At 71.9% G+C, this 57,671-nt stretch carries 49 protein-coding genes and 3 tRNA genes (1 of these 52 running past the window's edge); 40 read left to right on the forward strand and 12 right to left on the reverse strand.

The features are described 5' to 3' along the window. Window positions 1-139: 139 nt before the first annotated feature. The 9 genes from gltX (at window position 140) to EDF63_RS06570 (ending at window position 14,798) form a co-directional block, all read left to right on the forward strand. Window positions 140-1,627: a glutamate--tRNA ligase gene (gene gltX / locus EDF63_RS06530; protein WP_123312243.1), complete on the forward strand. Its 1,488-nt coding sequence runs from the start codon at window positions 140-142 to the stop codon at window positions 1,625-1,627. 10 nt (window positions 1,628-1,637) lie between these two features. Beyond that, window positions 1,638-2,666, forward strand: coding sequence for an NAD(P)/FAD-dependent oxidoreductase (locus EDF63_RS06535; protein ID WP_123312244.1), 1,029 nt, complete (start codon window positions 1,638-1,640; stop codon window positions 2,664-2,666). Window positions 2,667-2,711: 45 nt separating this feature from the next. After that, window positions 2,712-2,783 (forward strand) — tRNA-Gln (locus tag EDF63_RS06540). A gap of 315 nt (window positions 2,784-3,098) precedes the next feature. Continuing rightward, window positions 3,099-5,987 (forward strand): alpha/beta fold hydrolase, encoded by a 2,889-nt coding sequence (locus EDF63_RS18625; protein ID WP_185021325.1) that lies wholly within the window; start codon window positions 3,099-3,101, stop codon window positions 5,985-5,987. 398 nt (window positions 5,988-6,385) lie between these two features. Further along, the gene (locus EDF63_RS06550) at window positions 6,386-7,345 is read left to right on the forward strand and encodes a glycosyltransferase family 2 protein (protein ID WP_123312246.1); all 960 of its coding nucleotides are present in this window, start codon (window positions 6,386-6,388) and stop codon (window positions 7,343-7,345) included. Further along, entirely contained in the window at window positions 7,342-8,304 is a 963-nt protein-coding gene (locus tag EDF63_RS06555) for a glycosyltransferase family 2 protein (RefSeq protein ID WP_123312247.1), read from the forward strand. The genes EDF63_RS06550 and EDF63_RS06555 overlap by 4 nt, the downstream gene beginning before the upstream one ends. Continuing rightward, window positions 8,301-11,855, forward strand: coding sequence for a glycosyltransferase (locus EDF63_RS06560; RefSeq protein WP_123312248.1), 3,555 nt, complete (start codon window positions 8,301-8,303; stop codon window positions 11,853-11,855). Before EDF63_RS06555 ends, EDF63_RS06560 begins: the two co-directional genes overlap by 4 nt. After that, window positions 11,842-13,794, forward strand: coding sequence for a PIG-L family deacetylase (locus EDF63_RS06565; RefSeq protein WP_123312249.1), 1,953 nt, complete (start codon window positions 11,842-11,844; stop codon window positions 13,792-13,794). Before EDF63_RS06560 ends, EDF63_RS06565 begins: the two co-directional genes overlap by 14 nt. Continuing rightward, window positions 13,791-14,798 carry a glycoside hydrolase family 16 protein gene (locus EDF63_RS06570; protein WP_123312250.1) on the forward strand — a complete coding sequence of 336 codons (1,008 nt, stop codon included), beginning with the start codon at window positions 13,791-13,793 and terminating at the stop codon, window positions 14,796-14,798. Before EDF63_RS06565 ends, EDF63_RS06570 begins: the two co-directional genes overlap by 4 nt. A gap of 84 nt (window positions 14,799-14,882) precedes the next feature. Here the strand turns inward: EDF63_RS06570 and EDF63_RS06575 are convergent, their stop codons facing one another. The 4 genes from EDF63_RS06575 to EDF63_RS06590 all read right to left on the reverse strand — a co-directional run bounded on the left by EDF63_RS06575 (window position 14,883) and on the right by EDF63_RS06590 (window position 18,846). After that, the gene (locus EDF63_RS06575) at window positions 14,883-16,064 is read right to left on the reverse strand and encodes a glycosyltransferase family 4 protein (protein ID WP_123312251.1); all 1,182 of its coding nucleotides are present in this window, start codon (window positions 16,062-16,064) and stop codon (window positions 14,883-14,885) included. Then, on the reverse strand, window positions 16,061-17,605 hold the full coding sequence (locus EDF63_RS06580; RefSeq protein WP_123312252.1) for a lipopolysaccharide biosynthesis protein: 1,545 nt from the start codon (window positions 17,603-17,605) through the stop codon (window positions 16,061-16,063). Before EDF63_RS06580 ends, EDF63_RS06575 begins: the two co-directional genes overlap by 4 nt. Next, a complete protein-coding gene (locus EDF63_RS06585; protein WP_123312253.1) occupies window positions 17,602-18,516 on the reverse strand; it encodes a beta-1,6-N-acetylglucosaminyltransferase in 915 nt (304 codons plus the stop codon). The genes EDF63_RS06580 and EDF63_RS06585 overlap by 4 nt, the downstream gene beginning before the upstream one ends. Window positions 18,517-18,621: 105 nt before the next feature. Next, window positions 18,622-18,846 (reverse strand): hypothetical protein, encoded by a 225-nt coding sequence (locus EDF63_RS06590; RefSeq protein ID WP_123312254.1) that lies wholly within the window; start codon window positions 18,844-18,846, stop codon window positions 18,622-18,624. A gap of 182 nt (window positions 18,847-19,028) precedes the next feature. Here EDF63_RS06590 and EDF63_RS06595 point away from each other — a divergent pair, with 182 nt between their 5' ends. Continuing rightward, the gene (locus EDF63_RS06595; RefSeq protein ID WP_123312255.1) at window positions 19,029-20,321 is read left to right on the forward strand and encodes a glycosyltransferase family 2 protein; all 1,293 of its coding nucleotides are present in this window, start codon (window positions 19,029-19,031) and stop codon (window positions 20,319-20,321) included. A gap of 363 nt (window positions 20,322-20,684) precedes the next feature. Here EDF63_RS06595 and EDF63_RS06600 read toward each other — a convergent pair whose 3' ends face one another. Continuing rightward, window positions 20,685-22,004 carry a glycosyltransferase family 2 protein gene (locus EDF63_RS06600; RefSeq protein WP_123312256.1) on the reverse strand — a complete coding sequence of 440 codons (1,320 nt, stop codon included), beginning with the start codon at window positions 22,002-22,004 and terminating at the stop codon, window positions 20,685-20,687. 295 nt (window positions 22,005-22,299) lie between these two features. Here EDF63_RS06600 and EDF63_RS06605 point away from each other — a divergent pair, with 295 nt between their 5' ends. The 12 genes from EDF63_RS06605 (at window position 22,300) to EDF63_RS06660 (ending at window position 30,379) form a co-directional block, all read left to right on the forward strand. Next, window positions 22,300-23,583, forward strand: a complete 1,284-nt coding sequence (locus EDF63_RS06605) for an ABC transporter substrate-binding protein (RefSeq protein ID WP_123312257.1) — start codon at window positions 22,300-22,302, stop codon at window positions 23,581-23,583. Window positions 23,584-23,691: 108 nt separating this feature from the next. Beyond that, on the forward strand, window positions 23,692-24,717 hold the full coding sequence (locus tag EDF63_RS06610) for a carbohydrate ABC transporter permease (RefSeq protein WP_123312258.1): 1,026 nt from the start codon (window positions 23,692-23,694) through the stop codon (window positions 24,715-24,717). Continuing rightward, window positions 24,714-25,625 (forward strand): carbohydrate ABC transporter permease, encoded by a 912-nt coding sequence (locus EDF63_RS06615; RefSeq protein WP_123312259.1) that lies wholly within the window; start codon window positions 24,714-24,716, stop codon window positions 25,623-25,625. Before EDF63_RS06610 ends, EDF63_RS06615 begins: the two co-directional genes overlap by 4 nt. Further along, window positions 25,622-26,089 carry a hypothetical protein gene (locus EDF63_RS18630; protein ID WP_185021326.1) on the forward strand — a complete coding sequence of 156 codons (468 nt, stop codon included), beginning with the start codon at window positions 25,622-25,624 and terminating at the stop codon, window positions 26,087-26,089. Before EDF63_RS06615 ends, EDF63_RS18630 begins: the two co-directional genes overlap by 4 nt. Before the next feature lie 21 nt (window positions 26,090-26,110). After that, window positions 26,111-27,145, forward strand: coding sequence for a LacI family DNA-binding transcriptional regulator (locus tag EDF63_RS06625; protein ID WP_123312260.1), 1,035 nt, complete (start codon window positions 26,111-26,113; stop codon window positions 27,143-27,145). Window positions 27,146-27,271: 126 nt separating this feature from the next. Then, on the forward strand, window positions 27,272-27,907 hold the full coding sequence (locus EDF63_RS06630; protein ID WP_123312261.1) for an MBL fold metallo-hydrolase: 636 nt from the start codon (window positions 27,272-27,274) through the stop codon (window positions 27,905-27,907). A gap of 245 nt (window positions 27,908-28,152) precedes the next feature. Further along, window positions 28,153-28,228, forward strand: a tRNA-Glu gene (locus EDF63_RS06635). 33 nt (window positions 28,229-28,261) lie between these two features. Beyond that, a tRNA-Glu gene (locus tag EDF63_RS06640) sits at window positions 28,262-28,337 on the forward strand. A 66-nt stretch (window positions 28,338-28,403) separates the two neighbouring features. Next, a complete protein-coding gene (locus EDF63_RS06645; protein WP_123312262.1) occupies window positions 28,404-28,811 on the forward strand; it encodes a RidA family protein in 408 nt (135 codons plus the stop codon). A gap of 136 nt (window positions 28,812-28,947) precedes the next feature. Continuing rightward, on the forward strand, window positions 28,948-29,391 hold the full coding sequence (locus EDF63_RS06650) for a CrcB family protein (RefSeq protein WP_123312263.1): 444 nt from the start codon (window positions 28,948-28,950) through the stop codon (window positions 29,389-29,391). Next, entirely contained in the window at window positions 29,388-29,777 is a 390-nt protein-coding gene (gene crcB, locus EDF63_RS06655; protein WP_123312264.1) for a fluoride efflux transporter CrcB, read from the forward strand. Before EDF63_RS06650 ends, crcB begins: the two co-directional genes overlap by 4 nt. Continuing rightward, the gene (locus EDF63_RS06660) at window positions 29,774-30,379 is read left to right on the forward strand and encodes a histidine phosphatase family protein (RefSeq protein WP_123312265.1); all 606 of its coding nucleotides are present in this window, start codon (window positions 29,774-29,776) and stop codon (window positions 30,377-30,379) included. The genes crcB and EDF63_RS06660 overlap by 4 nt, the downstream gene beginning before the upstream one ends. A gap of 300 nt (window positions 30,380-30,679) precedes the next feature. Here EDF63_RS06660 and EDF63_RS06665 read toward each other — a convergent pair whose 3' ends face one another. Continuing rightward, the gene (locus tag EDF63_RS06665) at window positions 30,680-31,747 is read right to left on the reverse strand and encodes an FUSC family protein (RefSeq protein WP_123312266.1); all 1,068 of its coding nucleotides are present in this window, start codon (window positions 31,745-31,747) and stop codon (window positions 30,680-30,682) included. 193 nt (window positions 31,748-31,940) lie between these two features. On the opposite strand from EDF63_RS06665, the gene leuC reads away from it, so the two are divergent. The 6 genes from leuC to EDF63_RS06695 all read left to right on the forward strand — a co-directional run bounded on the left by leuC (window position 31,941) and on the right by EDF63_RS06695 (window position 38,480). Further along, on the forward strand, window positions 31,941-33,410 hold the full coding sequence (gene leuC / locus EDF63_RS06670) for a 3-isopropylmalate dehydratase large subunit (protein WP_123312267.1): 1,470 nt from the start codon (window positions 31,941-31,943) through the stop codon (window positions 33,408-33,410). Beyond that, window positions 33,410-34,006, forward strand: a complete 597-nt coding sequence (gene leuD, locus EDF63_RS06675) for a 3-isopropylmalate dehydratase small subunit (RefSeq protein ID WP_123312268.1) — start codon at window positions 33,410-33,412, stop codon at window positions 34,004-34,006. The genes leuC and leuD overlap by 1 nt, the downstream gene beginning before the upstream one ends. Next, complete coding sequence (gene murA / locus EDF63_RS06680) at window positions 34,006-35,373, forward strand: UDP-N-acetylglucosamine 1-carboxyvinyltransferase (protein WP_123312269.1); 1,368 nt, start codon at window positions 34,006-34,008, stop codon at window positions 35,371-35,373. Before leuD ends, murA begins: the two co-directional genes overlap by 1 nt. 5 nt (window positions 35,374-35,378) lie before the next feature. Next, complete coding sequence (locus EDF63_RS06685) at window positions 35,379-36,245, forward strand: 1-acyl-sn-glycerol-3-phosphate acyltransferase (protein ID WP_260233001.1); 867 nt, start codon at window positions 35,379-35,381, stop codon at window positions 36,243-36,245. Between the two features lie 79 nt (window positions 36,246-36,324). After that, window positions 36,325-37,338: an NAD(P)H-dependent glycerol-3-phosphate dehydrogenase gene (locus tag EDF63_RS06690; protein ID WP_111086095.1), complete on the forward strand. Its 1,014-nt coding sequence runs from the start codon at window positions 36,325-36,327 to the stop codon at window positions 37,336-37,338. A 32-nt stretch (window positions 37,339-37,370) separates the two neighbouring features. Beyond that, window positions 37,371-38,480, forward strand: coding sequence for a D-alanine--D-alanine ligase family protein (locus EDF63_RS06695; RefSeq protein WP_311316878.1), 1,110 nt, complete (start codon window positions 37,371-37,373; stop codon window positions 38,478-38,480). A gap of 84 nt (window positions 38,481-38,564) precedes the next feature. Here the strand turns inward: EDF63_RS06695 and EDF63_RS06700 are convergent, their stop codons facing one another. Next, a complete protein-coding gene (locus EDF63_RS06700; protein WP_123312270.1) occupies window positions 38,565-39,050 on the reverse strand; it encodes a DUF3515 family protein in 486 nt (161 codons plus the stop codon). A 24-nt stretch (window positions 39,051-39,074) separates the two neighbouring features. Between EDF63_RS06700 and thiL the strand changes: the two genes are divergently transcribed. Beyond that, window positions 39,075-40,064 (forward strand): thiamine-phosphate kinase, encoded by a 990-nt coding sequence (gene thiL, locus EDF63_RS06705; protein ID WP_123312271.1) that lies wholly within the window; start codon window positions 39,075-39,077, stop codon window positions 40,062-40,064. Window positions 40,065-40,148: 84 nt separating this feature from the next. Here thiL and EDF63_RS06710 read toward each other — a convergent pair whose 3' ends face one another. Beyond that, on the reverse strand, window positions 40,149-40,712 hold the full coding sequence (locus EDF63_RS06710) for an RsmD family RNA methyltransferase (RefSeq protein WP_123313067.1): 564 nt from the start codon (window positions 40,710-40,712) through the stop codon (window positions 40,149-40,151). A 95-nt stretch (window positions 40,713-40,807) separates the two neighbouring features. Here EDF63_RS06710 and EDF63_RS06715 point away from each other — a divergent pair, with 95 nt between their 5' ends. The 7 genes from EDF63_RS06715 (at window position 40,808) to EDF63_RS06745 (ending at window position 50,095) form a co-directional block, all read left to right on the forward strand. Further along, window positions 40,808-43,027: an ATP-dependent DNA helicase RecG gene (locus EDF63_RS06715; protein ID WP_123313068.1), complete on the forward strand. Its 2,220-nt coding sequence runs from the start codon at window positions 40,808-40,810 to the stop codon at window positions 43,025-43,027. 43 nt (window positions 43,028-43,070) lie between these two features. Beyond that, window positions 43,071-43,556, forward strand: coding sequence for a pantetheine-phosphate adenylyltransferase (gene coaD / locus EDF63_RS06720; RefSeq protein WP_123312272.1), 486 nt, complete (start codon window positions 43,071-43,073; stop codon window positions 43,554-43,556). 126 nt (window positions 43,557-43,682) lie between these two features. Continuing rightward, entirely contained in the window at window positions 43,683-44,264 is a 582-nt protein-coding gene (locus EDF63_RS06725; RefSeq protein ID WP_123312273.1) for a DUF177 domain-containing protein, read from the forward strand. A gap of 55 nt (window positions 44,265-44,319) precedes the next feature. Further along, window positions 44,320-44,523, forward strand: coding sequence for a 50S ribosomal protein L32 (gene rpmF, locus EDF63_RS06730; protein ID WP_017888273.1), 204 nt, complete (start codon window positions 44,320-44,322; stop codon window positions 44,521-44,523). Between the two features lie 13 nt (window positions 44,524-44,536). Continuing rightward, window positions 44,537-45,262 (forward strand): ribonuclease III, encoded by a 726-nt coding sequence (gene rnc, locus EDF63_RS06735; protein ID WP_260233002.1) that lies wholly within the window; start codon window positions 44,537-44,539, stop codon window positions 45,260-45,262. A gap of 4 nt (window positions 45,263-45,266) precedes the next feature. Further along, complete coding sequence (gene mutM / locus EDF63_RS06740) at window positions 45,267-46,238, forward strand: bifunctional DNA-formamidopyrimidine glycosylase/DNA-(apurinic or apyrimidinic site) lyase (RefSeq protein WP_123312274.1); 972 nt, start codon at window positions 45,267-45,269, stop codon at window positions 46,236-46,238. Between the two features lie 68 nt (window positions 46,239-46,306). Next, window positions 46,307-50,095, forward strand: a complete 3,789-nt coding sequence (locus EDF63_RS06745; protein ID WP_123312275.1) for an AAA family ATPase — start codon at window positions 46,307-46,309, stop codon at window positions 50,093-50,095. A gap of 208 nt (window positions 50,096-50,303) precedes the next feature. On the opposite strand, the gene EDF63_RS06750 is transcribed toward EDF63_RS06745, so the two are convergent. Beyond that, window positions 50,304-51,332 carry a TerC family protein gene (locus tag EDF63_RS06750; RefSeq protein ID WP_123312276.1) on the reverse strand — a complete coding sequence of 343 codons (1,029 nt, stop codon included), beginning with the start codon at window positions 51,330-51,332 and terminating at the stop codon, window positions 50,304-50,306. A gap of 217 nt (window positions 51,333-51,549) precedes the next feature. Here EDF63_RS06750 and ftsY point away from each other — a divergent pair, with 217 nt between their 5' ends. Both ftsY and EDF63_RS18415 read left to right on the forward strand, forming a co-directional pair. Further along, entirely contained in the window at window positions 51,550-52,419 is an 870-nt protein-coding gene (gene ftsY, locus EDF63_RS06755; protein ID WP_123312277.1) for a signal recognition particle-docking protein FtsY, read from the forward strand. Between the two features lie 59 nt (window positions 52,420-52,478). Further along, window positions 52,479-52,637 carry a DUF4175 domain-containing protein gene (locus tag EDF63_RS18415; RefSeq protein ID WP_139199230.1) on the forward strand — a complete coding sequence of 53 codons (159 nt, stop codon included), beginning with the start codon at window positions 52,479-52,481 and terminating at the stop codon, window positions 52,635-52,637. Between the two features lie 162 nt (window positions 52,638-52,799). Here EDF63_RS18415 and lipA read toward each other — a convergent pair whose 3' ends face one another. Next, window positions 52,800-53,783, reverse strand: coding sequence for a lipoyl synthase (gene lipA, locus EDF63_RS06760; RefSeq protein WP_123312278.1), 984 nt, complete (start codon window positions 53,781-53,783; stop codon window positions 52,800-52,802). Beyond that, entirely contained in the window at window positions 53,780-54,454 is a 675-nt protein-coding gene (gene lipB, locus EDF63_RS06765) for a lipoyl(octanoyl) transferase LipB (RefSeq protein ID WP_123312279.1), read from the reverse strand. Before lipB ends, lipA begins: the two co-directional genes overlap by 4 nt. A gap of 148 nt (window positions 54,455-54,602) precedes the next feature. On the opposite strand from lipB, the gene EDF63_RS06770 reads away from it, so the two are divergent. Both EDF63_RS06770 and ffh read left to right on the forward strand, forming a co-directional pair. Then, window positions 54,603-55,067 (forward strand): hypothetical protein, encoded by a 465-nt coding sequence (locus EDF63_RS06770; RefSeq protein WP_123312280.1) that lies wholly within the window; start codon window positions 54,603-54,605, stop codon window positions 55,065-55,067. 43 nt (window positions 55,068-55,110) lie between these two features. Beyond that, on the forward strand, window positions 55,111-56,664 hold the full coding sequence (ffh, locus tag EDF63_RS06775) for a signal recognition particle protein (protein WP_123312281.1): 1,554 nt from the start codon (window positions 55,111-55,113) through the stop codon (window positions 56,662-56,664). Window positions 56,665-56,768: 104 nt separating this feature from the next. Here the strand turns inward: ffh and EDF63_RS06780 are convergent, their stop codons facing one another. Next, window positions 56,769-57,671, reverse strand: partial view of a glutamate--cysteine ligase gene (locus EDF63_RS06780; protein ID WP_185021391.1) — the 3' portion only. The gene runs 237 nt beyond the window's last position; only the last 903 of its 1,140 coding nucleotides appear in the window; its start codon lies off the right edge, out of view — the gene reads right to left on this strand; its stop codon occupies window positions 56,769-56,771.

The following is a 57,671-nucleotide window of genomic DNA, read 5'->3' on the forward strand; positions in this document are numbered from 1 at the left end:
AAGGGGGACCTTGTGGGAGAGTAGGACGCCGCCGGACTTAACCTCAGTAACACCAGGGAACCCCTGACCAGCACTGGTCAGGGGTTTTCTGCGTTCACGACCGCTCCGGAGCGGGGCGTGACGGTAGCATTGGCGGGTCATGACTGCGCCATTCACCACTGCTTCCGGGTCCGAGATCCGTGTCCGTTTCTGCCCGAGCCCGACGGGGACCCCGCACGTGGGGCTCATCCGCACGGCGCTCTTCAACTGGGCGTACGCGCGCCACACCGGCGGCAAGCTCGTGTTCCGCATCGAGGACACCGACGCCGCCCGTGACAGCGAGGAGTCGTACGCGCAGATCCTCGACGCGCTGCGCTGGCTCCGGCTCGACTGGGACGAGGGTGTCGACGCCGGCGGGGAGCACGGTCCGTACCGGCAGTCGGAGCGCACGGCGATCTACGACGACGTCATCGCGAAGCTGAAGGCGTCCGGGCACGTCTACGAGTCCTTCGTCACCCCCGAGGAGATGGAGGCCCGCAACAAGGCCGCCGGACGCGATCCCAAGCAGGGGTACGACAACCACGAGCGTGACCTCACCGAGGCCGAGCGCCAGGCGTTCCGCGATCAGGGCCGCGAACCGGCGCTCCGGCTCCGGGTGCCGGACCGTGACCTGAGCTTCGACGACCTGGTGCGTGGCGAGATCACCTTCAAGCAGGGCACGTTCCCCGACTTCGTGGTCGTCCGGCCGAACGGCAAGCCGCTCTACACGTTCACGAACCCGGTGGACGACGCCCTGATGGGCATCACGCACGTGCTGCGCGGCGAGGACCTGCTGTCCTCGACCCCGCGGCAGATCGCCCTGTACGAGGCGCTGTACGAGATCGGGCTCGCTCCGTCGATCCCGGTGTTCGGTCACCTGCCGTACGTGATGGGCGAGGGCAACAAGAAGCTCTCCAAGCGTGACCCCGAGGCGAACCTGTTCCACCACCGGGACGCCGGCATGATCCCCGAGGGGCTCGTCAACTACCTGGCGCTGCTCGGCTGGTCGATCGGTGCCGACCGCGACGTCTTCTCGATCGACGAGATGGTGGCGGCGTTCGAGGTCACCGACGTCAACCCGAACCCCGCACGCTTCGACCACAAGAAGGCCGAGGCGATCAACGGCGACCACATCCGGCTGCTCGACGCCGCGGATTTCCGGTCCCGCCTGCTGCCCTACCTGACCGACCTCGTCGCCGATCCGCCCACCGCGGAGCAGCTCGAGGTCCTGACGAAGGCGGCTCCGCTCGTCCAGGAGCGCATGCAGCTGCTCGGCGAAGCGCCGGCGATGCTCGGGTTCCTGTTCACCGCCGACGCCGACCTGGTGGTCGAGGACGACGCGCTGGCATCGCTCAAGGGCGACACCGCCGCGGTGCTCACGGCCGGCATCGCTGCGCTCGAGCGGCTCGACGACTGGCGCACCGAGACGATCGAGGCCGCGCTCCGCACCGCGCTCATCGACGACCTCGGGCTGAAGCCCCGTATCGCCTTCGGGCCGCTGCGCGTGGGGGTGTCCGGTCGCCGGATCAGCCCGCCGCTCTTCGAGTCGATGGAGATCCTCGGCAAGGAGTCCACCCTGACGCGGCTCCGCGCCCTCGCGGCCCGCTGAGCGGGGCACGATGAGCACCGCGGGAAGCGCTGCAGGGAGCCCGGACGAGCCGAGCACGCCGGTCGTCCACGACGTGGCGGTCATCGGTGCCGGACCCGCCGGGTTGAGCGCTGCGCTCAACCTGGTGCGGGCGAAGCGGACGGTGCTCCTCGTGGACGCCAACCGGCCGCGCAACGCCGCGACCCTGCGCTCGCACGGCTTCCTGACGCGTGACGGGGTCTCGCCGCTCGAGCTCCGGAAGCTCGGTCGTGTCGAGGTCGAGGCGTACCCGGAGGCGACAGTCGTGCAGGCCGTGGTCGACCTCGTGACGCCCGACGCCGACGGCTGGCGGCTGCACGGGACCTGGCGCGGCACCGAGGTGGACGCGCGGGCGAAGACCGTCGTCGTCGCCACGGGGCTGCGCGAGGAGTTCCCGGCGCTGCCGATGCTCCGCGCGTTCTACGGCACCGCGGTGCACAGCTGCGTCGAGTGCGATGCGTACGACAAGGCGGGGCAGCCGCTCGCGTTCATCTGCGAGACCGATGACGTCGTGGACCGTGCGCTGCTCATCGCGGCGTGGACGGACGATCTGATCGTCTACACGAACGGTGTCGCGCCGCTCGACGACGCCGGGCGTGCGCGCTTGGCTCGTGCCGGTGTCGTGATCGACGAGCGGGTGATCGAGGACCTCGAGGGGGACCGGACCGGGATGACCGGAGTCCGGCTCGTCGACGGCCACGTGGAGCCGCGGACGGGCGGTTTCGTCCGACCGACGTGGCACGCCGACCTCGACTGGCTGCGCACGACCGGCGGCACCGGTACCGGCCCGGGCACCGACACGCCCGGCGTGCCGACCGCCCTCGAGCGCGATGCACAGGGGCTCCTCGTCGTCGACCGGGTCGGCCGCACGACGGTCCCCGGGCTGTACGCCGTGGGGGACGTGACCCCTCCCGGGCCGGAGCAGCTCATCGTGGCGGCCGGGCACGGAGCCGCGACGGCCGCTGCGGTGCACCGTGACCTCGTGGGTGGTCTTGCGGACCTCCGGGATGCTGTACAGTAGTTGATCGTGCCCCGGACAACGGGGCCGGAAGGCCAGCAGGCCTTTTGGGGTATGGTGTAATTGGCAACACAGCGGTTTCTGGTACCGTCGTTCTTGGTTCGAGTCCAGGTACCCCAGCACTCGAAGAACAGCCCCCGGGAGATCCCGGGGGCTGTTCTCGTTTCCACCGGAGATCCGAAGGCTCCGGACAGCGCGTTCCGAGGTTGCGCGGAACCGCACGATGCGTCGTGTCCACGCGGCCCGCTCCGGGCCCTGGACCGTCCCGGTTCGCGGGCCGAGCGCACCGACGGTGGCGAGCCGTGCCTCCTGGCCGGGTTGCGGGACCCCGCACCGCGCGTGACGCGGCTCGTGGGCGGCACCGCGCCGCACGTACGGTCGCAGGACCGACGCGGGACACGCGGCGGCCCGCCGACGATCATCCGAGGTGTCATCGTGACCTCCGCCGACCCGCTGACGACAGCCGACCACTGGACCCACCGCGCCGCGATCCCGCTGGCCGGCGACCACTCCGTCCTGGACCGCTGGGACCGCGTGGTCGCGCTCCACGGCGACGCAGCGGCACTCGCCGGGGACGGCCGCCCGTACACCTTCCGGCAAGCGGACGGCGCGTCGCGTTCGCTCGCTTCGGTGCTCGACGCCGAGCTCCGACCCGACGACCGCAGCGGCGCGGGAGTCGGCGCAGTCGCCGGCGGAGCGTCGAAGCCGGTCGGCGTCATGGCCGGCCAGACCACCGAGGCCGTCGTCGCGATCCTGGCGCTCGTCCGCGCGGGGCGCACCGTGGTGGTGCTCGACGAACACCTGCCGGTGGTCCGGCTCGGACACGTCGCCCGGCTCGCCGGCGTCGACGAGATCGTGGCGGATTCCGCGCGCGCCGACCTCGCGGCCACCGTCGTCGCCGAGCGCGACGGACGCGTGCACGCACTCGCCGACCTGCTCGAACGACACGGCGAGTCGGCGAGCGACGAGCGGGCGACCGACGTGACGACGGCCGACACGACGGCGGACACGACGGCCGACACCACGGCCGACACAGCAGCGGACACGGCAGCCGACGCGCCCGCCGGCACCCGCGCCGCCGGCACCCGCGCCGCCGGCACCCGCGCCGCCGGCACCCGCGCCGCCGGCACCCGACCCGGCACGCGCCCGGGCGGCCGCGACCCGTTCGCGATCGTCTTCACCTCCGGCTCGACGGGCATGCCGAAGGGCGTCGTCCTGACGCACCGGCAGCAGCTCGCGAACGCCGAGCAGGACGCCGTCGCCCTCGGCACCGGTCCCGACGACCGGCTCGGCGTGGTCCTGCCGCTGTCGTTCGCGGCCGGGCTGCTGTTCTCGTTCGACACGCTGCTGAACGGGGGCGGCGTCGTGCTCCTCGAACCCCGCGAACTCGGGGTCGAGCGCCTGCTCGCACGGTTCACCGACGACGGCGTGAACGTCCTCGTCTGCACCCCGCACTTGCTGCGCTCGATCGTCGGTTCGCAGACGGCCCCCGGGGCGCAGGCGTCCGGCGCGGCGCCCGCGCTCGGCGGCCTGCGCTTCCTGATGACCACGGGCGAGGCGGTGACCGGGGCGGACATCGCCGCCGCCCGCCCGCACCTCGACCCGACGACGCTGCTCCTCAACGCGTTCGGGTCGAGCGAGACCGGCTGCGTGGCGTACTGCCCCGTCGAGCCCGGGTCGCCGGTGCCCGAGGGCGTCGTCCCCGCCGGGTGGCCGTTGCCCGGCAAGCAGGTGCTCGTGCTGCGCGAGGACGGCAGCCGCGCCGACCCGGGGGAGACCGGCGAGCTCGTCATCGTCTCCGAGGGCCTGACCGCCGGGTACTGGGGCGCCCCGGAGAAGACCGCCGAACGGGCCGGACGCACCGACGACGGCACGCCGACCTGGCGCCAGGGCGACCTCGCCCGGATCGAGCCGGACGGTCGGCTCGTGCTGCTCGGACGGTCCGACGACGCCGTGAAGGTCCGCGGGTACCTCGTCGAGCCGAGCGAGGTCGAGGCGGCGCTCCGCGCGATCCCCGAGGTGCACGACGCCGTCGTCACGGCGCAGGTCGACCCGCCCGCAGTGACCCACCTGGTCGCGTACGTCGTCGGCCGTCCGGGCCAGCGGACCCCCGCGCCCGCGGCCCTGCGGCTGGCCCTGCGCGACCGCCTGCCGGAGTACATGGTGCCGGCGTCGATCGTGCCGATGACGGAGCTGCCGCGGAACGAGCGCGGCAAGGTCGACCGTGCCGAGCTGCCGGGTGCGCCGAGCATCGAGACCGAGATGGTCGAGGGCGAGTACGACCAGTGGGAGCTCGTGGTCGGGCAGATCTGGGCCGAGGTGCTGGGCCTCCGGGGAGTGCACCTCGACGAGGACTTCTCCGCGCTCGGCGGCGACTCGCTCTCCGCCGAGGAGATGCTCGCCCTCGTGCAGAGCCGCCTCGGCATCGACCTGCGGTCCTCGGACGTCCTGCAGCACCCCACGCTCCGGGCGTTCGCCCGACGGGTGCGCAGCGGCACGACGGCGCTGCCGAGCCACCCCGACGTGGTCAAGGTGTCCGGCGCGCGCGAGTCCGGACGTCCGCCCGTGTTCTGCTTCGCCGGCGGCGGAGCGCTCGCGCTGACGTTCCTGCCGTTGTCCCGCTACCTGCCCGAGCACGACGTGTACGCGTTCCAGCAGCACGGCCTCGAGCGTCGGGGGATGCCGGACTGGAGCATCCAGGCCAGCGCCCGCCGGTACGTCGCCCTGATGCGGATCGTGCAGCCACGCGGACCGTACCTGCTGGTCGGCCACTCGCTCGGCGGGCTGATCGCGCTCGAGATCGCCCGACTGCTCACCGAGAGCGGCGAGCAGGTCGAGCACGTCGCGCTGCTGGACACCTACCTGCCGCGGACGGGCGCCGAGGGGGTCCGGCAGCAGTTCGGCCGGCTCGAGCCGCGCGAGCACCGGAACCCCGCGGTCCGCGCCGCCGGCCAGCGCCTCGCCGGGGCCGTCCGGAGGGTCATGCCCACGGGCATGTCGTGGGGCGACCACGTCGCGAAGCGGGTGCGCGCCTACAGCGCGGGTGTGCTGCGGCACGGCGGCCAGAAGGACTTCGACGCCTTCTTCGACCAGGCCGAGCTCGTCACCCGGCGGCACCACCCGACGCCGTTCCACGGACGGGCGACGTACGTGCTCGCCGACGCGAACCCGGACGCCGCCGGCTGGTCCGCGCTGCTGCGCGGCCGGACCGAGACCGTGCGGATCGCCGCCGAGCACAGCTCGTTGCTGCGGGAACCGCACGTGGCCGACCTCGCGACGGCGCTGCGTGCGGCGTTCGCGACGGAGGGCGCGGCCCGGAACTGAGCCGGTCGACGGACGGGAGGCCCGGTGCCAGCTGGCACACCTCCCTCGCAGGCTCGGTCGGCGCGCCCCGCGCAACGCTTCGCGTTGCCGCTCTGCGGGGCGCGCCCGTCCGTCCGTCGGTGCGTCCACGGCACGTGGCCGCGCGGTGTTGCGGGTTTCCGTATCCACGGCCGAGTGTCCGCAATGGACCGCACCGCGCATTGACCGCCTGCCACCCCGCGACGATGGTTGGACACGCGGGGGAGAGTACCCACTCACCTGCGAAGCCGGCGGCGTCGTACCCGCGTCCCGCTGCTCGACCGACGACGGTCACCGTCGTCGATGCGTCATCCGAGGACGCGCCGCTCGTCACACGAGCCACAACCCGACAGCAACCCTGACCCGACAGGACCGCGCCCATGCCCGCACGTACCGTTCGCCCTGCAGACCCGAGGGTCTCCGTCGTCATCCCGGCGCGGAACGAGGCCCGAAACCTCGAGATCATCCTGCCGAAGCTCCCGCCGGTGTACGAGGTGATCTTGGTCGACGGCAACTCCGTCGACGACACCATCGCCGCCGCCCAGCGCGTGATGCCCGACATCCGCGTCGTCCACCAGACCCGCAAGGGCAAGGGCAACGCCCTCGCCTGCGGGTTCGAGGCCGTCACCGGCGACGTCGTCGTCATGTTCGACGCCGACTGCTCCGCCGACCCCGACGAGATCCCGCGCTTCGTGCAGGCACTCGTCGAGGGCGCCGACGTCGCGAAGGGCACCCGCTACTCGCTCGGCGGCGGCAGCGACGACATCACGATCGTCCGCAACCTCGGCAACCGCGGCCTGAACATGCTCTGCAACATCATCCTCGGCACCCGCTACAGCGACCTCTGCTACGGCTACAACGCCTTCTGGGCGGACGTCCTGCCGGAGATCGGCCTGCTGTCCTCCGAGCTGCCGAAGCCGACCGACGGCTCGATGCTGTGGGGCGACGGGTTCGAGATCGAGACCGTGCTCACCTGCCGCTGGTCGGCCGCCGAGCTCGCGATCACCGAGGTCCCCAGCCACGAGAAGCTCCGCGTGCACGGCTCCAGCAACCTCAACGCCGTGACCGACGGCATCCGTGTGCTGAAGTCGATCATGCACGAGCGTCGCCGCGCTGCGATCGGCCGCTCCGAGGTCCGCCGTGCCGCCATGAGCGTTGTGCCGCCGGCCGAGCAGCTGGCCGCCGCGCCGCACGCCGCCGCGCCGCACGCCGCCGCGCCGCACGCCGCGGCGCCGCACGCAGCCCCGGCTGCAGCGCACGCGACGGTCCACGCCGCCGGACACGCCCCGGTCGGCGCACCCGTCGCCGCCGTCGCCAGCCTCGAGGAGGAAGTCGCGTGACGACCGTCGCGGTCGTCATCTGCGCGTACACCCAGCAGCGCTGGGGTGACCTGCAGGACAGCGTCGAGTCCGCCAAGCGCCAGCCGGAGGCCCCCGAGGTCGTCGTCGTGATCGACCACGAGCCCGAGCTCCTCGCCCGCGCCGCTGCACGCTGGCCCGAGCTCCGCGTCGTCCCGAACACCGAGGACCGCGGCCTGTCCGGCGCCCGCAACACCGGCGTCGCCCTCACCGACGCCGACGTCGTCGCGTTCCTGGACGACGACGCCACGGCCGACCCGGACTGGCTCGGCCACATGCTCACCGCACTCGAGGACCCCGACGTCGTCGGCGTCGGCGGTCGGGCCACCCCGTCCTGGCCCACCGCCACCGGTGCCGGCCCCTACGCGGACGAGCTCCTCTGGATCGTCGGCTGCTCGTACCGGGGCCTGCCGGAGACCCCCGGCGACGTGCGCAACGTCATCGGGTCGAGCATGGCCTTCCGCCGTGACGCGATCATGCTCGCCGGCGGCTTCCGCTCCGGCATCGGCCGTGTCGGCAACCAGCCGCTCGGCTGCGAGGAGACCGAACTCTGCATCCGCATCGCCCAGGCCCGTCCGGGTGCGCGCATCCGCCACGAACCCCGGTCGAACGTCTCGCACCGGGTGTCCCCGGACCGCGTGACGATGCGGTACCTGCGTCGTCGCAGCTACTACGAGGGCATCTCGAAGGCCGTCCTGAGCCGCCGCGTCGGCACGGGTGACTCGCTCGCCAGCGAGTCGACGTACCTGACCAAGGTCATCCCCGGAGCGGTGCTGCGCGAACTGCGGCACATCGGCCGCGGCGGCGCCCTGCGCGCCTTCGCGATCGTGCTCTCCGTCGCGTCGACCGTCACCGGCTACGCCGTCGGCCGTGTCCTCGGCGGCGTCGTCGTCCGCACCCCGGCCACCGTGCCGGTCGCACAGCCGGTGGGCACGAGGTGACCCGCGCGACCCTGGCGATGGTCATCTCGCCGATCGTGACCGGCCCGCTGTCCCCGACGTGGGACGGCGCCCTGTGGGTCGGCGAGGTCGACCGGGCCGACGTGCACGCGTCCAGCCACCGTGACGTGGTCGCACTCGAGGGCGCCGCGGGCTACCGGCGCGCTCGACTGCTCGTCCGCGACCACGGCGAACCCCTCGGCTTCGTCGAGGCGGACATCACCGAACGTCGCCGCATCGGCGGGACCATCGACGTCCGGACCCTCCAGCGCGCGATCCGGCCGATGCCGGTGCCCGAGCGTCGGCCGGCAGCAGGTCTGGTGCTGCCGTCCGTCACCGTGGTGCTCTGCACGGACGGGGCCGCCGGCACGACCATGCGGTCGGTGCTCGCCAACGAGTACCCCGACTTCGACGTCGTCGTCGTCTCGCACGGCGCCGACGACAGCGGCGCCGCGACGGTCGCGATCGGCGGACGCCGCGTCACCACGATCGCTGCGCCGGCCGGTGGCCTCGCCGCCGCCCGCAACGCCGGACTCCTCGCAGCGAGCGGCGACGTCGTCGCGTTCGTCGCCGAGGGTGCCGTCGTGGACGGCGACTGGGTCGCCGCGCTCGCCGGAGCGTTCGCCGCGGACCCCGACGTCGCCTGCGTCACCGGACTCGTCCCGAGCGCCGAACTGCGCACCCCCGCGCAGCGCTGGCACGACGACCGCACCGCGGCCGGCCGGACCGTCCGCCGTCGGGTGTTCCGCCTCGACGACACCGACGACGCACCCCCGCACCACCCCTTCGCCGCCGCTGCCTACGGCACCGGTGACAACCTCGCCGTGCACCGTGCGACCGCGCTCCGGATCGGCGGCTTCGACACCGCCTTCGGACCGGGGACCCGCGTCGGCGCCGGCGACGACCTCGACCTCTTCACACGACTGTTGTTCGCCGGATCCGCGATCGCCGTCGAACCGGCCGCCATCGCGTGGCAGCGATCGGCGGACGACGTCGCGTCGCTCCGCGCCGCCGCTGCCGCGCACGGCCACGGACTCGGAGCCTGGATGACCAAGAACGCCATCGACCGCGAGTCGCTCACCGCATCGGTGGACGCAGCGCCCGAGGCGCTCAGCGCCTTCGCACGACTCGGCCTCGAGCAGGGCGACCGTGTGACGGACATCGCCGGCGACCAGCCCGGCACCGGTGAGGACCGCGTCCCGGACGCGGTCGACACCGAGTTCGCCGCCACCCGGCGGCGACTGCGCGGGGTCGAGCGTCGCTCGGTCCTGGCGGCGCCGTTCCTCGCACTCACCGAACGGCTGCGCGGCGGCGGCACCATCGACCGGAACGCCCGTGGCCGTCACGAGCTCCGGCACGGCCTGGCCTCGGCCGGTCCGGCCCGCCCGGTCGCGGTGGACGCCATGAGCCCGGTCGCGCGGCTCACCGCAGCGGCGATCGTCGTCCTGACGCTCCTCGTCGCCGGGGTCGCGGCGCTCGCCGGACTCCCGGTCCTGCGGGGGAGTGCGATCGGCGTGTACCTCTTCGCGCTGCTCGGCGTCGCCCCGCTGCTGCTCGTCCGCCCGATGCCGTTGGCCCGGTTCAGCGTCTTCGCGGTCACGGCGTCGCTCGTCGGGACGATCGGCATCGGCTACACGATGGCGACCTTCCAGCTCTGGAACCCCACCGCACCGTTCGTCGGTGTCGTCGTGCTCACCGCGGTCGCCCTCGCCGTCGCCGTGCCGCGGGACGTCGCCGAACTGCAGCGGGCACGCCTCGCGCCGGTCGCCGAGGGGGCCACCGCTCGCCGCTGGACCACCACCCACACCGTCACGGCCGGCTCCGTCGTCGGGCTGCTCGTCATCGTCGTCGCCGCGCTCACGCACATCGGCGACCCGGTGCCGGACGGGCTGTTCGGCTCGCTCGGCCCCGGCCTGGTCGTCGGACTGGCGATCGTCGTCGCCGCTGCCGTCGTCGCCCTGGTGCGCGGCCGCGGACTCGCGATCCCGGTCGTCGTGCTCGGCGGGTCGATCCAGCTCGCGCAGGCCATCACCTACGGCATGCCCACCGTCATGGCGGCCGCCCGCCACATCGGCGTGCTCGAGTACATCCGACGCTGGGGCTCGACGAACCCGGCCGCCGACATCTTCCAGACGTGGTCCGGGCTGTTCGCCGGCGGCGCCTGGGTCGCGGACGTCGGCGGGATCGACAACGCGATGACCATCGCCGCGTGGGTCCCCGTCCTGCTGGCCTTCAGCACGACGATCGCCGTCGGGGTCCTCGCCGCCAACTGGCTGCCGGGCAACCGCCGCCCCTGGATCGCGGCGTTCCTGACCGCGATGACCGGCTCGCTCAACACGACGTACTTCTCGCCGCAGTCGGTGGGCATCCTGATGTCCCTGGTGATCCTCGTGCTGGCCGTCGGCCCGCTGCGACGCACCGCCGCGACCGCTGCCGACGGCGTCCGCTCGACCGTCCTGCGTGCACGCCGCGTTGGCCTGTCCCGGATCATCGCCATCACCCTGATCGGCATCGTGCTGGTCGTCACCCACCAGATCTCGCCCTACCTGACGGTCGCCGCACTCGTGACGCTCATCGTGTTCCGGCTGCTCCGACCCTGGTGGCTCCCGATCGTGGTGCTCGTGCCGGCCGTCGGCTTCGCCCTGCTGAACGACGACATCCTGGGGAAGTTCCTGTCCCTCGGGGCCGTCGGCAAGGTGCTCGACAACGTGCAGCCGCCGTCGCACGACATGACCGTCCTGCCGAAGCCGCTCGTCACCCGGCTCGCGTTCGACATCCCCGCAGCAGCGCTCGTGGTGCTCGGCCTCGTCGCCGTGATCACGGTCCTGATGCGCCGGGACCGCGTGCACTGGGGGCTGTTGGCCACGGCCGCGAGCCCGATCTCGCTGCTCGTCGCGACGAACTACGGCCAGGAGGGCATCTTCCGCGTCGTGCTGTTCGCCACACCGTGGATCGCGATCCTGGCTGCGGGCCTCCCGATGCCCAGCGGCCGGTTGGCTCCCGTCGGTCGCCTCCTCACCCGCACGATGCGACCCACCGCCGTCCAGGTCGTCGTCGCCGCAGCAGCGGTGGCCGCGATGGTCGGGGTCGGCGCCTTCGGCCAGACCGCCCTGGACTGGAACCGCGTCCCGACGCGCAGCCAGTCGGCGGCGACGCAGTTCTACGACTCCACCGCGCCGAAGGGTTCGATGATGCTGCTCACCGGGTCGGCCAACGCCGTCCCGAGCAACACCGGCGCCCGCTACTTCGACGTCGGGGCACTGTCCCGCGAGGTCCTCGGGGCGTACCCGGAGCCGCAGGGCTACGACGCCGAAGCCGACGTGTCCACGATGACCCGCCAGTTCGTCCTCGACTGGCCGGCGACGAAGTACTACGCCCTGGTCGCCGAGCCGTTCGGCGCCTACGACGAGCGCTACGGCTACCAGACCGACGCCGACTACCAGGAGCTCGCGGCCGCCATGGCCGATTCGCCCTACTGGAAGCGCGTCTTCGGCTCCGGCACCACCGCCGTCTACGAACTGACCCCGGAAGGGCTGGCACATGCCACGAACTGAGCACGACACGGTCCGGACCTCCCGGCGGACGCGGCGCATCGGCGCCGCGTCCGCCGCGGCGGTGCTCGGCCTCGTGGCGTTCGTCGTCCCGACGCTCACCGCGACCGGTGGAGCGGCGCACGCCGACACCACGACCGGACAGTCGTCGGCGTCGGGGGCCGCCGCCGGTGCGGACTGCAGCGCCGGCCGGGTGCTCACGATGGTGGCCCACGCCGACGACGACCTGCTCTTCTCGGGCACCGAACTGCGCGCCGACGTCGACGCGGGCAAGTGCGTCCGCTCCGTCGTCGTGACGGCGGGCGACGCCGGCAAGCCCGCCTGGTACTGGCAGGCCCGTGAGGACGGCCTGATGGCCTCGTACGCCGAGATCGCCGGCGTCGACGCGGACTGGACCACCGGTCAGGTCGTCGTGGCCGGGAAGACCCTGCGCACGGAGACGCTGGCGACGCATCCCGAGCTCAGCCTGGTGTTCCTCGAGCTGCCGGACGGGAACATCGACGGGTCGGGCTTCGCGGCCACCGACGACGAGAGCCTCGAGAAGCTCTACGAGGGCCACATCCCGACGATGCACACCGTGGACGGGGCGTCGCAGCCGACGTCGTACTCGCTGACGTCCCTGCGCGCGACCTTCGCCGGGCTCGTCACCGGGTACGCGCCCACCGAGATCCACACCCTCGACCACGGCGGCACGTACGGCGACGGCGACCACAGCGACCACCACACCGTCGCGTACCTCGCCGACGAGGCCCAGGCGACGTACACCGCGGCCCACACCTTCACCGGGTACCTCGGGTACCCGATCGCGAACCGCCCCGCGAACCTCAGCGCCGCGCAGACCGCCGCGAAGGCGGCCGCGTTCTTCGCCTACGCCGCGTACGACGGTGAGACCTGCGGTTCCACGTCCGCCTGCGCGTCGCGCCCGGAGGGCTCCTGGCTGAGCCGGCAGTACGCCGTCGGCTCGTCGGCCGAGCCCCCGACCGACCCCACCGACCCGACCGACCCGCTGCCCGCGCAGGGCACCGACGTCACCGCCGGTGCGACCGTCACCGCGAGCGCCGAGAACCCGGCGGACGGCCAGACGGCCGTCAAGGCCGTCGACGGTGTGGTGAGCGGGTACCCCGACGCCCCGACCGCCGAGTGGGCGGCTCCGTGGGGCGGCGTCGGCACCTGGATCCAGCTGGGCTGGGCAGCCGGCACGACCCTGCACGAGATCGACCTCGCCGACCGTCCGAACGGCGACGACCAGGTCACCGGCGGCACGCTGACGTTCTCCGACGGTTCGAGCGTCGCGGTCCCGTCGCTCGACAACGGCGGCGCCGTGCAACGCGTCACGTTCAGCGCCCGGCAGGTCAGCTGGGTGCGGTTCACGGTCGGTTCGGTCAGCGGCACGACCCGCAACGTCGGCCTCGCCGAGATCCGGGCCTTCCGGCCGGCGGACACGACGCCCACGCCCACCCCGACGCCCACCCCGACGCCGACCCCGACGCCGACCCCGACGCCGACCCCGACGCCGACGCTGTCGGACGTCACCGGGTCGGCCACCCCGACCGCCGCGTGGGACGACCAGTCCACCGGGCAGACCGTCGCCAAGGCGGTGGACGGTGTGGTGTCGGGCTACCCCGACAACACGACGGCCGAGTGGGCCGCCCCGTGGGGCCGGACCGGGGTCTGGATCCAGCTCGACTGGGCCGCCTCGCAGCGGCTCGGCCGGATCGTGCTCCACGACCGCCCGAACAGCGCCGACCAGGTCACCAGCGGCACCCTGACGTTCTCGGACGGCAGCCAGGTCGCCGTCGGCACCCTGCCGAACGGCGGCGACGCCCTGACGGTCGACTTCACCCCGCGTGACGTCACCTGGGTGCGGTTCACGGTGACGGGCGTCTCGGACAGCACGGGCAACGTCGGACTCTCCGAGATCCGCGCCTGGACGACCGGGTGACCGACGAGCAGGGCGACGGCCAGGAGGCCCGCCCCACGTGGTCGGAACACGTCGCCGACGACGCGGCGTCGGCCCACGGCGCCCCACCGGCACACGGTCGTGGCCTGTCCCGGCACCGGCCGTCGCGGCGCGCCGGCACCCGCCGGACCGCGTTCGCGGCCGGCGCCCTGCTCGTGGCTGCCGGCATCGTCGCCGGCACCACGACCGCGACCACCACGGCGAACGGTGACGACGTGACCCTCGATGACCCGAGCGGCGTCTCGATGCCGAGCTCCGAGCCGGAGGGGTGGACCCGGGTGTTCGGCGAGGACTTCGCCGACGCCGCCACGAACCGGACCTTCGAGTCCCGGTACTCGGACCGGTTCGTCGCCTACCACGGGTTCGCCGACACCGCGGGGACGGGGCGCTACCAGGCGTCCACCCTGTCGACGCACGACGGCGTACTCGACGTGCGGCTGCGCACCACCCGCGCCGGGGTGCCGCTGGCGGGCGGTGTCGTGCCGCTCGTCGACGGCCAGTGGGGCGGGCAGACCGCCGGCCGGTACAGCATCCGGATGCGGAGCGACGAGGTCGACGGCTACGGCGTGGCCGTGCTGCTCTGGAGCGACGAGAACCTCTGGTCGGACGGCGAGGTCGACTTCCCCGAGGGAGCGCTCGGCGCCCCTGCGTGGCTCAACGTGCACTGCCTGGCGGACCCCGCCGAGAAGTGCATCCACCAGCAGACCGAGGCGTCGCTGAAGGACTGGCACACCTACACGATCGAGTGGACCGCCGACCGGATGTCGTTCCTGGTCGACGACGAGGTCGTCGGCACCACGACGGAGAACATCCCGACGGCTCGGATGCACCTGGTCGTGCAGGCCGGGTCGAACGCGGGGAACCCGCCGGCGGACGCCGCCGGGTCGCTCCTCATCGACTGGATGACGATCGACGTGCCGGCGGACGGTGCCGAGCCGAGCGCGTCGCTGCCGGACGACACCGCGGCGACGGCCCCGAACGACTGAGCCGTCCCGAACAACTGAGCGGTGCCGAACGACCGAGCGGTGCCGACGTGGTCGTCGGCACCGCTCGGTCGTCGTCGTCGTTCGTCAGTGCTTCGCGTGCGCCTCGAGCGCCCGGAGCAGCGCCGCAACGTGCCGCTCCCGGCCGTACCGGTCGCGCACCCAGGCACGGCACCGGTCCGCCAGCCCCGGTTCGGCCTCGGCGGCGTGCAACGCCTCGACGACCGTGTCGGCCAGCGCTGCGGTCTCGGTGGGGTCGACGGTGAACCGCGCCCACTCGCCGCTCAGGATCTCGGCGGTGCCGCCCGACGCCGCTGCGACGACGGGGCGTCCGGTGGACATCGCCTCGACGACCACGCGGCCGAACCCCTCGGGTTCGATGGAGGGTGCCACCACGACGTCCGCGGCGTGCAGCAGCGGGACGACGTCGTCACGCTCGGGCACCACGACGACGGAGCCGTCGGGCAGCGCGGCGATCGCACGGTGCACGGCGGGGGCGTCCTCCGGGTACAGCGCACCGGCCAGGACGAGCACCGGGGCCGGGGCGGGCGGTGTGCCGGGCCCGACGAGGACGCGGGCCGACGCGTGGACGCGCCCCCATGCCTCCAGGAGGGCCAGCACGCCCTTCGAGCGCGTGAGCCGACCGTAGTAGAGCACCACGGGGCGGTCCTGGTCGAGGCCGAGCGCAGCACGTGCGCGACGTGTGCTCGCCGCGGTGGCGGCGGGGAACGCCGCGGTGTCGACGCCGTTCGGGACCACGTCGACCCGGTCCGGCGGGGCGCCGACGGCGGTCCAGGCACGTGCCATCGCCGCGGAGACCGCGAGGTACCGGGTCCGGCCCCCCGCGAACGGGCCGAGACGCCGGTAGTTCGGGGCGTGGTGCAGGTGCACGGCCAGGGGGACGCCGGACACGAACGACACGACGCGGCCCCACGGCAGGAACTCCGGACGGTTCAGCCACAGGACGTCAGGACGCGACCGGCGGAGGCGCAGGCCCTCGCGGACGAAGCGCAGCACGTCCGTCGGGGCGGAGCGGATGCCGAAGCGGTAGTCGCGGGCATGACGCAGTCGGACGCCCAGCTGGTCGAACACCGCGCGGCCCGCGTCCGGGTCGCCGTCCGCGCCGGCTCGGTGCCACACCTCGACGTCGTGGCCGGCCGCGACGAGCTCGCCGACGTCCTCGACGACGCACCGTTCGACGCCGCCGGTGATGGCGAGTCCGTTGGTGGCGACGACGACACGCAGCGGACGGGTGGTGGGACGGGTCATGCGGATCCTCCGCGAGCGAGTTTCAAGCGACGGAAGAACCAGGGCAGGCACGCGGCGACGCCGACGATGCGGACGATGTTCCAGACGAGGTCCTGCGGCGGGAGGAGCGAGGCCGCGGCGACGACGATCGCGATCGCGATGGCCAGCAGCACCCGGCGTCGGGGACCGCGCCACTCGCGGCGGTCCGGCAGGGAGGCCTGCTGCAGCGCGGCGAGGACGGCGTAGGCGATGACGGTGGCGATGCCCGCGCCGACGATGCCGGTCAGGGGCACCAGCACCAGGTTCGCCGCGATGTTCACGACGCCGGCGACGGCACCGATGACGCCGACCGTCACCCCGCGGCGCTCGACCAGCAGGAGCCGACCGGTCGCACCGCTCGCGACCACCGGGAACGCGGTCAGGGCGACCACGAAGACGACGACGGTGAGCGACTCGACCCGGTACGACGCCGGCGCCAGGATCGGCAGCGCCACCGGCGACACGAGCGTCACGGCGACGAGCACGGGGGCGAGCAGCATGTAGAGCTCGTCACGGGCGTGCATCGCGAGCCGGCGGCGGGCCACGGCGTCGCGGAGGGCGGCGAAGTGCGGCGCCCAGGCCTGGTTCGTGAAGGTCAGCAGCAGGATGACCGCGGAACCGACGACGTAGGCGATCTGGTAGCGGGCGACCTCGTCGGCACCGAGGAGGCGCTGCACGACGAGCCGGTCACCGGCGTTCAGGACGAAGTACGACAGGCTGCCGAGCGCGATCGGGACACCGAGCTTGAACGCCCGGACCGTGGTGCGGTGGTCGAACAGGCCGCGGAACCGCGGCTTCGTGGCGACGATGCCGATGACCATCGCCGCACCCTGCGCCACGACCCCGCCCCAGGCGTACGTGGTGGCGTCGGCGTGCACGGCGGCGAGGAGCCCGAGGCCGATGATCGACCCGCCGACGGACGACAGCAGGCTCGTCACGGCGAACACGCGGATGCGGTCCTGGGCGACGAGCAGCGCGAGGGACAGCTGCACGATCGCGGCCGGCCCGGTCCAGAGCACGGCGACCAGCAACAGCGGGTGCTGGTCGACGAAGCCCGCGGCGTCGCCCCAGAGCGGGATCGACACCAGGGCGAACACGGTGACGGTGACCGCGGTGACCATGCCGACGAACACCAGACCGCGGGCACGCCGGTCGTCGCCGTCCTCGGCGCGCTGCAGCACCGACGCCTGGTCGATGCCGCAGACGGCCACGACCACCAGGGCCTGGTACAGCGCGATCGCCGAGGCCAGCACGCCGAACTCGGCCGGTGGCATCAGGTGCGCGAGCACGGGGGAGATCAGCGAACTCACGACGAGCTGCATCGACCAGACGACCACGTAGAGCAGGCCACGGCCGAACAGCACCGACGAGCCGCGTGCGACGGCGATCGAGTCGGTGTCGGTGGACAGCGCGCCGGGGGCCGCCGGTTGCACGGACGCCTCGAGCTCGTCGTCGTCTGGCTGAGCCGCCAGCGCCGCGGCCTCGGCCGCACGGGCCTCGCGTCGGGTCTGGGGGACGGTCACTGCGCCACCACCACCGGCTGGTCGTCGGCGGACGTCCGGAGCCCGAACGTCGCGTCGACCACGTCGAGCAGGTCGGTGCTGCGCGACGTCGAGAACTTGCGGGCGAACACGTACGGGGTCGACTGGTCGGCCGACGTGCGACGCTCCAGCAACCGGCCGGCGTCCTCGATGCCGAGCCACGGCGGGCTCTTCTGCTTCGTGCCGTCCCACCCGATCCACCAGAGCGGCTGCGCCGCGTGGGCGTCCGCGAAGTCCGGGGTGAACTCCGGGGTCAGCAGGACCGACGGCACGAAGGTCTCGTCACCGATCCACACGCGCTCCCAGAACGCCACCAGGTCGGGGCGCTGGTCGAACACGTCGACGACGCCCTGCGCGTGGTGCCGGGCCAGGACCTTGAGCTGCGAGCCGCCGCCGAACACGACGTCACGCGGGACGCGTCGGGGGATCGGCAGGCGCAGCATGTGCTTCCGCCACGCCCAGTGCCGGAACCGCACGCGCGACCGACCGCCGTCCCGACCCCAGGCGGGGTGCGGCAGCGGCTTCGCCTCGACGAAGGACCGGCCGGGGTTCGCCGCCAGGAGAGCCGAGATCTCCTCGGCGTCGGCCAGCGGGTAGTCGCTGCCGGTCAGCAGGGCCACGTGCGTGGCGTCGGTCCCGGACAGGGCGGCGCGGTAGCCGGCGACCTCGGCCGCGACGTTCTCCCACTTCGCCCACCCGGTGCGCATCCGCGGCAGCACGTGCACCCGTTCGGGCAGGCCGGCGGTCATCGCCTCGAACGCGTCGTCGTCGGTGCTCGCGTCGCAGTGCAGGAACACCGGGAACGGGTCGAGCGCCGCCACGAGCCGACGGACGTGCGTCGGGTCCTCGTGGGCGAGGACGATGCACGCGAGCGGCGTGGGAGTGATGGCCATGTCCGCGACGCTAAGCGGGCCCGCGAACACCGACAAGGGCGGTCGGGACCACCTGCGGGGGAACGGCGGTTTCCCGCAGGAGCCCCCCGATCGAGGGGGATCGGGTCAGCGGGCGCGGCGGAACTTCGGGCAGTCGCAGAGCGCGCAGTCCGTGCCCGGACGGTAGTGCTCGTGCGCCGCCTGGGCGTGCCCGCAGGTGCCGCACGCGGCGTCGTCGGCGTCGAGGTGCACCACGACGAGGTCGGACGCGTCGGGGTCCGGCACCAGTCGCAGCGTCGGGCGTGGACGCCTGGTCAGGCCGAGCCGGTCCATCGTGCGGGCCAGCGGCATGCGTCCTCCTCGTGTCCGGCGGGGACCGGGGTCGCACCGGCGGGTCGACCGGCGTCTCCCGCGAGTCTAGTGGCGGCAAACCGCAGCCTCCCCGCATCCTCCGAGCATCGCGGTTGACCCCCTGTCGACGCGCGCGGACCATTGCCACGTCCACCCGACCAGACCGGCCCGACGGGACGACCATGACCGACCAGACCACCACCGCGGAACGAGCCCTCACACTCGACCCGGCGATGCCCTCGCCCGACGCCCCCACCTGGGCCGGAGCTGCATGGGTCGGCGCCGTCGACCGGTCCGCGGCGCTCGCCGCGGGCACCGTGCGCCTCGCCGGCGCCGACGGCTTCCGCCGCGCCCGCCTCATGGTGCGCGACGGCCGCGACGTCGCCGGGTTCGTCGACGTGCGCGTCGACGAACGCGGGGCAGTGGACCCGGCCGAGCTGGGACCGGCCCTGCGTCGGTTGCCCGCACCGGGCCTCCCGGTCGACGCCCCTGCGGACGGCGCACGCGTCTCCGTCGTCATCGGGACCCGCGAGCGTCCCGTGGCGCTCGCCCGCGCCGTGCGCTCCGTCCTCGACTCCGAGTACGACGACTTCGAGCTGTTCGTCGTCGACAACGCGCCCGTCACCAGCGGCACGCGCGACGTCGTCGCGGCGATCGACGACCCGCGCCTGCACTACGTCCTCGAAGCACGCGCCGGCGTCTCCCGGGCCCGGAACGCCGGACTCGCCCTCGCCACCGGCGGCATCGTCGCCTTCATCGACGACGACGTCGCCGTCGACCGCCACTGGATGGCCGCCATCGCCGCCGCCTACGAGCGCGACGCCGACGTCTGGTGCGTCACTGGACTCGTCCCGAGCGGCGAGCTGCGGACCCCCACGCAGCGCTTCTTCGACGAGCGGGTGACCTGGGCGCGGAACCTCGAGCGCCGGGTGTACCGCACCGCAGCGCCGCCCGTCGACGAGCCCCTGTTCCCGTTCACGGTCGGTGCGTTCGGCACCGGCGCGAACATGTCCGTGCGGCGCGACGCCGTCCGGCAGCTCGGCGGCTTCGACGTCGCACTCGGCCCGGGTACCCGTGCCCGCGCCGGTGAGGACCCGGACCTGTTCACCCGCGTCCTGCTCGCCGGCGGGGCGCTCGCCGTGGAACCGTCCGCCGTCGTCTGGCACGAGCACCGCAAGGACCGTGCCGCGTTGCGCTCGCAGGCGATCGGCTACGGCACCGGGCTCGGCGCCTGGGTCACGAAGCTCGTGCTGCGTCCGTCGACTGCCTTCGCGGTGCTGCGGCGTGCGGTCGGGGCGCTCCGGCGGCTCGGCGCGCTCGGGCAAGGTGCCGACGAGCGCCCCGTCGACGCGAGCGGCGGCTGGCCCGTCGACGCCGAGTTCACCGAGGCGACGCGCGGGCTCAAGCGCGCCGAGCTGACGGCCGCGCTGGGCGGGCCGTGGCGGTACGTGGCCGGGCGGCTCACCGCGCGCTGAGGCGCGGGCGGGCGCGCTCGCCGCACCCGGTTTGCGACAAGACGGACGTCGTGCGACGACGCGGGTGTCGCTTGTTGCGCGTGCAGTGGTTGCGTGCGCGTGGGGGCGACATCGTCGACGTCGTGCGACGACGCGGGTGTCGCCTGTTGCGCGTGCAATGGTTGCGTGCGCGTGGGGGCGACGTCCTCGACGTCGTACGACAGCGCGGGTGTCGCTTGTTGCGCGTGCAGTGGTTGCGTGCGCGTGGGGGCGACATCCTCGACGTCGTACGACGACGAGGGTGTCGCCTGTTGCGTGCGCAACGGACGGACGGGAGGCCCGTGGCGACGCTGCCACGGGCCTCCCGTCCGGCGGGTGGTGCGACTACGGCCGGAAGCGGCCGGCCTCGACGTCGCGCCAGCGGCGTCGGCTGCGGAACCAGGCGGCCGGGCCGGCGGGGAACCCGCGCAGCTCGTGGTACGCCAGGGTCTTCGGGATGCGCGTGGTCGAGGCGTCGTTGGTGACCTCGGTCGCGGCGTCCCGGCGCCCGGCCAGGCGGGACAGCATCTGCTTCGACTTGACCTTCGCGGCGAGCGGCATCAGGCGGGCCAGGACGGCGACGTGCCGCTTGTCCTTCGCGGCGAGCGCGAACATCAGCGCGGTGAACCCGACGCCGTTGCCGTGCAGCTGCTTGTGCAGGTCCTCGATGGTCTGGCGGTGCCGGTGGTGCACGACCGCGCGCGGCTCGAAGCCGATCTTCCCGCCGCGCCACAGCGTCTCGATGAACATCGCCAGGTCCTCGCCGCCGCGGGCGGGGGAGCCGGCGCCGAGGGTGTGGTCGAAGCCGCCGACCGCCTCGATCAGGGTGCGGCGGTAGGCCATGTTCGCGCCGGCGCCGTACGCGCCGATGCCGTAGACGGCGAAGTGCTTGAGGACCTCGCCGGACGGGGTGACCGCGGTGACGCGGGCGTGCCGCATGGTGCCCTGGACGTCGTCGGGGACGATCGTCACGGGCGAGAAGGTGCGCTCGGCGCTGAACCCGCCGTAGTACGCCTCGTACCAGATCTGCGCGGGCGTGGTGAGTTCGCTCGGCAGGATGACACCGGTGACGGCGTCGAGGCCGGGCTCGCTGACGAACCGGGACCCGATGGCGCGGAGCCACTGCGGGTCGACGCGCACGTCGTCGTCGGTGAAGGCGATGACGTCCCCGGTCGCGGCGGCGACGCCGGCGTTCCGGCCGGCGGACAGGCCGGGGCGGCGCTCCTCGACCAGGCGGACGTTCCGCCCGGCGAGCATCGCGGGCAGGGCGTCGCCGGCGGGGACGCGGACGCGGTTGTCGACGAGGATGACCTCGTGCCGCGGGTAGTCGAGGTGCTCGAGGACGTCGAGCAGCTTGCCGAGGTCCTCGACGCGGTCGACGACGGTGGACACGACGACCGAGATGGTCGGCAGGTCGTCGTCCGACACCGCGGGGACGTCGGCCAGGACGGTCTCCTGCAGCGCCTCGAGGGCGCGGGCCGCGTCGGCCGGGTCGTCGGTGAGCCGTACGTCGAGGGTGCCGGTGGGGTGGCCGCCGCGGTAGCCGATCACCATGGCGGACTCGCCGGTCTCGTCGGCGACGAGGCGGGGGAGCGGGGCGTCGAGGTCGACGCCGATGACACGGCGCGGTGCGGGCACGGTGTCGGCGGTGTGGAGGGTGGCCATGTCGTGGACGCTACGTGGAGCCGTCGGCACGGACAACGGCGCGGGTCCCCAGTGGCGGGGTTCATGCGGAGTTCCGCAGTGGCGTGCAGGGGCCCCTCGAACAAGGGTGAGCGCTCACCCAGGAAGTCTCCGGGACTTCCAAGGTCACGCTCAGGTCACGGAACCGATGCAACCGGTTGCGGAACCCCGAGGGCGGGCGTAGCTTCCTCCACCAGCAGGCAGCGGCGCCTGCTCCAGGGCAGTGTCGTCGAACCCGATCGATGCCCCCTGGTGATCTCAATGAGGAGACAACGCTGTGAAGACAACACGCTCCAGGGTGCGGTTCGCATCCGTTGCCGGGGTCGCCGTCATCGGCCTCGTGCTCACCGGCTGCTCGAGCGGGAGCTCCGGCGCCGGTTCGGACGACGCCAAGAGCGGCCAGGACAGCCGCGGACCCATCACGTACGTGCAGGGCAAGGACAACTCGAACGTCGTCCGCCCGCTGATCGCGAAGTGGAACAAGGCCCACCCCGACGAGAAGGTCACCTTCAAGGAGCAGTCCGACCAGGCCGACCAGCAGCACGACGACCTCGTGCAGCACTTCCAGGCCAAGGACGCGAACTACGACGTCGTCGACGTGGACGTCGTCTGGACCGCCGAGTTCGCCGCGAAGAGCTGGCTGACGCCGCTGACCGGTGACATGAAGATCGACACCTCGAAGCTGCTGCCGGCCACGGTGAAGACCGCGACCTACAACGACACCCTGTACGCCGCCCCGCAGACCTCGGACGGCGCGCTGCTCTACTACCGCAAGGACCTCGTCAAGACGCCCCCGACGACGTGGAGCGACATGATGGACGACTGCCAGATCGCGAAGGACAAGGGCATCGGCTGCTACGCCGGGCAGTTCGCGAAGTACGAGGGCCTGACGGTGAACGCCTCCGAGGCCATCAACGGCTCCGGCGGTTCGGTGCTCGGCAAGAGCGGGGACCCGGACGTCGACACCGCCGACGCGAAGGCCGGCCTGCAGAACCTGGTCGACGCGTTCAAGGACGGGAACATCCCGGCCGAGGCGATCACCTACCAGGAGGAGCAGGGCCGCACCGCGTTCGAAGCCGGCAAGCTGCTGTTCCTGCGCAACTGGCCGTACGTCTACAACCTGGCGAAGACCGACGGTTCGAGCAAGGTCAAGGACACCTTCGGCGTCGCCCCCATCCCGGGTGCGGACGGCGTCGGTGCCTCGACGCTCGGCGGGCACAACGCCGCGATCAGCGTGTATTCGAAGCACAAGGCGACGGCGCACGACTTCCTCGAGTTCCTCATCTCGAACGACACACAGAAGTTCTTCGCGACGCAGGGGTCGCTCGCCCCGGTCGTCGGTGACCTCTACACCGACTCCGAGCTGACGGCGAAGCTGCCCTACCTGCCGACGCTGCTCAAGTCGATCGAGTCGGCGGAGCCGCGGCCGGTCACGCCGTTCTACCCGGCCGTGACGAAGGCGATCCAGGACAACACCTACGCGGCGCTCAAGGGATCGAAGTCGGTCGACGAAGCCCTGAAGGACATGCAGGACGCCCTCAAGTCGGCGACCAGCAGCTAGCGACACGCGGCGTACGCCGCGTCGGACTGGAGGCACGGTGCCATCCCGGCACGTGCCTCCAGTCCGCCCCTACTTGCGTTCCGACACCCCCGGCAAGGAGGCCGACACGTGTCAGCAGCAACCGAGATCCCCGCAGCCATCCCCAACCCGACGGGCACGGAACCGAAGCGCGAACGGCGCAAGGGCGGACTCAACGCCGAGCACGGCCGGTGGGCCGTGTACCTCATCGGCCCGACGATCCTGCTCCTCGCGATCGTCATCGGCTACCCGGTCGTCAGCGCGATCATCCAGTCGTTCCAGCTCGACCAGGGCCTCGACAAGACCACGCAGCTGTTCGTGGAAGGCGGTTTCGCCGGCATCACGAACTACGCGCACTGGCTCGGCCAGCAGTGCGGCAACGTCACCTGCCCGCCCGGCAGCCTCGGCTCCCAGTTCTGGGTGTCGATGGGCAACACGTTCTTCTTCACGGTCGTCACCGTGGCCTTCGAGACGGCCATCGGCGTCTGGATGGCGATCATCATGAACCGCAACTTCAAGGGCCGCGCGCTCGTCCGTGCCGCGATCCTGGTGCCGTGGGCGATCCCCACCGCCGTCACCGCGAAGCTCTGGTACTTCATCTTCGACGCGAACGGTGTCCTGAACCACGTCCTCGGGCAGCAGATCCTGTGGACGAGCGGCGAGTGGGCGTCCCGGTGGGCGGTCATCATCGCCGACACCTGGAAGACCACGCCGTTCATGGCGCTGCTCATCCTGGCGGGGCTGCAGCTGATCCCGGAGGAGGTCTACGAGGCCGGCAAGATGGACGGCGCGTCGACGTTCCAGCGCTTCGTGCTCATCACGCTCCCGCTGATCAAGCCCGCGCTGATGGTCGCGATCCTGTTCCGCGTGCTCGACGCGCTGCGCATGTACGACCTGCCACAGATCCTGACCGGCGGCGGCGGTGGTTCCGGCAACGCCACCACGACCCTGTCGATCCTGGTCGTCGAACAGATCCGGCAGGGCTTCAACTCCGCGTCGGCCCTGTCGACCATCACCTTCCTGGTGATCTTCATCGTGGCGTTCGTCTTCGTCCGGTTCCTCGGCGCCAACGTCGTGCAGACGCAGGCCGCCCAGCAGAAGGGTGAACTCAAGTGACCCTCGCAGCAGACCGACCCCGGTCCACCGCAGCAGCACGCGACCGCGCCGTCGACCGCGCCGACGTCCGGGTCCGCCGCGACACCGGCCCCCGCATCCGCACGGCCGTGCAGGCGATCGTCATCGCCGTGTGGTGCCTCCTGCCGTTCTACTGGATGGTGGTGACGAGCTTCCGCGACGTCGGGTTCACGTTCGACGCCACCCCGTGGCCGACGCACGTCACGCTCGACAACTACGCGACGGCGTTCTCCACGTCGCTCGGCAACCACCTCGGGCGGGCGCTCGCCAACAGTCTGCTCATCGGCGGCGTCGTGACGATCATCGCCCTGCTCGTCGGCACCACGGCGGCGTACGCCCTCGCCCGCCTCGAGTTCGGCGGCAAGTCGCTCATCGCCGGGGCGATCCTGGCGGCGTCGATGTTCCCGGGCGTCGCGCTCATCTCCCCGCTGTTCCAGCTCTTCACGGACATCGGGTGGATGGGGTCGTACCAGGCGCTCATCCTGCCGAGCATCTCGTTCGTGCTGCCGCTGACGGTCTACACGCTCGCGTCGTTCTTCCGCGAGATGCCGTGGGACCTCGAGGAAGCAGCGCGCATCGACGGGTGCACCCGGGTGCAGGCGTTCCGGCGGATCATCCTGCCGCTCGCCGCCCCCGCGGTGTTCACGACGGCGATCCTGGCGTTCATCTCGAGCTGGAACGAGTACCTGATCTCCTCGCAGCTCTCGAGCGACGCGACGCAGCCGGTGACCGTGGCGATCGCCTCGTTCGCCGGGTCGCAGCCGCACCAGGAGCCGTACACGGCGGTCATGGCCGCGGGCACGATCGTCACGATCCCGCTCGTGGTCCTCGTGCTCATCTTCCAACGACGCATCGTGGCCGGCCTCACCGCCGGTGGCGTGAAGGGATGACGACCATGGCACAGCGCGGACCCACCCGGCCCACGGCCCGGATCGAAGAGGCGATCGGCTTCGTCGGCATGTTCGGCATCCTGTTCCTCGGCGCCACGGTGTTCTGCGAGGTCACCGGTCGCCCGGCACTCGGGTGGGCGCTCACCCTGCTGGTGTGCGTGCTCGGGGTCGTGGCGCTCGACCGGTGGCGGGTGCGGGTGCTCCGCCGGCACGCCGAGGTCGACGGCGTCGGTGCCACGCCCGCCATCGCCCCGGTCCGAGCCGCGCGCGGCGACGACTCCCGTCGTCGGCCGCGGCCCTCCGCGGACGGCCGGGTGCACCAGCACAGCGGGTGGGACGAGCTCGCACCAGCGGGTCGTCGAGCGCCGCACGGCGCACGCCCGGCCGCAGCGGCCGTCGTGCACGCCACCCCCGGCACTGCAGCCGACCGTCCGGCGGGCGTTCCGCACCGTACGGACGGCTGACGGGCCTCCCGGGTCGCATCGATGGGGATCCAGGAGATCGCGACCGTCACGGGACTGTCGAAGTCCACGGTGTCGCGAGCGCTGCGCGGCATGGAGAACGTGGCGGAGACCACGATCGACGAGGTCCGTCGGGTCGCCGACGAGCTCGGGTACGTCCCGAGCTCGGCGGCGGCCGGCCTCGCCACCGGGCGGCAGCGCGCCGTGGGCGTCGTCGTGCCGGTGATCGACCGGTGGTTCTACGTCAAGGCACTCGGCGGCGTCGACGCAGAACTCCGGCGTGCCGGGTACGACCTCGTGCTCTACAACCTGGGCGGGCCGGGCGGCGACCGCGACCGGGCGTTCCGACGGTCGATGCTGCGGCACCGTGTCGACGCCCTCGTCCTGCTGTCCCTGGTGCTCGACGCGACCGAGCGTGCCGAGCTCGAACTCACCCGGCACCCGATGATCGTCATCGGCGGACCCGCACCGGGCCTGCGGAACATCGGGGTCGACGACCGAGCCGTCACCCGGATCGCGGTCGACCACCTGTGCGGCCTCGGACACCGACGCGTCGCCTACGTCGGCGGGCAGGACGAGGCCGGCATGAACGTCGCGGTGCCGCACCTGCGGCGGGACGGCTTCGTGGACGCGATGCGGGCCGCCGGACACGCGGTGCCGGACCGGTGGCTGCTCGACGGGCGTTTCTCGTTCGCCGGTGGACTGGCGGCGGGGAACGCGCTGTTCGGCGGGCGCGCCGGTGCCGGTGCCGGTGCCGGTGCCAGGCTCGATCGCCCGACTGCCGTGGTGTGCGCCTCGGACGAGATGGCGCTCGGGGTGCTCCTCGCTGCGGCGCAGGCCGGACTCTCGGTGCCGGCCGACGTCTCTGTGATCGGGATCGACGGCCACGAGTACGGCGCGACCGTCGGGCTGACGACCGTGGCGCAGGACCCGGAGGCGCAGGGGCGGGCAGCGGCTCGGGCCGTGCTCGCCGAGGTCGAGGGCGGCGCTGCCGTGGCGATCGCGGCGGCACCGGCGCACCTGGTGGTGCGGGGGACGACGGGGCCGCCGCCGGGGTGAGGCGTGGCGGGGCGTGGGCGGCGTCGACTCGGAACGACGTTCCCGATGTCGTACGACAACAGGAACGTCGTTCCGAGTCGACGCCGCCCCGAGCCCGCCCGGCCAGCCGCGGGTAGCGTCGCCCGTATGGAGGTCACGAAGCTCGAACACGCCTGCCAGATCCTCTCGGACGGCGACGCCCGTCTGGTGCTCGACCCGGGCGACTTCACCCGCCCCGTCGACGCGACCGGAGTCTTCGCGATCGTCGTCACGCACGAGCACCCCGACCACGTCACGCCCGAGCAGCTGCACCGGATCCTCGACCGGAACCCCGACGCCGTCGTGTTCGGCCCCGAGGGTGTCCGCGCGGCGCTCGCCGACTCCGGCATCACCGTCGAGGTCGTCACCGACGGGGACCACCGCGCCGTCGGCCCCTTCGCGCTCGACTTCCACGGCACGCGGCACCAGCTCATCCACTCCTCGGTGCCGATCGTCGACAACACCGGCGTGCTCGTGAATCGCACGCTCTTCCACCCCGGCGACTCCTACACCGACCCGGGCGTGCCGGTCGAGGTCCTCGCGGCTCCGGTCGGCGCCCCATGGCTCAAGGTCGCCGAGATGATGGACTACGTCGCCGCGCTCGCCCCGGCCCGCGCCTACCCGATCCACGAGGCCACGCTCTCCGACATCGGCTACGGCATGCACACCGGGCGGCTGCGCGAGGCGCTCGCCCCGCACGGTTCGCTCGAGATCCTGCGGCCGGGGGAGTCGCTCACCCTCTGACCGCGCCGGACGCGACGATTCCCGCGCACGGCGTGCGGCCCCGGACGTGCGCGCGGTCGGACGGGAGGCCCGTGGCGGGCCCGCCCCGCGCCTCCCGTCGGATGGGCGATCGCGTCCACGGCCGCGCGACCGACGCACCCGCACCGAGCGCCGTATGCCGGGCGCGGCGTGGCGGCACACCCGGGCGACACGCCTCGTTTTGGTGCGATGCGCGGCTTGTGCAATACTTGTCGAGTTGTCGGAACGGCCCCATCGTATAGCGGCCTAGTACGCTGCCCTCTCACGGCGGTAACGCGGGTTCGAATCCCGCTGGGGTCACCACAGGTGACATGCTCCGAGTCCGACAACAGCCGCGGCCCCATCGTATAGCGGCCTAGTACGCTGCCCTCTCACGGCGGTAACGCGGGTTCGAATCCCGCTGGGGTCACCAGCACACGAAACCCCCGACGAGCTCCGGCTCGCCGGGGGTTTCGTCGTCGTGTGCCAGGCTGAGGCCGTGTCCAGCGCCGTCCAGCTCATCCGGTCCGCAGCCCTCAGCGACGTCGCGGAGTACGCCTACGCCGCAACCGTCCCCGCCGGTACACGGTTGGTGTTCCTGGCGGGAGCGTGTCCACTCGACGAGGACGGCGCGACGGTCGCCGTCGGGGACGTCGCCGGGCAGGCCGCGCAGTGCGTCGCGAACCTGCGGACCGCGCTCGCGGCCGCCGGCGCGGGCATCGACGACCTCGTGCAGACGCGGGTGCTCGTGGCCACGACCGAGCAGCAGGACCTCGTTGCTGCCTGGGACGTCGTCCGCGCCGCGATGGGGGACCACGACGTGCCGAGCACGCTGCTCGGCGTGACCGTCCTCGGCTACGACGACCAGCTCGTCGAGGTCGAGGCGATCGCCGCCGTCGCCGGCTGACGCGGTACGCTGATCGGGTCGTCAGACCCGGCAGTGGGGCCTGCCGGACCCAACCGCGCACCAGCCGCCAACGGTCCCTATCCCGAGAACACCGCACGCGCGGAGACGATCCGGCGTGCTCGGCGATAGGAGCACCATGACCGACGAACGACCACCGCACCTCCGCTGGGGCTTCCTCGGCCTCGTCGCGCTCGGTGGGGCGATCGGCACCGCCGTCCGGGCCGTGGTGGCCGACGCGTTCCCCGCCCACGACGGCATCAGCTGGGTGATCCTCGTGATCAACGTCGTCGGTGCCTGCTGCCTCGGGTTCCTGCTCGACGCCCTCGCGCACCGCGGCTCCGACGTCGGACGCCGCCGCTCGCTCCGGCTGTTCGTCGGCACGGGCGTCCTCGGCGGGTTCACGACGTACAGCACCCTCGCCGACGACACGGCGCAGCTGCTCGACGTCGGTCGATGGGGTGCGGGCAGCGGGTACGCACTGCTGTCGGTCGTCCTCGGGCTCGCCGCCGTCGCGCTCGGGATCTGGCTTGCCGGGCGGCTCCGACCACCGTCGACCGGCCGGGACGGGGGCGCGTCGTGAACCCGCTCGACCTGCTGCTCGTCGCCGTCGGCGGGGGAGCCGGTGCCGCGCTCCGCTTCCTGCTGGACGGACTCGTCAAGACCCGCACGTCCCGCTCGCGGACTGCCGGGTTCCCGCTCGGGACCGTGCTCATCAACGTGTCCGGATCGCTCGTGCTCGGGCTGCTCACCGGCCTCGGGCAGGCCGGTACGATCCCGCTCCCGGCGGTCGCGGTGCTCGGGACGGGCATGATGGGTGGGTACACGACGTTCTCGACGGCGAGCGTCGAGACCGTCCAGCTCCTCCGATCCGGCAAGCCCCGGCTCGCCGTCCTGTACGGCCTCGGGATGCTCGTCGTCTCGGTCGGCGCAGCCGCGCTCGGCCTCTGGATCGGAAGGAACTCATGACCTCGGAACGCCCCGGCGAACTCGTCCTCGTCCGTCACGGAGAGACGGAGTGGTCGAAGAGCGGGCAGCACACCGGCCGCACCGACATCCCGCTGACGGAGAACGGTGTCGAGCAGGCGAAGCGCGCCGGCCGGTACCTCGCCGACCGTTCGTTCGCGCTGGCCCTGTCGAGTCCGCTGCAGCGTGCGCGTGACACCGCGCACCTGATCGGCGTGGACCCCGAGCTCGACGAGGACCTGTACGAGTGGGACTACGGCGCCTACGAGGGACTCACCACCCCGCAGATCAAGGTGCTGCGCCACGGGCCGTGGGACCTCTGGACCGACGGAGTGCCCGCCGGTGACACCCCCGGTGAGAACGCCGCCGAGGTCCGGGTCCGCGTCGAGCGCATCCTGAACCGCGCTCGTCCGGTGCTCGCCGAGGGGCAGGACGCCGTGTTCATCGCCCACGGCCACGTGCTGCGGGCCCTCGGCGCCGCGTGGATCCGGCTCGCGCCGCAGGACGGTGCCGTGTTGAAGCTCGGGACCGCATCGGTCAGCGTCCTCGGCTACGAGCACGGCCGCCCGGTCATCGACGCCTGGAACATCCAGCCCCGCGACTGACGTTGCCGCTCGATCGGCCTCGCGAAAGCGACAGGTCCGCGGCACGCGGGTCCGTCCAGTCGACGAAAGCGGCAGAATTCCGCGGTTGTTCCGCAGCGATCTGTCGCTATCGCAGGACGCGGTGGTTACGACCACACGACGGACGGGAGGCCCGTGGCAGCCCCGCCACGGACCTCCCGTCCGTCGTCCGCGCCCGTTCCTTCCCCTGTCGCGCGCGATGGCAGGCGGAATCGGGCGTTCCTGGTCGAAAGGAACGACCCGGTACGCCCGATTCGACCAGGTATGCCGGAACGACCCGCGTCAGACGGTCCGGATCGCGCTCGTCGCGCCGAGGGCCCGGCCGCGCCGCCGCTCGATCGCGCGCCCCACGACCAGCAGGCCGACGCTGACGAGCGCGCCGAGGGTGGTCTGCGCGACGCGGTCGAGCGCGAGCAGCTCCGGCGCCTCGGGCAGGCTGAGCCACGACACGGCGAGGGCGAGCGGCGTCAGGAACAGCAGGCAGACGGCGTAGTTCCGCGCCACGAAGATCTCCGCGAAGAACTGCCCCACGACGGCGATGACGACGATCCACCACGCCGACGGCTCGAGCAGCAGGACCCCGACGGCGATGACGGTGCCGCCGATCGTGCCGATGAAGCGCTGGAACGCCCGGACCACGGTGTGCCGCTGGCGGAGCGCGGGCAGGGTCGACACCACCGCGATGACGGCCCAGTACGGGTGCCCGAGCCACGGGATGGTCGACGCCACCGCTCCGGCGACGAGCGACCCCACGACGTTGAGCGCCACGGTCTCCCACAGCGCAGCCGTGCGGAGGATGCCGAGGCTGCGCTCCTTGCGGGGTGCGAGCGGTCGGAACCGGTGCGGGGCGCGCGGGTGCAGGACCCGCCGGAGGACGGACCCGGACATCGCGACGAGCCACGCCCAGACGACCGAGCAGACGATGATCGTCGCCACGAGGGGGACGTCGGCGGGGCGCAACGGCACGAGTGCGGAGACCACGAACGCGAACACCGGGAAGATCGGCTGCGCGGGGATCGTCCGGAGCGTCGACAGGGTGCAGACCGCGACGACGATCACCACGACGAGCCCCGTCGCCTGCAACCAGAGCGGGGAGCCGACCAGGGCGACGCCGATGCCGGCGAACATGCACAGCGTCTGCAGGGCACCCGCCACGCCGGTGGTCACGGCCCGTTGCCGGTACGGCTCGGTCGCCCCGAAGATCGCGGTGAAGCCGGCGAACATCGCGAACGCGGCGTAGCCCGGCATCCCGAGGGCGATGAGCAGTGCCAAGGGGGCGCCACCTGCGATCGCTGCGCGTGCTGCGCCCTCGAGGTTGATCGTCCGGGTCGAGTGCGCAGGTGTCGTCATGTCCCGACCATCTTCCCACCGCGACGGGTGTCGGGGAGTCGCCACGGGCCTCCCGGTCGACCGCCGCACCACGTGACGACCGCGGCCCTCGTTGGTATACCAACCTGGTAGAGTCGGCGGATCGCGCCGCGTCAGCGGTGACCGCAGCGCCGCACCAGCGGCGCCGGACGACGAGAACGAGGGAGTCGAGCTCATGGGTAGGACGCTCGCCGAGAAGGTGTGGGACGACCACGTCGTGGTCAAGGGCGAGGACGGCAAGCCGGACCTCCTCTACATCGACCTCCACCTCGTGCACGAGGTCACGAGTCCGCAGGCGTTCGACGGTCTGCGCCAGGCCGGCCGCCCCGTGCGCCGCCTCGACCTGACGATCGCGACCGAGGACCACAACACCCCGACGCTCGCCATCGACCGCCCCATCGCGGACCCGACGAGCCGCACCCAGATCGAGACCCTGCGCCGCAACTGCGCGGAGTTCGGCGTCCGCCTGCACTCGCTCGGCGACAAGGAGCAGGGCATCGTGCACGTCGTCGGTCCGCAGCTCGGCCTGACGATGCCCGGCATCACGGTCGTCTGCGGCGACTCGCACACCAGCACCCACGGCGCGTTCGGGGCGATGGCGTTCGGCATCGGCACCTCCGAGGTCGAGCACGTCCTGGCAACGCAGACCCTGCCGCTGAAGCCCTTCAAGACGATGGCGATCACGGTCGAGGGAACGCTGCGCCCGGGCGTCACCGCGAAGGACATCATCCTGGCGGTCATCGCGAAGATCGGGACCGGCGGCGGACAGGGCTACGTGCTCGAGTACCGCGGCTCCGCGATCCGCGCGCTCTCGATGGAGGGCCGGATGACCATCTGCAACATGTCGATCGAGGCGGGAGCCCGCGCCGGCATGGTCGCGCCCGACCAGACCACCTACGACTACGTGCAGGGCCGCGACCACGCGCCGACCGGTCAGGACTGGGACGACGCCGTCGCGTACTGGGACACCCTGGCGACCGACGACGACGCCGTCTTCGACGCCGAGGTCTTCATCGACGCCGACGAGCTCGAGCCCTTCGTCACCTGGGGCACCAACCCCGGCCAGGGCGTCTCGCTGTCCGAGCGCGTGCCGGACCCCGCGAGCTACAGCGACCCGAACGACCAGGCCGCGGCGCAGCGGGCGCTGGAGTACATGGACATCGCCGCCGGCACCCCGATGAAGGACATCGCCGTCGACGCGGTGTTCATGGGCTCGTGCACGAACTCGCGCATCGAGGACCTGCGGGCCTTCGCATCGATCATCCAGGGGCGCGAGAAGGCCCCCGGCGTCCGCGTCATGGTCGTGCCGGGGTCCGCACGCGTGCGGCTCGAGGCCGAGGCCGAGGGGCTCGACGTCGTGATCAAGGAGTTCGGGGCCGAGTGGCGGTTCGCCGGGTGCTCGATGTGCCTCGGCATGAACCCCGACCAGCTCGCGCCGGGGGAGCGCTGCGCCAGCACCTCGAACCGCAACTTCGAGGGGCGCCAGGGCAAGGGCGGCCGCACCCACCTGGTGTCGCCGCTCGTGGCCGCCGCCACCGCGATCCGCGGCACGCTGTCCAGCCCGTGGGACCTGGCGACCGACGACGAGATCGCCGCCGCGACGAGCGCCGCCGCGACCAGCACGACCACCGAGGGGACCTTCTGATGGACAAGATCACCACCGTCACCGGCATCGCCGCCCCGCTCAAGCGGTCCAACGTCGACACCGACCAGATCATCCCCGCGGTCTACCTCAAGCGCGTCACGAAGACCGGCTTCGAGGACGCCCTGTTCTCCGGCTGGCGGCAGGACCCCGCGTTCGTGCTGAACCAGCCCGAGTTCCAGGGCGCGAAGGTGCTCGTGGCGGGCCCGGACTTCGGCACCGGTTCGTCGCGCGAGCACGCGGTCTGGGCACTCCGCGACTTCGGCTTCGCGGTCGTCGTCTCGCCCCGCTTCGCCGACATCTTCAAGGGCAACGCGGGCAAGCAGGGCCTGGTCACCGCGATCGTGACCGAATCGGAAGTCGAGCGCCTGTGGGCCGCCATCGAGGCGAACCCGGGGATCGAGGCGACGGTCGACCTGGTGGCGCAGCGCGTGTCGCTCGGGGATGTGGACGTCCCCTTCGAGATCGACGCTTACACTCGTTGGCGGTTGATGGAAGGGCTCGACGACATCGGGCTCACCCTCCGTGACGAGACCTCGATCACGGAGTTCGAATCCCGCCGCTCCAGTTGGCGGCCGAAGACATTGCCGGTGAAGTAGTGAACTCTCTCGTACAGGACGCAGCAGCCGCAGGGGCGCGCGTGGGCCTCAAGTCGGACGAGATCGTCATCCGCGGGGGCAAGCCGCTCGTGGGGCGCATCGAGGTCCGTGGGGCGAAGAACCTCGCGACCAAGGCCATGGTGGCGTCGCTGCTCGGTGACACCCCGTCGATCCTCAAGGACGTCCCGGACATCTCCGACGTCAAGGTCGTGCGCGGCCTGCTCGAGGTGCACGGCGTGCGCATCACCGATCCTGCACGAGGCGAACTCATCCTCGACCCGTCCAACGTCGAGTCGGCGCACTTCGCCGAGATCGACGCCCACGCCGGCTCGAGCCGCATCCCGATCCTGTTCTGCGGCCCGCTGCTGCACAAGCTCGGCGAGGCGTTCATCCCCGACCTCGGTGGCTGCCGCATCGGCGACCGCCCGATCGACTTCCACCTCGACGCGCTCCGCGCCATGGGTGCGGTCGTCGACAAGCAGGTCAACGGCATCCACCTGACGGCCCCGGACGGGCTGAAGGGCGCGTCCATCGAGCTGCCGTACCCGAGCGTCGGCGCGACCGAGCAGGTCCTGCTGTCGTCCGTCCTGGCGACCGGCGTCACGGAACTGCGGAACGCGGCGATCGAGCCCGAGATCATGGACCTCATCGCGATCCTGCAGAAGATGGGCGCGATCGTGTCCGTCGAGCCGAACCGCGTGATCTTCATCGAGGGCGTCGAGTCGCTCCGCGGCTATACGCACCGCGCGATCAACGACCGCAACGAGGCCGCCAGCTGGGCCTCCGCCGCGCTCGCCACCGACGGCGACATCTTCGTCGAGGGGGCGAACCAGCAGGAGCTCATGACGTTCCTCAACGTCTTCCGCAAGGTCGGCGGCGGCTTCGACGTGCAGGAGGACGGCATCCGGTTCTACCGGGAGCGCGACACCCTCAAGCCCGTCGTCATCGAGACCGACGTGCACCCCGGCTTCATGACCGACTGGCAGCAGCCGCTCGTCGTCGCACTGACCCAGGCCGAGGGGCAGAGCATCGTGCACGAGACCGTGTACGAGAACCGCTTCGGCTTCACCGACGCGCTGAACGAGATGGGCGCCGACATCGTCGTCCACAAGGAGGGGCTGCCCGGGCACGACCGCCGTGTCGCCCGCCGCCCGTTCGAGCAGGCCGCCGTCATCACCGGCCCCACCACGCTGCACGCGGCGAACGTCCGGGTCCCCGACCTGCGCGGTGGCTTCAGCCACCTCATCGCGGCGCTGACCGCCGACGGCGAGTCCCACATCACGAACGTCGGCATCATCAGCCGCGGCTACGAGCACTTCATCCCGAAGCTGCGGAAGCTGGGCGCCGACTTCGACTTCGCGGGTTAGTCGCGGTGTCGGTTCCGCAGCCGGGTGACGGCCCGTCGCGTCCGGCCGACGGCCCGTCGCGTCCGGCCGACGGCCTGGAGGCCCGGGGTGCGTCCGGCACGCAGGTCGCGACCGGCTTGCCGGTGCGTGGACGGCGGTGGAAGCGCGGGGAGCTCAACCCCGCGTTCCGCATCGTGGCGTCGATCGTCATCCCGACGTTCCGGTTCTCGTCGAACTACCACTGGTACGGCCCCAACCGGCTGCCGGCGGACGGTGCGTTCGTGCTCGCGCCGAACCACTTCACGAACATCGACCCGCTGGTCGTCGGCACCGCCGTGTACCTGAGCCGGCGTGCGCCGCGGTTCCTGGCGAAGGCGTCGTTGTTCAAGGTGCCCGTGTTCGGCAAGCTGATGTCCGGCATGGGGCAGATCCCGGTCGAGCGCTCCGGCCGCACCCGGTTGAGCGATCCGCTCGGCGGCGGCCGGTCGCTCATCGAACAGGGTGGGGCGATCATCGTCTACCCCGAGGGCACGCTCACCCGCGACCCCGACCTGTGGCCGATGCGCGGCAAGACCGGTGCCGTCCGCATCGCGCTGGAGAACGACGTGCCGCTGATCCCGATGGCCCACTGGGGCACGCAGGGCATCATGGCGCGGTACTCGAACAAGCTCCGCCTGTTCCCGCGTTCGCGCGTGGACGTCATCGTCGGCGACCCCGTCGACCTGTCCGCCTACCGCGGCCGGCCGATCGACCAGCAGATGCTCGTCGAGGCCACCGAGGTGCTCATGCAGCACATCACCGCCCTGCTCGAGCAGCTCCGCGGCGAGCAGGCCCCGACCACCCGCTGGGACCCGGCGGCGAACAACCAGAAGGAGACCGGCCGGTTTGAGTGACCTCCGCCCGCACGACGATCGTCCCGACCCCGTCGCAGCAGCGCCGGGGGCCTTCGACACCGCCGCGATCCGGGTGGTGATGCAGTCGACCGACAAGCCCCGTGTCGCCGTCATCGGCGCCGGCAGCTGGGGCACCACGTTCGCGAAGGTGCTCGCCGAGGGCGGCGCCTCCACCGTGGTGTGGGCCCGTCGGCCCGAGGTCGCCCGCGAGATCACCGAGACGAAGCGGAACTCCGACTACCTGCCCGGCATCAACCTGCCCCGCACCCTGACCGCGTCGACGTCGCTCGAGCAGGTCCTCGACGGCGCCACCCAGGTGTACGTGTCGGTGCCGTCGCAGACCCTGCGCTCGAACCTCGACGCGATCCGCGAACTCCTGCCGGCCGGTGTGCCCGTGGTCAGCCTGATGAAGGGCGTCGAGAAGAGCACCGGCCTGCGGATGAGCGAGGTCCTGCTCCAGGGGCTCGGCATCGACCAGGACCGCATCGCCGTGGCGAGCGGGCCGAACCTGGCGCTCGAGATCGCCCGTCGGCAGCCGACCGCCGCCGTGGTGTCGTCGTCGAGCGTGGAGACCGCGACGGCCGTCGCCGCCGTCGCGACCAACCCGTACTTCCGGTCGTTCATCAACACCGACGTCATCGGCACCGAGTTCGGCGGCGTGCTGAAGAACCTCATCGCCGTGGCGATCGGCATCGTCGACGGCGTCGGCTACGGCGAGAACACCAAGGCGTCGATCATCACGCGCGGGCTCGCCGAGATGACCGAGTTCGCGGTGTCGCTCGGCGCGCAGCCGTCGACCCTGTCCGGCCTCGCGGGCCTCGGCGACCTCATCGCCACCTGCCAGTCGCCGCTGTCCCGGAACAACACCGCCGGGCGCCTGCTCGGGCAGGGGTACCGCTTCGACGAGGTCGTCCGGCAGATGAACCAGACCGCCGAGGGCCTGGCGTCCGTCGCGCCGATCCTCGAGCTCGCAGCCGCGAACGGCGTCGACATGCCCATCGTCAGCCAGGTCGGCGAGGTCCTCGCCGGTAGGCTCGATCCGCGCAACATCGCGCCGCACCTCACCGAGACCGACGAGCCGCAGGGCGAGTGACCGGTCCCGCACCGAGTCACGAAGGGACTCCCGTGCCCACGATCCCCGAGGGAACCGACGTTCCCACGACCACCGTCGCCGTCCTGTTCGGCGGACGCTCGAGCGAGCACGAGATCAGCTGCGTGACCGCCGGCGGCATCATGGACGTCGTCGACCGCACCGAGTACGAGATCGTGCCGATCGGCATCACGAAGGACGGCGCGTTCACGCTGCAGTCCGACGACCCCTCGCAGTGGGCGATCCGCGACGGCGCGCTGCCGACCGTTCCCGACAACGGCACGCGCGTGGCGTTCCCGACCTCGCCGGCGACGAACGAACTCGTCGTCTCGCACCCGGACGGCTCGGTCACGACCGTCGCCGTCGACGTGGTGTTCCCGATCCTGCACGGCCCGTTCGGCGAGGACGGCACGATCCAGGGCCTGCTCGAGATCGCGGGTCTGCCGTACGTCGGTGACGGCGTGCTCGCCAGTGCCCTGGCGATGGACAAGCACGTCGCGAAGGCCGTCCTCGAGCACGCCGGTCTGCGGGTCGCCCCGTGGACCACCGTGCTCCGCCGTGAGTGGGCTGCCGACCCGGTCGACGTCGCCGAGGCGATCGCGGCGCACGGCTGGCCATTGTTCGTGAAGCCCGCCCGTGCCGGTTCGAGCATGGGCGTCTCGCGCGTCGACGGCCCCGAGGGGCTCGGTGCCGCGATGGACCTGGCGTTCGAGCACGACTCCAAGGTGATCGTCGAACCCCGCGTCGTCGGCCGCGAGGTCGAGGTCGCCGTGCTCGAGGGCCGCGACGGCGTGCCGCGCACGAGTCTGCCGGGCGAGATCGTCGTGGCCGAGGACGGCTTCTACGACTTCGCGTCGAAGTACCTCGGTGGCGACGAGTCGCTGCTGTGCCCGGCGCCGCTCACCGAGGCGCAGACCGACGAGATCCGGTCGATCGGTGCCCGCGCGTTCGAGGCCATCGGCGGATCCGGGCTCGCCCGCGTCGACTGCTTCTTGACCGACGACGGCTTCGTCGTCAACGAGGTCAACACCATGCCCGGGTTCACCCCGCTGTCGATGTACCCGCGTTGCTGGGCGGCGTCGGGTGTGTCCTACGGCGAGCTGGTCACCGAGCTCATCGAGCTGGGGCGGGCCGCGGTCCGCTGACGTCCGACGGGGTCGGCCCGCGTCAGCCCTGCACGTCGGACGGGTCGAGGCACCGGGTTGGTCGGCGCTGCGGCGGCCTTCGGCTCAGCCCTGCACGTCGGACGGGTCGAGGCACTTGTGGCCGTCCTCCGGCAGCGTCGAAACCGCGGTCGCGAGGTCCTGCAGCACCGCGCTGCCGGTCTTCGACGTGTCGACGACCACCTGCACGGCGGGGGACCGTCCGAACGTCGTGTAGACGATCTGCTTCCCGCGGTCGTCGCGGATCCAGTCGACCGACCCGAGCGTGAAGCACGGCAGGTCGGACACCGTCGGCACGGCCACGCCGCAGTGGTACAGCGCGGCCTCGGGGTCGCCCCAGGCCGCGGTGGACTGCGCGTTGGTGTTCCGCAGGTCGTAGGTGGAGTCGACGGTCGCCGGTAACCGCACCTGCGCCGCCGCGCAGGCTGCTGCGTTCGCGGACGGTGCCGCGCGCATGCCGACGGCGTTCGTGCACCCGGTCAGCCCGGTGGCGAGGGCGATCACGACCCCCGCGATCGCGAGGGTGCGAGGGGTGCGGCGCGCGGTGTCCATCGCGGTCCAGGCTACCGTTCTCGTGTGGACGCGACGTACGACGCCTGGGCTGGACCGACCGTGGGGGAGCTCGGTGAACTGGCCGTCCTCGACCGCATCACGAGCCGCCTGCCGACCGGGTCGCCGCTCCTGGGGCCCGGCGACGACTGCGCGGTCGTGGCCGCTCCGGACGGCCGGTTCGTCGTGACGACGGACATGATGGTGCACGGCCCGGACTTCCGGTGGGCGTGGTCCTCGCCCGAGGACGTCGGTTGGAAGGCCGCCGCGACGAACCTCTCCGACGTCGCGGCGATGGGTGCGGCGCCGAGCGGTCTCGTGATCGCCCTCGCGGCGCCCCAGGAGACCCCGGTGGCGGTGCTCGAGGGCATCGCGGACGGCTTCCGCCTCGCGGTCGACGCCCTCGCACCCGGCTGCGGCGTGGTCGGCGGCGACCTGTCCACCTCGGCGACGTTCACGGTGGCGGTGACGGCGTTCGGCGACCTCGGCGGTAGCGCTCCGGTGCTCCGGTCGGGCGCCGGTGTGGGCGACGTCGTGGCGGTGTCCGGTGAGCTCGGTCGCGCCGCTCGCGGTCTCGCGCGGCTCTTCCGCGACGGCGTCGACCACCAGGGTGAGCCGGACCGTGCCGCGACGGTGGCGAGTGGTGCGGACGCCGATCCCGACGTCGACCGTCAGCGCCGTCCGGTGCCGCCGATCGCGGACGGACCCCGTGCCGCTGTGGCCGGGGCGACCGCGATGCTCGACCTGTCCGACGGCCTGGCGATCGACGCCGGGCGGCTCGCCCGAGCCAGCAGGGTGACCCTGTCGCTCGAGGTCGACCTCGACGAGGTCGCACTGCACGGCGGCGAGGACCACGGCCTGCTCGCGACCTTCCCCGCCGACGCTGCGCTGCCGGGTGGCTTCCGCCGCATCGGAGTCGTGCGGGACCGCGGCGACGCCGACCTGCTCCGCGCCGGGGCCCCGGTGCCGACGACCGGCTGGGACCCCTACGCCGACTGGGACGGCGCCGCCGGCTGACTCGCCCGGCTCGGTTGTCGACCCGGAACGACAGGATCGTCGTCGTGCGACGTCGATGGTGTCGTTCCGAGTCGTCTGCGCAGCTCAGCCGGCGGGGGTCACTGCCTCCCACGCCACGGTCTCGCCGTAGCTGCGCTTGCTGAAGGGCTCGAGCCCCGCGGGCCACGTCGGCTCGGGGGAGCGCTTGCTCCGCTCGACGACCACCACCGCACCGGCGGTCAACCGCGGCACCAGGGTCTCGAGCACCTCGGCGATCTCGTGTTCGGTCACGTCGTACGGCGGGTCGATGAAGACCAGGTCGAACGTGCGCACCGTCCCGCGCAGGTACCCGAGCACGGGCTGCGGCTGCACGTCGATCCGCACCCCGGGGATCCGCTGCTGCACGGCCTTCGCGTTCGCCCGGCACGCCTGCGCCGCCGCCGACGCGCGGTCGACCAGCACGACCTCGACCGCACCGCGCGACGCCGCTTCGAGCCCGAGGGCACCGGTACCGGCGTAGAGGTCCGCGACGGACGTGTCGTCGACGAGCCCACGGGCCTCGAGCGACGAGAACAGTGCCTCGCGCACCCGGTCGCTCGTCGGCCGGGTGCCGGACTTCGGCACCCGGAGCGTCGTGTTGCCGGCGGCGCCGGCGATGATGCGGGTCATGCAGCCACCGTAGCGGCCGGCGGTGCTGTCCACAGGCCGGACGGGAGGCACGTGGCACGTCGGTCGTGCCCGGTACCGTGGTGTCCGTGGTCACCATCGGAACCCCCGCTGCGCCGGCCGAGCCCGACCTCGGTCCGGCGCCCCTCGACGCGCGGCTCGCGAACGTGCTCGGTGGTCGGACCGCGTCCGCGATCGAGAAGGCCTTCGGCCACCGCACGGTGGGTGAGTTCCTCGAGCACGCACCCCGTCGCTACGCCGAGCGCGGGGCGCTGACGGCGCTCGACTCGCTGGCGATCGGCGAGCCGGTCACGATCGTCGCCGAGGTGGTCGACGTCCGCGAACGCACGATGCGTGCCCGGCGCGGATCGATCCTCGAAGCCAAGATCGGGGACGGCAAGGGGCTGCTCACCCTGACGTTCTTCAACCAGGGCTGGCGCACGAAGGACCTCGTGCCCGGTGCCCGCGGCATCTTCTCCGGCAAGGTCAGTGACTACCGCGGTGCCCGCCAGCTCGCCCACCCGGACTACGAGCTCTTCGACCCCGACGACCCCCGCGCCACGGCCGACCCCGGCTCGGACGAGGCGATCCGGTGGTCGCGCCAGCCGATCCCGATCTACCCGGCGACGGCGTCCCTCACCTCGTGGCAGATCGCGAAGTCGATGGGCATCGTCCTCGACACCCTGCCGGACCTGCCCGACCCGGTGCCGGCCTCGGCGCGCAGCCGGCTCGACCTCGTCCCGTTCCGCCGGGCGCTCGAGCTGCTGCACCGCCCCGAGAAGGTCGCCGACTTCAAGCGCGCGCAGGACGCCCTGCGCTACCGCGAGGCGTTCGTGCTGCAGACCGCCCTGGTGCAGCGCCGGATCCGCGCCCGACGCACCGCGGCGACCCCGCGGGTGGCGGCTCCCGGCGGCATCCTCGAGCGCTTCGACGCCACCCTGCCGTTCACCCTGACCGACGACCAGCGCGCCGTCGGTGCCGAGATCGACACCGACATCGCCCGCACGTGGCCGATGCACCGCCTGGTGCAGGGCGAGGTCGGTTCCGGCAAGACCCTCGTGGCCATCCGCGCGATGCTCACGGTGGCCGAGTCCGGTGGGCAGTCCGCCCTCATCGCCCCGACCGAGGTCCTGGCCGCGCAGCACCTCCGGTCCATCGTGAAGTTCCTCGGACCGGACCTCGCGGCCGAACTCCGTCCGGTGATCCTGACCGGGTCACAGTCCACCGACGAACGCCGGCGGGCACTGCTCGCCGCCGCATCGGGCAGTTCGCGCCTCGTGGTCGGCACCCACGCGTTGCTCGGCGACCGCGTCGACTTCGCCGAGCTCGGGCTCGTGGTGGTCGACGAGCAGCACCGCTTCGGCGTCGAGCAGCGTGAAGCGCTCCGGACCAAGGGTGCCACCCCGCCGCACGTCCTGGTGCTCACCGCCACCCCGATCCCACGCACCGTCGCGATGACGGTGTTCGGCGACCTCGACGTCTCGACGATCACGGGGCTGCCCTCCGGCCGAGCCGGCGTCGAGACGTTCACGGTCCCGCTCGCGGAGCATCCCGGGTGGGAGTCCCGCATCTGGTCGCGGATGGCCGAGGAGCTCGACAAGGGGCGCCAGGCCTTCGTGGTCTGTCCCGCCATCGACGACGCCCACGCCGAGGACGACGGCGAACCCGCGCCCGCCGAGTCCGAGGACGACGCCCCGAAGCGCGCACCGGCGACCGTGCTCGCCACCGCCGAGCGGATGCGCACGATGCCCGTGCTCGACGGCCGGCGGATCGCGGTGCTGCACGGCCGGATGACGGCGGAGGAGAAGGACCGCGTGATGACGTCCTTCGCTGCCGGCGACCTGGACGTCCTCGTCGCGACGACCGTCATCGAGGTCGGTGTCGACGTGCCGAACGCCGCGATGATGGCCGTGCTCGACGCCGATCGCTTCGGCGTCTCCCAGCTGCACCAGCTGCGCGGCCGCATCGGCCGTGGGCAGTGGGCGGGCGTCTGCCTGCTCGTCACCACCGCCGAGCTCGAGACGACCTCCCGCGAGCGCGTCGACGCGGTGTCCGCGTCCGACGACGGCTTCGAGCTGGCACGGGTCGACCTCGAGCTGCGGCGCGAGGGCGACGTGCTCGGCGAGCGACAGTCCGGTGGGCGGTCCTCGCTCAACCTGCTCCGGGTGGTCGAGCACGCCGACCTCATCGTGGACGCCCGGGGCGAAGCCGAACGGGTCCTCGACCCCGATCCCGAGCTCGAGGGGGCCCCGGCCCTGCGCGAGGCCCTGGCGCGGCGTCTCGACGAGTCCGACGCGGCGTTCCTCGGCAAGAACTGACCCGGGCCCGGACGCCCCGGCCCGGACCGGTATCGTCGCTGCCATGGCACAGATCGCGGTGGTCCCCGGTTCCTTCGACCCCGTCACGCTCGGGCACCTCGACGTCATCGGCCGCGCTGCCGGGCTGTTCGACGAGGTGCACGTGCTCGTGGTGCACAACCCGGACAAGAAGCCCGCGATGTTCGAGGCGGTCGACCGCGTCCGCCTCATCGAGGAGTCCCTGGTCGAGGTCGGCACGCCGGGCACCGTCCGTGTCGGGGAGTGGACCTCCGGGCTCCTCGTCGACTACTGCCGGCAGGTCGGGGCGAAGGTGCTCGTCAAGGGCGTGCGGTCCGGCGAGGACGTCGCGTACGAGACCCCGATGGCCATCATGAACCGGCACCTCGCCGACGTCGAGACCGTGTTCCTGCTGCCCGACGCCTCGCGCTCCCACGTGTCGAGCTCGCTCATCCGCCAGGTCTCGTCGCTCGGCGGCGACGTCACCCCCTACGTCCCGAAGGCCGTGGCCACGGCCCTCGCCGCACGCTGAGCCGAGCCGGAACCGCCGGAGCTGCGCGCCGAGCCGGATGCCCGGTCGTCCGACGCGCGGACACACCCCCGCCCGCCTCGACTCTCGGCCCCGTTCACGCTAGGGTTGACGATCGTGTCTTCCCACGTGAACAGCCCCTACGCCCTGCGCGTGCGCGACCTGGCGCACCGTCCGGGCGAGATGCGCGAGCACTCGCTCGACATCGTGGTGCCGGACGCGCTGGGTGCCGGTGTCATCGCGGTGCGCGAAGGTGCTCCGCTGCACATCGACCTGCGGCTCGAGGGCCTGCACGAGGGTGTCCTCGTGTCCGGTCACGCTTCGGCCGACGCGACGGGGGAGTGCTCGCGCTGCCTCATCGACATCAGCGAGCCCGTCGAGGTCGATTTCGCCGAGCTGTTCGCGTATGATGCCTCGGAGGATTTCGACTTCTTCGTTCGTGATGACCACGTGGACTGCGAACAGGTCGTTCGAGATGCGGTGGTGCTGGCGCTGCCGTTCCAGCCGGTCTGCCGACCGGACTGCCCAGGCCTCGACCCGGTGACGGGCGAGCGACTGGCCGACCTCGATGAGCAGCCCGTTCACGAGACCCTGGACCCGCGCTGGGCAGCCCTGACCGGAATCCAGCTCGAAGCTGCCGAGCGTGCCGCCCACGGCGACACCACCGACACGAAGACCACCGAGGGCGAGGAGCGGGCCGAGGCCGAGTAGGCCCCGACACCGCCAGCCCCCGTTCCGACCACCGACCAACCGAAAGAGATTCACCATGGCCGTTCCCAAGCGCAAGCAGTCCCGTGCGAACACGCACGCCCGTCGTTCGCAGTGGAAGGCCACGCCGATCCAGCTCGTCAAGACGATCGAGAACGGTCAGGTCACCTACAGCCTCCCGCACCGCGCGAAGGTCGTCGAGGACTCGGCCGGCACCCCCCTGTACATGGAGTACAAGGGCCGCAAGGTCGCCGACGTCTGATCGGACCGAACGCATGACGACGACGTCCGGCGCCACGGGGTCCCGCCCCGTGGGGCCGGACGTCGTTCGTCTGCAGGGCCAGCTCGGGGTCGACATCGACCTCGAGCTGCTCCAGCTCGCCCTGACCCACCGTTCGTACGCCTACGAGCACGGGGGCATCAAGCACAACGAGCGCCTCGAGTTCCTCGGCGACTCGATCCTCGGCCAGGCCGTGACCGTGAAGCTCTACCGGTCCTTCCCCGACCTCGACGAGGGTGACCTCGCGAAGCGTCGCGCCAGCCTCGTGTCGACGGTCGCGCTGGCCGAGATCGCCCGCATGATCGGGCTCGGCCAGTACCTGCGCCTCGGCAAGGGCGAGGAGCAGACCGGCGGCCGCGACAAGTCGTCGATCCTCGCCGACACCGTCGAGGCCGTCATCGGCGCCACCTACCTGTCCGCGGGCCCCGACCCGGCGACCGACCTGGTGCTCCGCCTGGTCGAACCGCTGATGATCGACCCGGACCGCTTCGGCGCCGCCATGGACCCGAAGACGAGCCTGCAGGAGCTCGCGTCGAGCCTGTCGCTCGGCAACCCGGCGTACCGCGTCACCGAGACCGGCCCGGACCACGACAAGACCTTCAGCGCGACCGTCGTCCTGCAGGGCGAGGACATCGCCGTCGGGACCGGATCGAGCAAGAAGGCCGCGGAGATGTCCGCGGCGCTCGACGCCTGGACCCGGCTGTCCGGCCGAGCGGCCTGACGACGTGCCCGAACTCCCCGAGGTCGAGGTCGTCCGCGCCGGCCTCGAACCCGCGGTCAGTGGCGCGCGGGTGCTGCACGTCGACGTCGTTGACGAGCGGGCACTCACCCGTCACGACGGCCCAGCCGAGGACTTCGCCGACCGCCTGACCGGCCGCACCATCGCCGCCGCGGTCCGTCGGGGCAAGTTCCTCTGGATGCCGTTGCAGCCGGAGCACGAGGGTGACCGGCCGGAGGCACTCGTCGCCCACCTCGGCATGAGCGGCCAGATCCTGCTCGGCCGTGGTCGACCGGCGGCGAAGCACCGACGGATCCGCATCGACGTGCAACCCGTCGGCACCGACCGCGACGGCACCGCCGAACCCGCGGTGGAGCTCGAGTTCGTCGACCAGCGCACCTTCGGCTCGATGGCGATCGACGCGATGGTGCCGACGGTGGACGGCGCCCCGGCCGGGTTCGCCGGACACGTCGACGCGTCCGACCCCGATGCGGTGTGGCGCCGGAGCGTGCCGCAGCAGGTGTCGCACATCGCCCGCGACCCGCTCGACCCCGCGTTCGACGACGACCGCTTCACCGCGATCGCCCGGAAGCGCTCGAGCGGCATCAAGCGGGTCCTGCTCGACCAGGGCGTCGTGAGCGGCATCGGGAACATCTACGCCGACGAGTCCCTCTGGGCCGCGAAGCTGCACTACGACCGGTCGGCCGAGCGGTTGACCCGTGCCGACCTCGCACGCCTGCTGCACGAGGTGCGCAGTGTCCTCCGGCGCGCGCTCGAGGACGGCGGGACGAGCTTCGACGCCCAGTACGTCAACGTCAACGGGCAGTCCGGGTACTTCTCGCAGCGGCTGAACGTGTACGGCCAGCAGGGGAAGCCCTGCCCACGCTGCGGCACGACGATCGTGCGCGAGGCCTTCATGAACCGGTCGAGCCACATCTGCCCCGTGTGCCAACCGCGCCCCCGTGCCCGGACGCGTTAGCCTGACGCCCAGCAGCACAGCCCAGCAGCGGCCCCGCCGCAGCACGCGTGAGCACACCCGGAGACCGCATGTACTTGAAGAGCCTGACCATCAAGGGGTTCAAGTCCTTCGCGCAGCCGACGACGTTCGCGTTCGAGCCGGGCGTCACCTGCATCGTCGGCCCGAACGGCTCCGGCAAGTCCAACGTCGTCGATGCCCTGGCCTGGGTGATGGGGGAGCAGGGGGCGAAGACCCTGCGCGGCGGCAAGATGGAGGACGTCATCTTCGCGGGGACCTCGACCCGTGGTCCGCTCGGTCGCGCCCAGGTGCTGCTGACGATCGACAACAGCGACGGCCTGCTGCCGATCGAGTACTCCGAGGTGACGATCGCCCGCACGCTGTTCCGGAACGGCGGCAGTGAGTACGCGATCAACGGCGAGAACTGCCGCCTCCTCGACGTGCAGGAGCTGCTGAGCGACACGGGCCTCGGCCGCGAGATGCACGTGATCGTCGGGCAGGGGCAGCTCGACAAGGTCCTGCACGCCACCCCGGAGGACCGCCGGGGCTTCATCGAGGAAGCCGCCGGCATCCTGAAGCACCGTCGCCGCAAGGAGAAGACCCTCCGCAAGCTCGACGCGATGCAGACGAACCTGACCCGCCTGTCCGATCTCGCCGGTGAGATCCGCCGCCAGCTGAAGCCGCTCGGACGCCAGGCCGAGGTCGCCCGCAAGGCGCAGTCCGTCGCCGCCGTCGCGCGGGACGCCAAGGCCCGCATCCTCGCCGACGACGTGGTCCGGCTGCGCCGCGAACTGCACGACCACCAGGAGGTCGAGGCGGGGCGCAAGTCCGAGCGCATCGTCCTGACCGAACGGCTCGACCAGACCCGGGTCCGCCAGCAGCACGTCGAGCAGAGCATGGTCGGCGACGACGTCGACCGCGCCCGGACGGTGGTGCACCGCCTGGAGAGCGTGCAGGAGCGGCTGCGCGGGCTGTCCAGCCTGGCGAACCAGCGGCTGATGTTCCTGGCGCAGCAGGCCGACGCCCCGCAGCAGGGACCCTCGATCACCCCGGAGCGCGTGGCCGGTGTCCGCGCCGAGGCCGACCGGCTCGCTGCCCGCGCCGACCAGATGCAGGGCGGCTCCGCCGAGACCGCCCGCGCGGTGCAGGACGCCCGTGACGCGCTCGACGCCCTCGACGAACGCATCGCCGCGCAGGCCGCACGTGTGTCGCAGCACGACCTCGAGGCGCAGCGGCTCGCGAACGCCGTCGACGTCGCCCGGTCGAAGCGCGGGTCCACGGTGGCGGACCGCGAGCGTCGACAGCGAGCCCTCGCCGAGGCCGGCGACCGCGCCGAGCGTGCGACCGCAGCCCTCGCCGAGCTCGGCACCGATCCGTCCGAGGGCGTCGACGACGAAGCCCTCGCCACCACGCTCCAGGCGGCTCGTGAGCAACTGGAGGCCGCACAGACAATCCGCGACGAGCAGCGCGACCGCCTGCACACCCTCGAGCGGGAACGGGACGCCCTCGACGCCCGGGTCGCAGCGCTCGGCATGTCGATCGACGTCCGCGACGGTTCCCAGGCGCTCATCGACGCCGGACGCGCGGGCATCGTCGGTCGTCTCGCAGATGCGCTGACGGTGACGCCCGGGTTCGAGGGCGCCGTCGCGATCGCCCTCGACGGCCTCGCCGACGCCGTCCTCGCCGACGACCGGACCGTCGCGCTCGACGCGGTCGCGCACGCCAGGTCCGCGGACATCGGCCGCATCGACGTCGTCGTCGCGGACGCCCAGGACGGCCCCACCGACCTGCCGGAGCACTTGCCCGCGGGCGTCCGTCGAGCGGTCGACGTCGTGCAGGGCCCGCCCGCTCTCGCCGCGATCCTGCGGAACACCCTGATCGCGGACACCGCCGAGCGCGCCGACGAGGACCGCGACGAGCACGCGGACACGGTCGACCTGGAGGCCGTGCTCGCCGCCGCCCCGCAGGCGACGGTGGTCACCCGGTCTGGTGACCTCGTCCGCGCCGTCCGCGTCACCGGCGGCGGGGAGCGCGTGACCTCGCGGATCGAGCTCGTCGCGGAGCGCGACGACGCCGTGACGCGACGCGACGCCATCGCGACGGACGCCGAGGACGCAGCCACGCGCCTCCAGGCCGCACGCACCGCCGTCGAGGACGCACGCCGCCGCGCGGACGAGGCCGACGCGGCGTCCCGCGCGCACGCCAAGGCGACGGCCGAGTACGACCGGGCCAGCGCCTCGACGCGGGCGAAGGCCGAGAACGCGGCGGCCGAGGTGGAGCGCCTGCGTGCCGCCCTCGCCGAGACCGACGGTGCCGTCGAAGCCGTCGACGCCGCCCTGGCGGAGGCCGAGGCGGCGCACCGGGCGTTCACCGAGCAGGAGCGGCCCGTCGTCGACGCCTCCGAGCGTCCGGGACTGCAGGACGCGCTCGAGGCCGCACGTGCCGCCGAGGTCGAGCAGCGCATCCAGGTGCAGACCGTGCGCGAGCGCGTCCGCGCCGAACGACACCGTGCCGACCAGCTCGAACGCCAGCTCGAGGCCGAGCGTGCGGCGGCGGAGGAGGCAGCCCGTCGTGCGGTCATCCGTCGCGGGCAGATCGAGACCGCCGAAGCCGTGCTCGCCGACCTGCCGGGTGTGCTCGGTGCCGTCGACCGTTCCCTGGCCGAGGCGCGCGTGCAGCTCGCGACCGAGGAGTCCGAGCGGTCCAAGCGCAACACCGAGCTGCAGGCGATCCGGAACGAGGAGCGCGAACTCCGCGACCGGTTGCAGACCATCACCGACGGCGTGCACTCGCTCGAGATGGAGATCTACGAGAAGAAGCTGCACGTGTCGGGTGTCCTCGACCGCGCCCTGAGCGACCTCGGGCTGACCGAGGCCGTGCTCGTCGCCGAGTACGGGCCGACCGTGCCGGTGCCGGTCGACGTGCTGGTGGACCCGCGGGTCCTCGCACGGAAGCACCGCGACGCCGAGCGCGCAGCGGCTGCTGCAGCGTCCGAGCAGCCCCTCGACGCACCCGGAGAGGACGTCGACGTCGATGCCGACGCCGACCTCGACACCAGCCCCGGGGACGACACCGTCGCGCTCGTCGACGCCGAATCGACGTTGCCCGGCGGCCCCGCCCTGCCCGAGTTCGACGTCACCGACGAGGTCGACCCCGACGACGTCGAGACCGTGCCCTACGTCCGCGCCGAGCAGGAGCGCCGCCTGCAGGCCGCCGAGCGCGACCTCGGCCGGCTCGGCAAGGTGAACCCGCTCGCCCTCGAGGAGTTCCAGGCCCTGGAGCAGCGGCACGCCTTCCTCGCCGAGCAGCTCGAGGACCTGCAGAAGACCCGCACCGACCTGATGACGATCATCGACGAGCTCGACACGAAGATGCAGACGATCTTCGAGTCGGCCTTCAACGACACGAAGGACGCCTTCGACGTCATCTTCCCGATCCTGTTCCCGGGCGGCTCGGGCTCCATCAACCTGACCGACCCGACCGACCTGCTCGGCACCGGGATCGACGTGCAGGTGAAGCCCGCCGGCAAGAAGATCGACCGACTGACCCTGCTGTCGGGCGGCGAGCGGTCCCTGGCTGCGGTGGCGCTTCTCGTCGCGATCTTCACCGCGCGGCCGTCGCCGTTCTACATCATGGACGAGGTCGAGGCCGCCCTCGACGACGCGAACCTCGGTCGGCTGCTGACGGTGTTCGAGCGGCTCCGCGAGTCGTCGCAGCTCATCGTCATCACGCACCAGAAGCGCACGATGGAGATCGCGGACGCCCTGTACGGGGTGTCGATGCGGCAGGACGGCGTGTCCGCCGTCGTCGGCCAGCGGGTGCAGAAGCGCGAGCCCGCCGACGCGGTCGCGGTCGCGTAGCCACGCTGGTCGCAGTCGCGCGCCGCGAAAGCGACAGATCTCCGCCAACAGTTCGCGGCAATCTGTCGCTTTCATGGAGAGGATCGTGGGTCCGCGACGAGATCTGTCGCTTTCGCGGCTCTGGTCGCGACCACGGACGGACGGGAGGCACGGTGCCAGCTGGCACCGTGCCTCCCGTCCGTGTTGCCGCCCGTCCAGGGCGTGACGGCTACTCCGCGTCGGCCGCGACCGACTCCTTCGGCTCGCCGGTCGGGGTGAGCCCGCGCTCCTGGCGCTTCTTCGAGACGACCAGCGAGGCGGTCGTCGCGACCGCGATGGTCAGCATGATGAAGCCCAGCGAGAACCAGATCGGGATCTCGGGCGCCCACTCGATGTGCTCGCCGCCGTTGATGAACGGCAGCTCGTTGACGTGCATGGCGTGGAAGACGAGCTTCACACCGATGAAGCCGAGGATGACCGCCAGGCCCTGGCCCAGGTAGATCAGGCGCTCCAGCAGGCCGGCGATCAGGAAGTACAGCTGCCGCAGCCCGAGCAGCGAGAACGCGTTCGCGGTGAACACGATGAAGGCGTCCTGGGTGAGCCCGAAGATCGCGGGGATCGAGTCGAGCGCGAAGAGGACGTCGGTCAGACCGATCGCGACCATGACGAGCAGCATCGGGGTGAACAGGCGCTTGCCGTCGACCTTGGTGGTCAGGCGGTCGCCGTCGTAGTGGTCCGAAGTCGGGATGATGCGCTTGAGGATGCGGATGAGGCGCGAGTCGCCCTCGTCGCCGCCGTGGTCGTTGCCGCTGCGGGCCTGCGACCAGGCGAGCCAGAACAGCAGCGCGCCGAACAGGTAGAACACCCACGAGAAGTTCTCGATGATCGTGACACCGAGGGCGATGAAGATGCCGCGCGCGACCAGGGCGATCGCGACACCGACCAGCAGGACCTTCTGCTGGAACTCCTTCGGCACCGCGAAGCTCGTCATGATGATGAGGAAGACGAACAGGTTGTCGACCGACAGCGCCTTCTCGGTCAGCCACCCGGCGAAGTACTCACCGCCGGCCTGTCCGCCGCCGAAGACCAGGATGCCGAACCCGAACAGGATCGCGAGCCCGATGTAGAACACGGACCAGAACGCGGATTCGCGGATGTGCGGCACGTGCGGGGTGCGCACGTGCGAGTAGAAGTCGAACACCAGCAGGGCGAGGATGCCTGCGATGGTGAGGAGCCAGACGAAGAGTGGGACGTCCACGGTTTCCTTCAGGTAGGGCGTGCCGCTGATGTGCGGGTACGCCGAGGCCTGAAGGTCTCTTCCGCCGCACGGCACCGGAACCGGTACTGCACGACCGGCGCCCCGGGTCCGGATCGTTCCGGGCCGTACTGACGGGGTCACCGAGAGGGAATACTCCCCTTCGTGAGACCGAGCATACCGGGCACAGCGGACATGCGCCGCGCTCTAAGCTGGGAGCATGGCGAGTTCCTGGTCACTGTCCACACGGCTGCGCGGCCTCTTCCAGCGCAAGACGATCGACGAGACCACGTGGGAGGACCTCGAGACCGCGCTCATCGGCGCCGACTTCGGCCCGGACATCTCCGAGGCGATCATCGACGACCTGCACGCGCGCGTCGTCCGCTACGGCACGACCGACCCGGCCGACCTGCAGCGCATGCTGCGCGAGGTGCTCGAGGAACGGCTGTCGAAGCTCGACACCACGCTCAAGCTCAGCGCCCGACCGGCCGTCGTGCTCGTCGTCGGCGTGAACGGCGTCGGCAAGACCACGACGATCGGCAAGTTCGCCAAGTTCCTGAAGACCTACGACCGCACGGTCCTCGTCGGTGCGGCCGACACCTTCCGCGCCGCGGCGGTCGAGCAGGTCGCCACCTGGGCCGAGCGCGCCGGTGTCGACGTCGTCCGCCCCTCGCAGCCCGGGCAGGACCCGGCCTCGGTGGCGTACCAGACCGTCGAGAAGGCGATCCGCGACAACACCGAGATCGTGGTCATCGACACCGCCGGCCGCCTGCACACGAAGGCGGGCCTGATGGACGAGCTCACGAAGATCAAGCGCGTCGTCGAGAAGCAGACCGAGATCAGCGAGGTGCTGCTCGTCCTCGACGCAACGACCGGGCAGAACGGCCTGGCCCAGGCGCAGGCGTTCATCGAGGGCGCCGGGGTCACGGGCCTCGTCATCACCAAGCTCGACGGCTCCGCGAAGGCCGGGTTCGTCCTCAGCGTGCAGGAGAAGACGGGCATCCCGATCAAGCTCATCGGGCAGGGCGAGGGCATCAACGACCTGACCGGTTTCACCCCGCACGTGTTCGTGCAGAACCTCGTCGGCTGATTCCGGGTACTGTCTCCGCAGTACAGGGATCGTCCAGGTACACCGGAAGGAGCCCCTCAATGCCAGCACTCCTGATCATCGCGATCATCGTCGGCCTCGTCCTGCTCTTCAGCGGCATCTTCGTCGGTGCGCTGAAGTTCCTGCTGTGGGTCGGGATCGTCCTCATCATCCTGGCCGTCATCGGCTGGCTCCTCAGGAGCATCCGCGGGCGCGCATAGCGCACCGGACGCCCTGAACGGGCGGATGAACGGACGGGAGGCACGGTGCCAGCTGGCGCCGTGCCTCCCGTCTGTCCGTGGTCGCGACCAGTGCCGCGAACGCGACAGACTGCCGCGAACTGTCAGCGGAGATCTGTCGCTTTCGCGGACCGGTAGACGGCTTCAGACCGCCTGGCGACCGGGCGCCGCGTCCAGCAGGTGGGAGAGGTGCTCGGGAACCGAGCCGCCGCGCGCGACCGTGGCCCGCGCCCACAGGCGTCCGGCGCGGTACGAGGACCGGACGAGCGGACCGGCGAGCACTCCGGCGAAGCCCATCTCCTCGGCGACCTCACGCAGGGCGACGAACTCCGCAGGGCTGACCCAGCGCGCCACCGGCAGGTGCCTCGGCGACGGGCGGAGGTACTGGGTGAGCGTGATGATGTCCGTGCCGGCGTCGTACAGGCGCTGCAGGGCGTCCTCGATCTCGATGCGCTCCTCGCCCATGCCGAGGATGAGGTTCGACTTCGTGACGAGTCCGGCGTCGCGGCCCTGCGTGATGACGTCGAGGGAGCGTTCGAACGTGAACGCCGGCCGGATGCGCTTGAAGATCCGCGGCACGGTCTCGACGTTGTGGGCGAAGACCTCGGGGCGGGCGTCGAACACCTGGCCGAGCTGGTCCGGGCGACCGTTGAAGTCCGGCACCAGGATCTCGACGCCGGTGCCGGGGGAGTGCTCGTGGATCTGGCGGATGGTCTCGGCGTAGAGCCAGGCGCCCCCGTCGGGCAGGTCGTCGCGAGCGACGCCGGTCACGGTGGCGTACTTCAGGCCCATCGACACGACCGAGTCGGCGACCCGACGGGGCTCGTCGCGGTCGAGCGGCTCGGGCTTGCCGGTGTCGATCTGGCAGAAGTCGCACCGGCGGGTGCACTGCGAGCCGCCGATGAGGAAGGTGGCCTCGCGGTCCTCCCAGCACTCGAAGATGTTCGGGCAGCCGGCCTCCTGGCAGACGGTGTGCAGCTGCTTGTCCTTGACCAGGGCGGACAGCTCGCGGAACTCCGGGCCCTGGGTGGCGCGGGTCTTGATCCACCCGGGCTTCGTCTCGATCGGGGTCTCGGCGTTGCGGGCCTCGACGCGGAGCATCCGGCGGCCTTCGGGGGCGAGGGTCATACGAGGGTCTCCTGTCGAGCGATGCGCTCGCCGCGGCGCATGCCGTCGACGGCGTCCTGGATGCGGCGTGCGACCGCGCGGGCGAGTTCGTCGACGGTGACCGGTCGGCCCGCTGCGGCGCTCAGGGTGGTGACACCGGCGTCGGCGATCCCGCACGGGATGATCGCGGAGTAGGCGTCGAGGGTGTTCGTGCAGTTGATCGCGATGCCGTGGGTCGTCACGCCCTCGGCGACGTGCAGGCCGATGGCGCCGACCTTGGCGGGTGGAGTACGGTCCGCTCCGCGGACCCAGGCGCCGCTCCGGCCGTCGATCCGCCGCGCATCCACCCCGACGGTCGCCGCCGCGTCGATGATGACCTGCTCGAGGTCGCGCACCCACGCCACGACGTCGATCGGTGTGGCCAGTCGGACGATCGGGTAGGCGACGAGCTGCCCGGGGCCGTGCCAGGTGATGCGCCCGCCGCGGTCCACGTCGACCACCGGGGCACCGTTCGTCGGCAGGTCGGACGGCTCGGTGCGGCGGCCGGCGGTGTACACGGACGGGTGCTCGCACAGCACGAGGACCCCGGGGGAGCGGCCGGCGACGACGTCGGCGTGGAGGTCCCGCTGCAGCGCGATTCCCTCGGCGTAGTCGAGCAGCCCGGCAGGCCGCACGATCTCGAGTTCCGGCATGTGAGGGAGCCTACGACGGTTTCTGGACGGAGTACAACAACACGGACGACCTTGACCTGAACCGTGGTTGAGGGCGTCGGATGGCGGACATGGACATCCGCCAGGCACAGCTCGCCACCCGCTCGCTCGACGTGCCGGGATCGCGACGGTGCTGGTCGACGCCGACGGCCGTGACGAGTTCGAGGGCCCGCCGCACTGGAACTCGCGATCGGTGTACTTCGAGGGTCCGGGCCAGCAGCTGCTCGAGCTGATCGAGCGGCGGGACCTCGCCGCGTCCGCGCCCGCGGCGCCAGCGTCTGCACCCGCATCCGCCGCACCCGCACCCGCGTCCGCGTCCGCCGTTCCGCTCGTCTCGGTCAGCGAGGTCGGCATCGCCGTGCCCGACGTCCTCGGTGCCGTCGAGACGCTGCGCCGCGCCGGACTCGAGCCCTACGCCAACCCAGCAGGCGAGGGCTTCGCCGCGGTCGGTGACGTCGACGGCCTCGCCATCCTGGTGTCGCCGGAGCGGCGCTGGTTCCTGACCGCCGACCGCCTGCCGTCGACCGCGCCGGTGCTCCTCGACGTCGGGCTGGACACCCCGGTCGAGCTCGCGCCCGGCGTGCTGCTGCGCTGACCGACCGGGACCCGCGCTCCGAGCCTTGTAGAATCGACGGATCATGGCGCAATTCGGTTCACTCTCCGATCGGCTGACCGAGACCTTCCGCAATCTGCGGAGCAAGGGTCGGCTGACTCCGTCCGACGTCGACGGCACCGTCCGCGAGATCCGGCGGGCGCTCCTCGACGCCGACGTCGCGCTCGAGGTCGTCAAGGCGTTCACCGCAGCAGTGCGCGAACGCGCCCTCTCCGACGAGGTCAACCGCGCGCTGAACCCGGCGCAGCAGGTCGTCCAGATCGTCAACGAGGAACTCGTCGGCATCCTGGGCGGTCAGCAGCGACGTCTCGAGTTCGCGAAGAAGCCGCCGACGGTCATCATGCTCGCGGGTCTGCAGGGTGCCGGTAAGACCACCCTCGCCGGCAAGCTCGGCAAGTGGCTCAAGAAGGACGGCCACACCCCGATGCTCGTCGCGGCGGACCTCCAGCGTCCGAACGCCGTCCAGCAGCTGCAGGTCGTCGGTGAACAGGCCGGCGTGCACGTCTTCGCACCGGAGCCCGGCAACGGCGTCGGCGACCCGGTCAAGGTCGCCAAGAACGCCATCAAGGCCGCCGTCGACCAGCAGTACGACACCGTCATCGTGGACACCGCCGGTCGTCTCGGTGTCGACGCCGAGCTGATGAAGCAGGCCGCGAACATCCGCAAGGCCGTCGACCCCGACGAGGTCCTGTTCGTCATCGACGCGATGATCGGTCAGGACGCCGTCGTCACGGCGCGCGCGTTCCAGGAAGGCGTCGACTTCACCGGTGTCGTCCTGTCGAAGCTCGACGGCGACGCCCGCGGTGGTGCGGCCCTGTCGGTCGCCAGTGTCACCGGCCGTCCGATCATGTTCGCGTCCACCGGCGAGGGCCTCGACGACTTCGAGCCGTTCCACCCGGACCGCATGGCGAGCCGCATCCTCGACCTCGGCGACATCATGTCGCTCATCGAGCAGGCCCAGTCGGCGTTCGACGAAGAAGAAGCCCGTGCGGTCGCCGAGAAGATCGCGTCCGACTCGTTCACGCTGAACGACTTCCTGCAGCAGATGCAGCAGCTCCGCAAGGCCGGCTCGATCAAGGGCATGCTCGGCATGCTCCCGGGTGCCAAGGGCATGCGCGAGGCGCTCGACAACTTCGACGAGCGCGAGATCGTCCGTACCGAAGCGATCATCCAGTCGATGACGCCGAAGGAACGCGAACTGCCGAAGCTCCTGAACGGCTCGCGTCGTCTGCGGATCGCCAAGGGTGCCGGCTCCACGGTCACCGAGGTCAACGCCCTCGTGAACCGCTTCGAGCAGGCCGCCAAGATGATGAAGACCGTCGCCCGCGGTGGTGTGCCGCAGATGCCGGGCATGGGTCCGATCCCGGGCATGCACGGCGGCAAGAAGCAGCAGCAGGGCGGCAAGAAGAAGTCGAAGGTCGGCAACCCGGCCAAGCGCGCAGCGATCGCCGCCGGTGCGGCCGCTGCTCCGCAGCAGGCGCCGAAGGGCTCCGGCCTCGGCCTCGGCGGGGCAGCCAAGGGTGGCAAGGCGCCGACCGAGGAAGAGCTCGCGAGCCTGCAGAAGTTCCTGGGGCGCTAGTCCTTCCCATCGCACGCGCGGTGGAAAACGGAATCGGGCGTACCTGGTCGAAAGAAACGACCAGGTACGCCCGATTCGATCAGGTACGCGGCGAGGCCTCGAGGTCAGAGTGACTCGCGGAACTCCGTCACCAGGTGGCGGACGACCTCGCGCAGGTCCCCGCCGTGCTCCTGCGCGACCCGGAGCTGCCGCTGGTACGACGCCCCGTTCGCGATCATCGTGTCCAGGTGGTGCAACTCCTGCTGGCAACCGAGCCGCTCGGCCACCGGGTCGAGCCGCTGCACCAGGTCGTGCACCTCGTCGGTCACGAGCCGCTCGTCACCGGCGGCGTTCGTGATGATCTCGGCCTCCATGCCGTAGCGGGCGGCGCGCCACTTGTTCTCGCGGATGAACCAGGGCTGCATCGTCGGCAGGGTCTCACCGGCGTCGAGCCGGTCGGACATCGTGGTGACCAGGCACTGCACGAGTGCCGTCACGGCACCGACCTCGTGCAGGGTCGAGATGCCGTCCGACACCCGGTTCTCGAGCGTGCCCCACTTCGGCGACGGGCGGATGTCCCAGCGCAGGTCCTTCACGCTGTCGATGACGCCGGTGTGGGTGAGGTCGCTCACCACCTCTTCGAAGTTCGCCCAGGCCCCGAGCGCCGGCGGCAGTCCACCGGTGGGGAGTTGCTGGAACATCAGCGCGCGGTTCGAGGCGTAGCCGGTGTCGATGCCGGCCCAGAACGGGCTGGACGCCGTGAAGGCCTGCAGGTGCGGGACGTACGCGAGCATCGCGCCGAGGATCGGCAGGGCCTTGTCGCGGTCGTCGATGCCGACGTGCACGTGGACGCCCCAGATGAGCATCTGCCGCCCCCACCAGCGCGTCCGGTCGATGAGGGTCGTGTAGTGCTCGCTGTCCGGGGTGATCTCCTGCTGGTCCCACACCGCGAACGGATGCGTCCCGGAGCACATGACCTGGGCGTCGAGCGGCTCGGCGGCGTCGATGACCTCGCCGATGATGCCCGA

This window comes from Curtobacterium sp. JUb34, from assembly GCF_003755065.1.
Lineage (GTDB): Bacteria > Actinomycetota > Actinomycetes > Actinomycetales > Microbacteriaceae > Curtobacterium.

Coding starts and splice junctions, on each gene's coding strand:
- EDF63_RS06665 (WP_123312266.1), bottom strand. CDS start 31,747: ATGACGACACCTGCGCACTCGACCCGGACGATCAACCTCGAGGGCGCA.
- EDF63_RS06660 (WP_123312265.1), top strand. CDS start 29,774: ATGACCTCGGAACGCCCCGGCGAACTCGTCCTCGTCCGTCACGGAGAG.
- EDF63_RS06590 (WP_123312254.1), bottom strand. CDS start 18,846: ATGCCGCTGGCCCGCACGATGGACCGGCTCGGCCTGACCAGGCGTCCA.
- EDF63_RS06565 (WP_123312249.1), top strand. CDS start 11,842: ATGCCACGAACTGAGCACGACACGGTCCGGACCTCCCGGCGGACGCGG.
- rpmF (WP_017888273.1), top strand. CDS start 44,320: ATGGCCGTTCCCAAGCGCAAGCAGTCCCGTGCGAACACGCACGCCCGT.
- EDF63_RS06585 (WP_123312253.1), bottom strand. CDS start 18,516: ATGGCCATCACTCCCACGCCGCTCGCGTGCATCGTCCTCGCCCACGAG.
- EDF63_RS06595 (WP_123312255.1), top strand. CDS start 19,029: ATGACCGACCAGACCACCACCGCGGAACGAGCCCTCACACTCGACCCG.
- leuC (WP_123312267.1), top strand. CDS start 31,941: ATGGGTAGGACGCTCGCCGAGAAGGTGTGGGACGACCACGTCGTGGTC.
- EDF63_RS06575 (WP_123312251.1), bottom strand. CDS start 16,064: ATGACCCGTCCCACCACCCGTCCGCTGCGTGTCGTCGTCGCCACCAAC.
- EDF63_RS06630 (WP_123312261.1), top strand. CDS start 27,272: ATGGAGGTCACGAAGCTCGAACACGCCTGCCAGATCCTCTCGGACGGC.
- EDF63_RS06745 (WP_123312275.1), top strand. CDS start 46,307: ATGTACTTGAAGAGCCTGACCATCAAGGGGTTCAAGTCCTTCGCGCAG.
- lipA (WP_123312278.1), bottom strand. CDS start 53,783: ATGACCCTCGCCCCCGAAGGCCGCCGGATGCTCCGCGTCGAGGCCCGC.
- EDF63_RS18630 (WP_185021326.1), top strand. CDS start 25,622: ATGACGACCATGGCACAGCGCGGACCCACCCGGCCCACGGCCCGGATC.
- rnc (WP_260233002.1), top strand. CDS start 44,537: ATGACGACGACGTCCGGCGCCACGGGGTCCCGCCCCGTGGGGCCGGAC.
- EDF63_RS06650 (WP_123312263.1), top strand. CDS start 28,948: ATGACCGACGAACGACCACCGCACCTCCGCTGGGGCTTCCTCGGCCTC.
- ffh (WP_123312281.1), top strand. CDS start 55,111: ATGGCGCAATTCGGTTCACTCTCCGATCGGCTGACCGAGACCTTCCGC.
- lipB (WP_123312279.1), bottom strand. CDS start 54,454: ATGCCGGAACTCGAGATCGTGCGGCCTGCCGGGCTGCTCGACTACGCC.
- EDF63_RS06700 (WP_123312270.1), bottom strand. CDS start 39,050: ATGGACACCGCGCGCCGCACCCCTCGCACCCTCGCGATCGCGGGGGTC.
- gltX (WP_123312243.1), top strand. CDS start 140: ATGACTGCGCCATTCACCACTGCTTCCGGGTCCGAGATCCGTGTCCGT.
- EDF63_RS18415 (WP_139199230.1), top strand. CDS start 52,479: ATGCCAGCACTCCTGATCATCGCGATCATCGTCGGCCTCGTCCTGCTC.
- EDF63_RS06690 (WP_111086095.1), top strand. CDS start 36,325: ATGCAGTCGACCGACAAGCCCCGTGTCGCCGTCATCGGCGCCGGCAGC.
- EDF63_RS06625 (WP_123312260.1), top strand. CDS start 26,111: ATGGGGATCCAGGAGATCGCGACCGTCACGGGACTGTCGAAGTCCACG.
- coaD (WP_123312272.1), top strand. CDS start 43,071: ATGGCACAGATCGCGGTGGTCCCCGGTTCCTTCGACCCCGTCACGCTC.
- ftsY (WP_123312277.1), top strand. CDS start 51,550: ATGGCGAGTTCCTGGTCACTGTCCACACGGCTGCGCGGCCTCTTCCAG.
- EDF63_RS06535 (WP_123312244.1), top strand. CDS start 1,638: ATGAGCACCGCGGGAAGCGCTGCAGGGAGCCCGGACGAGCCGAGCACG.
- EDF63_RS06550 (WP_123312246.1), top strand. CDS start 6,386: ATGCCCGCACGTACCGTTCGCCCTGCAGACCCGAGGGTCTCCGTCGTC.
- leuD (WP_123312268.1), top strand. CDS start 33,410: ATGGACAAGATCACCACCGTCACCGGCATCGCCGCCCCGCTCAAGCGG.
- EDF63_RS06710 (WP_123313067.1), bottom strand. CDS start 40,712: ATGACCCGCATCATCGCCGGCGCCGCCGGCAACACGACGCTCCGGGTG.
- EDF63_RS06600 (WP_123312256.1), bottom strand. CDS start 22,004: ATGGCCACCCTCCACACCGCCGACACCGTGCCCGCACCGCGCCGTGTC.